General features: G+C 55.3%; 51 protein-coding genes, 1 rRNA gene and 1 pseudogene (1 of these 53 running past the window's edge). 16 read left to right on the top strand and 37 right to left on the bottom strand.

All coding sequences use genetic code 11. The features are described from left to right. The 7 genes and pseudogenes from hscA to trmJ all read right to left on the bottom strand — a co-directional run. Window positions 1-870: pseudogene (gene hscA, locus GRPL_RS27715) on the bottom strand (Fe-S protein assembly chaperone HscA); it reaches 982 nt to the left of the window's first position. Window positions 871-885: 15 nt separating this feature from the next. Next, window positions 886-1401, bottom strand: a complete 516-nt coding sequence (hscB, locus tag GRPL_RS15115; protein WP_032686491.1) for a co-chaperone HscB — start codon at window positions 1399-1401, stop codon at window positions 886-888. 193 nt (window positions 1402-1594) lie between these two features. Continuing rightward, window positions 1595-1918 carry an iron-sulfur cluster assembly protein IscA gene (iscA, locus tag GRPL_RS15120; RefSeq protein ID WP_004866380.1) on the bottom strand — a complete coding sequence of 108 codons (324 nt, stop codon included), beginning with the start codon at window positions 1916-1918 and terminating at the stop codon, window positions 1595-1597. Window positions 1919-1933: 15 nt separating this feature from the next. After that, on the bottom strand, window positions 1934-2320 hold the full coding sequence (gene iscU / locus GRPL_RS15125) for a Fe-S cluster assembly scaffold IscU (RefSeq protein ID WP_004866383.1): 387 nt from the start codon (window positions 2318-2320) through the stop codon (window positions 1934-1936). A gap of 26 nt (window positions 2321-2346) precedes the next feature. After that, entirely contained in the window at window positions 2347-3561 is a 1215-nt protein-coding gene (gene iscS / locus GRPL_RS15130; RefSeq protein WP_032695555.1) for a cysteine desulfurase, read from the bottom strand. 177 nt (window positions 3562-3738) lie between these two features. Further along, window positions 3739-4230, bottom strand: a complete 492-nt coding sequence (iscR, locus tag GRPL_RS15135) for a Fe-S cluster assembly transcriptional regulator IscR (protein WP_004866388.1) — start codon at window positions 4228-4230, stop codon at window positions 3739-3741. Window positions 4231-4465: 235 nt separating this feature from the next. Beyond that, window positions 4466-5200 (bottom strand): tRNA (cytosine(32)/uridine(32)-2'-O)-methyltransferase TrmJ, encoded by a 735-nt coding sequence (gene trmJ / locus GRPL_RS15140; protein ID WP_032686489.1) that lies wholly within the window; start codon window positions 5198-5200, stop codon window positions 4466-4468. Between the two features lie 120 nt (window positions 5201-5320). Here trmJ and suhB point away from each other — a divergent pair, with 120 nt between their 5' ends. After that, complete coding sequence (gene suhB / locus GRPL_RS15145; protein WP_004866394.1) at window positions 5321-6124, top strand: inositol-1-monophosphatase; 804 nt, start codon at window positions 5321-5323, stop codon at window positions 6122-6124. A 39-nt stretch (window positions 6125-6163) separates the two neighbouring features. Here suhB and GRPL_RS15150 read toward each other — a convergent pair whose 3' ends face one another. Together GRPL_RS15150 and GRPL_RS15155 are read right to left on the bottom strand one after the other, a co-directional pair. Next, complete coding sequence (locus tag GRPL_RS15150) at window positions 6164-7144, bottom strand: nickel/cobalt transporter (RefSeq protein ID WP_032699024.1); 981 nt, start codon at window positions 7142-7144, stop codon at window positions 6164-6166. After that, on the bottom strand, window positions 7135-7773 hold the full coding sequence (locus GRPL_RS15155; protein WP_032686487.1) for a DUF1007 family protein: 639 nt from the start codon (window positions 7771-7773) through the stop codon (window positions 7135-7137). The genes GRPL_RS15150 and GRPL_RS15155 overlap by 10 nt, the downstream gene beginning before the upstream one ends. Window positions 7774-7897: 124 nt before the next feature. Here GRPL_RS15155 and csiE point away from each other — a divergent pair, with 124 nt between their 5' ends. After that, window positions 7898-9175: a stationary phase inducible protein CsiE gene (gene csiE, locus GRPL_RS15160; RefSeq protein WP_032695557.1), complete on the top strand. Its 1278-nt coding sequence runs from the start codon at window positions 7898-7900 to the stop codon at window positions 9173-9175. Here the strand turns inward: csiE and GRPL_RS15165 are convergent. The 4 genes from GRPL_RS15165 to GRPL_RS15180 form a co-directional block, all read right to left on the bottom strand. Next, a complete protein-coding gene (locus tag GRPL_RS15165) occupies window positions 9172-10305 on the bottom strand; it encodes a 3-phenylpropionate MFS transporter (protein ID WP_032699023.1) in 1134 nt (377 codons plus the stop codon). The two genes, csiE and GRPL_RS15165, sit on opposite strands and share 4 nt — an antisense overlap. A gap of 66 nt (window positions 10306-10371) precedes the next feature. Further along, window positions 10372-11220 carry an aldose 1-epimerase gene (locus GRPL_RS15170; RefSeq protein WP_032699022.1) on the bottom strand — a complete coding sequence of 283 codons (849 nt, stop codon included), beginning with the start codon at window positions 11218-11220 and terminating at the stop codon, window positions 10372-10374. After that, window positions 11220-12656 (bottom strand): sugar porter family MFS transporter, encoded by a 1437-nt coding sequence (locus tag GRPL_RS15175; RefSeq protein ID WP_032699021.1) that lies wholly within the window; start codon window positions 12654-12656, stop codon window positions 11220-11222. The genes GRPL_RS15170 and GRPL_RS15175 overlap by 1 nt, the downstream gene beginning before the upstream one ends. 68 nt (window positions 12657-12724) lie before the next feature. Beyond that, a complete protein-coding gene (locus GRPL_RS15180) occupies window positions 12725-16000 on the bottom strand; it encodes a DUF5107 domain-containing protein (RefSeq protein ID WP_032699020.1) in 3276 nt (1091 codons plus the stop codon). A 113-nt stretch (window positions 16001-16113) separates the two neighbouring features. Here GRPL_RS15180 and GRPL_RS15185 point away from each other — a divergent pair, with 113 nt between their 5' ends. Both GRPL_RS15185 and GRPL_RS15190 read left to right on the top strand, forming a co-directional pair. After that, window positions 16114-17310 (top strand): ROK family transcriptional regulator, encoded by a 1197-nt coding sequence (locus tag GRPL_RS15185; protein ID WP_032699019.1) that lies wholly within the window; start codon window positions 16114-16116, stop codon window positions 17308-17310. A 73-nt stretch (window positions 17311-17383) separates the two neighbouring features. Then, entirely contained in the window at window positions 17384-17806 is a 423-nt protein-coding gene (locus GRPL_RS15190) for a DoxX family protein (protein ID WP_032686477.1), read from the top strand. Between the two features lie 68 nt (window positions 17807-17874). On the opposite strand, the gene glyA is transcribed toward GRPL_RS15190, so the two are convergent. Continuing rightward, window positions 17875-19128: a serine hydroxymethyltransferase gene (glyA, locus tag GRPL_RS15195; RefSeq protein ID WP_004866418.1), complete on the bottom strand. Its 1254-nt coding sequence runs from the start codon at window positions 19126-19128 to the stop codon at window positions 17875-17877. Between the two features lie 323 nt (window positions 19129-19451). On the opposite strand from glyA, the gene hmpA reads away from it, so the two are divergent. Beyond that, complete coding sequence (hmpA, locus tag GRPL_RS15200; protein WP_032699018.1) at window positions 19452-20642, top strand: NO-inducible flavohemoprotein; 1191 nt, start codon at window positions 19452-19454, stop codon at window positions 20640-20642. A gap of 93 nt (window positions 20643-20735) precedes the next feature. On the opposite strand, the gene glnB is transcribed toward hmpA, so the two are convergent. From glnB to purL, 5 genes are all read right to left on the bottom strand, one after another. Next, window positions 20736-21074 carry a nitrogen regulatory protein P-II gene (gene glnB / locus GRPL_RS15205; protein WP_002914032.1) on the bottom strand — a complete coding sequence of 113 codons (339 nt, stop codon included), beginning with the start codon at window positions 21072-21074 and terminating at the stop codon, window positions 20736-20738. A gap of 65 nt (window positions 21075-21139) precedes the next feature. Then, entirely contained in the window at window positions 21140-22477 is a 1338-nt protein-coding gene (gene glrR / locus GRPL_RS15210; RefSeq protein ID WP_032686475.1) for a two-component system response regulator GlrR, read from the bottom strand. Beyond that, window positions 22464-23168, bottom strand: a complete 705-nt coding sequence (gene qseG / locus GRPL_RS15215) for a two-component system QseEF-associated lipoprotein QseG (protein ID WP_032686561.1) — start codon at window positions 23166-23168, stop codon at window positions 22464-22466. Before qseG ends, glrR begins: the two co-directional genes overlap by 14 nt. Window positions 23169-23185: 17 nt before the next feature. Continuing rightward, entirely contained in the window at window positions 23186-24622 is a 1437-nt protein-coding gene (locus GRPL_RS15220; RefSeq protein WP_099002035.1) for a sensor histidine kinase, read from the bottom strand. 736 nt (window positions 24623-25358) lie between these two features. Then, the gene (gene purL / locus GRPL_RS15225) at window positions 25359-29246 is read right to left on the bottom strand and encodes a phosphoribosylformylglycinamidine synthase (protein ID WP_032699042.1); all 3888 of its coding nucleotides are present in this window, start codon (window positions 29244-29246) and stop codon (window positions 25359-25361) included. 174 nt (window positions 29247-29420) lie between these two features. Here purL and mltF point away from each other — a divergent pair, with 174 nt between their 5' ends. Beyond that, on the top strand, window positions 29421-31034 hold the full coding sequence (gene mltF / locus GRPL_RS15230; protein WP_032699015.1) for a membrane-bound lytic murein transglycosylase MltF: 1614 nt from the start codon (window positions 29421-29423) through the stop codon (window positions 31032-31034). Here mltF and tadA read toward each other — a convergent pair. Then, a complete protein-coding gene (tadA, locus tag GRPL_RS15235; RefSeq protein ID WP_032686472.1) occupies window positions 31031-31537 on the bottom strand; it encodes a tRNA adenosine(34) deaminase TadA in 507 nt (168 codons plus the stop codon). The genes mltF and tadA overlap by 4 nt on opposite strands. A 59-nt stretch (window positions 31538-31596) precedes the next feature. Continuing rightward, window positions 31597-32232, bottom strand: a complete 636-nt coding sequence (yfhb, locus tag GRPL_RS15240; RefSeq protein WP_032686471.1) for a phosphatidylglycerophosphatase C — start codon at window positions 32230-32232, stop codon at window positions 31597-31599. A 218-nt stretch (window positions 32233-32450) separates the two neighbouring features. Between yfhb and GRPL_RS15245 the strand changes: the two genes are divergently transcribed. After that, the gene (locus tag GRPL_RS15245) at window positions 32451-33299 is read left to right on the top strand and encodes a MurR/RpiR family transcriptional regulator (RefSeq protein ID WP_032699014.1); all 849 of its coding nucleotides are present in this window, start codon (window positions 32451-32453) and stop codon (window positions 33297-33299) included. Window positions 33300-33355: 56 nt separating this feature from the next. Beyond that, window positions 33356-33616 (top strand): YfhL family 4Fe-4S dicluster ferredoxin, encoded by a 261-nt coding sequence (locus tag GRPL_RS15250; protein ID WP_004866440.1) that lies wholly within the window; start codon window positions 33356-33358, stop codon window positions 33614-33616. An 18-nt stretch (window positions 33617-33634) separates the two neighbouring features. Here GRPL_RS15250 and acpS read toward each other — a convergent pair whose 3' ends face one another. The 11 genes from acpS to rpoE all read right to left on the bottom strand — a co-directional run bounded on the left by acpS (window position 33635) and on the right by rpoE (window position 43172). Further along, entirely contained in the window at window positions 33635-34015 is a 381-nt protein-coding gene (gene acpS, locus GRPL_RS15255; RefSeq protein ID WP_004866442.1) for a holo-ACP synthase, read from the bottom strand. Further along, window positions 34015-34746, bottom strand: coding sequence for a pyridoxine 5'-phosphate synthase (gene pdxJ, locus GRPL_RS15260; RefSeq protein WP_032686469.1), 732 nt, complete (start codon window positions 34744-34746; stop codon window positions 34015-34017). The genes acpS and pdxJ overlap by 1 nt, the downstream gene beginning before the upstream one ends. An 8-nt stretch (window positions 34747-34754) precedes the next feature. Further along, window positions 34755-35498 carry a DNA repair protein RecO gene (gene recO, locus GRPL_RS15265; RefSeq protein WP_032686559.1) on the bottom strand — a complete coding sequence of 248 codons (744 nt, stop codon included), beginning with the start codon at window positions 35496-35498 and terminating at the stop codon, window positions 34755-34757. A gap of 131 nt (window positions 35499-35629) precedes the next feature. Further along, window positions 35630-36535, bottom strand: a complete 906-nt coding sequence (gene era, locus GRPL_RS15270; protein ID WP_004866448.1) for a GTPase Era — start codon at window positions 36533-36535, stop codon at window positions 35630-35632. After that, entirely contained in the window at window positions 36532-37212 is a 681-nt protein-coding gene (gene rnc / locus GRPL_RS15275) for a ribonuclease III (RefSeq protein ID WP_004866451.1), read from the bottom strand. The genes era and rnc overlap by 4 nt, the downstream gene beginning before the upstream one ends. A 295-nt stretch (window positions 37213-37507) precedes the next feature. Continuing rightward, window positions 37508-38482: a signal peptidase I gene (lepB, locus tag GRPL_RS15280; protein WP_032686467.1), complete on the bottom strand. Its 975-nt coding sequence runs from the start codon at window positions 38480-38482 to the stop codon at window positions 37508-37510. Window positions 38483-38496: 14 nt separating this feature from the next. After that, window positions 38497-40296: a translation elongation factor 4 gene (gene lepA, locus GRPL_RS15285; RefSeq protein WP_004866454.1), complete on the bottom strand. Its 1800-nt coding sequence runs from the start codon at window positions 40294-40296 to the stop codon at window positions 38497-38499. Between the two features lie 186 nt (window positions 40297-40482). After that, complete coding sequence (gene rseC, locus GRPL_RS15290) at window positions 40483-40962, bottom strand: SoxR-reducing system protein RseC (protein WP_032686466.1); 480 nt, start codon at window positions 40960-40962, stop codon at window positions 40483-40485. Continuing rightward, window positions 40959-41915 (bottom strand): sigma-E factor regulatory protein RseB, encoded by a 957-nt coding sequence (gene rseB, locus GRPL_RS15295; protein WP_032686465.1) that lies wholly within the window; start codon window positions 41913-41915, stop codon window positions 40959-40961. The genes rseC and rseB overlap by 4 nt, the downstream gene beginning before the upstream one ends. Continuing rightward, entirely contained in the window at window positions 41915-42565 is a 651-nt protein-coding gene (rseA, locus tag GRPL_RS15300) for an anti-sigma-E factor RseA (protein ID WP_004866460.1), read from the bottom strand. Before rseA ends, rseB begins: the two co-directional genes overlap by 1 nt. 31 nt (window positions 42566-42596) lie before the next feature. Further along, on the bottom strand, window positions 42597-43172 hold the full coding sequence (rpoE, locus tag GRPL_RS15305; protein WP_004866461.1) for an RNA polymerase sigma factor RpoE: 576 nt from the start codon (window positions 43170-43172) through the stop codon (window positions 42597-42599). A gap of 421 nt (window positions 43173-43593) precedes the next feature. On the opposite strand from rpoE, the gene nadB reads away from it, so the two are divergent. After that, window positions 43594-45213: an L-aspartate oxidase gene (nadB, locus tag GRPL_RS15310; protein WP_032686464.1), complete on the top strand. Its 1620-nt coding sequence runs from the start codon at window positions 43594-43596 to the stop codon at window positions 45211-45213. Here the strand turns inward: nadB and trmN are convergent. Further along, window positions 45198-45935, bottom strand: a complete 738-nt coding sequence (gene trmN, locus GRPL_RS15315; protein ID WP_032695566.1) for a tRNA(1)(Val) (adenine(37)-N(6))-methyltransferase TrmN — start codon at window positions 45933-45935, stop codon at window positions 45198-45200. The genes nadB and trmN overlap by 16 nt on opposite strands. Before the next feature lie 131 nt (window positions 45936-46066). Here trmN and srmB point away from each other — a divergent pair, with 131 nt between their 5' ends. Beyond that, window positions 46067-47392, top strand: coding sequence for an ATP-dependent RNA helicase SrmB (gene srmB / locus GRPL_RS15320; RefSeq protein WP_004866469.1), 1326 nt, complete (start codon window positions 46067-46069; stop codon window positions 47390-47392). Window positions 47393-47440: 48 nt separating this feature from the next. On the opposite strand, the gene grcA is transcribed toward srmB, so the two are convergent. Then, a complete protein-coding gene (gene grcA, locus GRPL_RS15325; RefSeq protein WP_004866471.1) occupies window positions 47441-47824 on the bottom strand; it encodes an autonomous glycyl radical cofactor GrcA in 384 nt (127 codons plus the stop codon). 316 nt (window positions 47825-48140) lie between these two features. Here grcA and ung point away from each other — a divergent pair, with 316 nt between their 5' ends. Beyond that, the gene (gene ung, locus GRPL_RS15330; RefSeq protein ID WP_032686462.1) at window positions 48141-48830 is read left to right on the top strand and encodes a uracil-DNA glycosylase; all 690 of its coding nucleotides are present in this window, start codon (window positions 48141-48143) and stop codon (window positions 48828-48830) included. 66 nt (window positions 48831-48896) lie between these two features. Here the strand turns inward: ung and GRPL_RS15335 are convergent, their stop codons facing one another. After that, entirely contained in the window at window positions 48897-49967 is a 1071-nt protein-coding gene (locus tag GRPL_RS15335; RefSeq protein ID WP_032686461.1) for a tRNA/rRNA methyltransferase, read from the bottom strand. Between the two features lie 203 nt (window positions 49968-50170). Here GRPL_RS15335 and trxC point away from each other — a divergent pair, with 203 nt between their 5' ends. The 5 genes from trxC (at window position 50171) to GRPL_RS15360 (ending at window position 55893) form a co-directional block, all read left to right on the top strand. Then, window positions 50171-50596: a thioredoxin TrxC gene (gene trxC / locus GRPL_RS15340; protein ID WP_032686460.1), complete on the top strand. Its 426-nt coding sequence runs from the start codon at window positions 50171-50173 to the stop codon at window positions 50594-50596. Window positions 50597-50666: 70 nt separating this feature from the next. Then, window positions 50667-51365 carry a tRNA-uridine aminocarboxypropyltransferase gene (gene tapT / locus GRPL_RS15345; RefSeq protein WP_032699013.1) on the top strand — a complete coding sequence of 233 codons (699 nt, stop codon included), beginning with the start codon at window positions 50667-50669 and terminating at the stop codon, window positions 51363-51365. Window positions 51366-51400: 35 nt separating this feature from the next. Further along, window positions 51401-54058 (top strand): bifunctional acetate--CoA ligase family protein/GNAT family N-acetyltransferase, encoded by a 2658-nt coding sequence (locus tag GRPL_RS15350; protein WP_032686458.1) that lies wholly within the window; start codon window positions 51401-51403, stop codon window positions 54056-54058. 114 nt (window positions 54059-54172) lie between these two features. After that, window positions 54173-55528 (top strand): CDP-diacylglycerol--serine O-phosphatidyltransferase, encoded by a 1356-nt coding sequence (gene pssA / locus GRPL_RS15355; RefSeq protein WP_032686457.1) that lies wholly within the window; start codon window positions 54173-54175, stop codon window positions 55526-55528. 41 nt (window positions 55529-55569) lie between these two features. Beyond that, entirely contained in the window at window positions 55570-55893 is a 324-nt protein-coding gene (locus tag GRPL_RS15360; protein WP_032686456.1) for a YfiM family lipoprotein, read from the top strand. A gap of 2 nt (window positions 55894-55895) precedes the next feature. Here GRPL_RS15360 and GRPL_RS15365 read toward each other — a convergent pair whose 3' ends face one another. Further along, window positions 55896-57194: an MFS transporter gene (locus tag GRPL_RS15365; RefSeq protein WP_032695568.1), complete on the bottom strand. Its 1299-nt coding sequence runs from the start codon at window positions 57192-57194 to the stop codon at window positions 55896-55898. Window positions 57195-57517: 323 nt separating this feature from the next. Continuing rightward, window positions 57518-57633 (bottom strand): 5S ribosomal RNA (gene rrf / locus GRPL_RS15370). Window positions 57634-57671: the final 38 nt, after the last annotated feature.

Genomic DNA, 57671 nt, shown 5'->3' with positions numbered 1-57671 from the left:
CCGCCGACATTAACGCTGACGGAATCGGCATCGCTGAGGGCAATTTTCGCCGCGATGGCCGCATCCAGGAGTTCACGCTGCAGGCGGTTGTCGCTACGATCGCTCAGCCCGGCCAGTTCACGGAGATAATCCGCCAGCAGATGGTCAAAGTCATCGCCGCCCAGCGCAGAATCCCCGCCGGTGGCCAGCACTTCAAATACGCCGCGGCTTAAGCGCAGCACCGAAATATCAAAGGTGCCGCCGCCGAGATCGTAAACCGCGATCCACCCCTTCCTGACCGGAGTCCAGGCCGTAGGCAATGGCCGCAGCGGTCGGTTCGTTCAACAGGCGCAATACGTGCAGACCGGCCAGACGCGCGGCGTCTTTGGTGCCCTGGCGCTGAGCATCGTCAAAATAGGCCGGGACGGTAATCACTACGCCGTCGAGTTCGCCGGACAGCGCTTCCGTTGCCCGGGCGGCCAGCGCCTTCAGGATGTCGGCGGAGACGCGAACCGGGTTGAGCAGACCGCCGGCGGTCTGAATCATCGGCAGACCATTTTCGCTGGCCTGCAGTTGGTAAGGCAGATGGGGATAACGAGTCTGGATATCGGCCAGCGAGCGCCCCATCATCCGTTTCACGGAACTGATGGTATTAACCGGGTCGAGGGCTGCATTGTGTCGGGCATCGTAACCGACGCTCAGGCCAGATTCATGGTAGTTCACCACGGAAGGCAGCAGGTAGCGCCCCTGATGGTCGGGCAGAGTTTCGGCCTGACCGCTACGCACGGTAGCGACCAGAGAATTGGTGGTGCCCAGGTCAATACCCGCCGCCAGACGACGCTGGTGCGGCGCGGCACTCAGGCCAGGCTCACTAATTTGTAATAAGGCCATAATTGCTTCCGAAAATTAAAAATCGAGCAGCTTTTCTTCGAGTTGTTCTGCAACGCTCTGAAGTTTATCGAGAAAACGCAGTTTACGCACGGTATCCGCCGCCGCGTCCCACGTCTCGCTATTTAATTGTTCGACAACCTGCTGATGACGAACGTCGTACATCCCCTTCACGCGTTTGATAAATGCCGCCAGACGTTCTTCATCCTGCGATTTTTCAATCTCATCCAGCTCTTCACGCAGCTCCAGCTGTTCCATCAGAAAGGCGGTATCGCGCACGGTGTGCTGTTCGCTGGCTAAGTCATAGCCATGGAGCGAAAGGAGATATTCGGCGCGGGTCAGCGGATGACGGAGCGTTTGCCACGCCTGATTGATCGTTGCGGATTGCTGCACGGAGGCGAGCTGTTCGGCCGCGCTCGCGCTGGCGAACTTGTCGGGATGATACTGGCGCTGCAAATCCTGGTACCGGACAGCCAGCTGTTCTTGCGAAAGGGTATAACTGACCGGTAACCCGAAGAGGGTGAAATAGTCCATAGTAACCTCAGGGTTAACGAGATAAAGCAAACCCCACTCACGATTCACCGCGGTGGGGTCCTCTACCCGTGTACATCGGGCCGCCTCTGCGTGGGCTGTCGTCGCTTACCCGCTGGGCCGACTGCTGTCAGCCTCCGGGATTCACGCGTTTACCGCCCTGATGCGGCCGGAAATACGTCGGATAGTGTCGGGATTATACGTTAAAGCTTTCGCCGCAACCGCACTCATCTTTCACATTCGGGTTGGTGAATTTAAACCCTTCGTTCAGGCCTTCTTTGACGAAGTCCAGCTGAGTGCCGTCGAGGAACTGCAGGCTTTTGCCGTCGATCACTACCTTGACGCCTTTATCTTCAAACACGGTGTCTTCTGCCGCCGGCTCGTCAACAAATTCCAGCACGTAGGCCATACCTGAGCAGCCGGAAGTGCGGACACCTAAGCGCAGACCGAAGCCTTTGCCACGGTTGGCCAGGAAGGAATTAACTCGCGACGCTGCGCTGTCGCTAAGAGTAATCGACATACAATAACCTCTTAATTATTTCGCTTCACGTTTGCTTTTATAATCCGCAATCGCGGCTTTAATCGCGTCTTCCGCCAGGATGGAGCAGTGAATTTTCACCGGCGGCAGTTCCAGCTCATCGGCGATATCGGTGTTCTTGATAGCCTGAGCTTCGTCCAGAGATTTCCCTTTCACCCATTCGGTAACCAGGGAGCTGGAGGCGATAGCAGAACCGCAACCATAGGTCTTGAAGCGCGCGTCTTCAATGATACCTTCATTGTTGACTTTAATCTGCAACTTCATCACGTCGCCGCACGCCGGTGCGCCAACCATGCCGCTGCCGACGCTATCGTCGCTGTTGTCAAAAGAGCCGACGTTGCGCGGATTCTCGTAATGATCGATAACTTTTTCGCTGTATGCCATGATGAATTCTCCTTATACCCTACCGATTAATGATGTGACCATTCGATGCTGTTCAGATCTACGCCCTGTTTGAACATATCCCACAGCGGAGAAAGGTCGCGCAGACGGCCGATGGATTTACGAACCAGATCAATGGTGTAGTCAATCTCTTCTTCGGTAGTGAAGCGACCTAAAGAGAAACGGATAGAACTGTGTGCCAGTTCGTCAGTCATGCCCAGTGCGCGAAGCACATAGGACGGCTCAAGGCTTGCGGAGGTGCAAGCAGAACCGGAGGAAACGGCCAGGTCTTTCAGCGCCATAATCAGCGACTCGCCTTCAACATAGTTGAAGCTGACGTTGAGAATGTTCGGTGCGCCCTGCTCGAGGTCACCGTTGAGGTAAACCTCTTCCATATCTTTTACGCCGTCCCACAGACGGTTACGCAGACCGCGCAGACGCGCCATCTCGCTTTCCATCTCTTCTTTCGCGATACGGTAAGCTTCACCCATACCGACGATCTGGTGGACTGGCAGAGTACCGGAACGCATGCCGCGCTCGTGACCGCCGCCGTGCATCTGCGCTTCAATGCGGATACGCGGTTTGCGACGAACGTACAGTGCGCCAATACCTTTAGGACCATAAATTTTGTGACCCGAGAAGGACATCAGGTCAACTTTCAGCTGGCTCAGATCGATAGGCAGTTTGCCCACGCTCTGGGTGGCGTCAACGTGGTAGATGATGCCACGCGCGCGGCACAGTTCGCCGATGGTGGCGATATCCTGCACAACGCCGATTTCGTTGTTCACGTGCATGATGGAGACCAGGATGGTGTCGTCACGCATCGCGGCTTCCAGTTCTTTCAGATCGATAATCCCGTTGCGCTGCGGCGCCAGGTAGGTGACCTCGAAACCTTCACGCTCCAGCTGGCGACAGGTATCCAGAACCGCTTTATGCTCGGTTTTGCTGGTGATAATGTGCTTGCCTTTTTTCTGATAAAAGTTGGCAGCACCTTTAATCGCCAGGTTGTCGGATTCCGTTGCACCGGAGGTAAAGACGATTTCACGCGGATCGGCACCGACCAGTTCAGCAATCTGATTACGGGCGATATCTACCGCCTCTTCAGCCTGCCAACCGAAACGGTGTGAACGAGAGGCCGGGTTACCAAAGGTCCCGTCCAGGGTCAGGAACTGCATCATTTTCTCGGCAACACGCGGGTCCACCGGCGTTGTTGCGGAGTAATCGAGGTAAATCGGTAATTTCATTGCTCTTTAACTCCGTACATCACTCAATGCAAGGAACCAGGCAACCGGCTTGATGTACGACCGGGGACACGGGATGTCGCAACATCCCGGCCTGATTCTGAAATCTCTTTTTTATCGTTTTTACTCTGACTATTTCAGCCTGCTGCAGCGGAGCCGCAAGCTGAAACAAGACGAGTATTATGCACGCAGCTTGACGTCAATTGCGTCCTGAGTGCGGGTATTGCGCTGGGATTCATGGCTATGCTGACGACCTGAAACATCGAGGATTTCCTGGTTATTCACCAGTTCACCCAGGGTGATATTGTTCAGGAAGCCGGTCAGACGTTCGCTCAGGTCGCGCCACAGCGCGTGGGTCAGGCATTTATCGCCGCCCTGGCAGCCGCCTTTACCCTGACAGCGGGTCGCGTCAACCGATTCGTCTACTGCGCTGATCACTTCGCCTACGGCGATGCTGCCAGCTTCTTTACCTAACAAATAACCGCCGCCTGGGCCACGAACGCTGGATACCAGACCATTTTTACGCAGGCGGGAAAACAGCTGTTCCAGATAGGACAGCGAGATTCCCTGACGTTCAGAAATATCAGCCAACGGAACCGGGCCCGATTCAGAGTTGAGCGCAACGTCCAGCATCGCGGTCACAGCATAACGCCCTTTAGATGTCAGTCTCATGTCTTACTTAACCTCAAACTCGCCCCTGCCCGGGCTTTTTATTAATATGGGTATTGCATAGCAGGGCCAAGTCTGACATTCCCGAGTAATTTGGTCAACTATTTACTTGACTGTTTTAGTCAGGTATTTAACCATCCGTGCGGTCTGTATTTGCCCGGCGGCGCTACGCTTGCGCGGGCCTGTGGCAATGCAGGCCAGGTAAGCCAGAGCCGCCCCCGTCAAGGGATGCAGGCGCTTACTTCTCTTTCTTTAACTGATCGATAGACGCCAGCATACCACGCAGGATATTCAGCTCCTGGCTTTCCGGACGCGCGCGGGTAAACAGACGGCGCAGTTTGTTCATCACCTGTCCCGGGTGGCTGGCGCGAATAAAACCGGTGGCAAGCAGGGTTTGCTCGAGGTGGCCATAGAAACGTTCTAAATCATCAACCAGCGGATACGGCGTCTCTTCGTGCTCTGCTGCCGGTTCGTCCTGTTCCTGGGTGGCCAGCCACGCCATACGTACTTCGTAGGCGATAACCTGCACCGCCATTGCCAGGTTCAGCGAGCTGTATTCCGGGTTTGCGGCAATAGCCACGTGATAGTGACATTTCTGCAGTTCATCGTTGGTCAGCCCAACGCGTTCGCGGCCAAAGACCAGTGCGACCGGCGCATGCTGCCCTTCCGCCACGCTCTTCAGACCGCACTCGCGCGGGTCAAGCATCGGCCACGGCAGAGTACGTGAACGGGCACTGGTCCCCACCACCAGGCTGCAGCCGGCCAGGGCTTCATCCAGGGTATCAACGATCTGCGCGTTACCAATCACATCACTGGCGCCAGCGGCCAGCGCGATAGCCTGAGAGTCAGGTTTAACCAGCGGGTTAACCAGCCACAGGTTGGTTAATCCCATGGTTTTCATTGCCCGGGCGACGGAGCCCATGTTTCCGGTATGTGATGTTTCTACCAGTACAATTCGAATATTTTGTAGCATTATGGTTCTTCGGCTAAAGATTATTCACGCATGCTATCATAAAACGGAGACATAGGCAGATTTCACTGTTACTATGTGCGCCGTTTTTTCCCGTTCTTTAACATCCAGTGAGAGAGACCGATGCATCCGATGCTGAACATCGCCGTGCGCGCAGCGCGCAAGGCGGGTAATTTAATTGCCAAGCACTACGAAACCCCAGACTCCGTAGAAACGAGCCAGAAAGGCAGCAATGATTTTGTGACCAACGTCGATAAAGCAGCTGAAGCGCTGATTATTGAAACCATTCGCAAATCTTACCCGCAGCACACCATTATCACCGAAGAAAGCGGTGAACACGCAGGTGAAGATCAGGATGTTCAATGGGTTATCGATCCACTGGATGGCACCACCAACTTCGTCAAACGTCTGCCGCACTTCTCTGTTTCCATCGCCGTACGCATCAAAGGCCGTACTGAAGTCGCGGTGGTTTACGATCCAATGCGTAACGAACTGTTCACGGCTACCCGTGGTCAGGGCGCACAGCTGAACGGTTACCGTCTGCGCGGTAGCAACGCTCGCGACCTGGATGGCACGATTCTGGCGACCGGCTTCCCGTTCAAAGCAAAACAGCACGCGACGGCGTACATGAATATTCTCGGTAAGCTGTTTACCGAGTGTGCTGATTTCCGCCGCACCGGTTCTGCTGCTCTGGATCTGGCTTACGTGGCCGCAGGCCGCGTTGACGGTTATTTTGAAATCGCGCTGAAACCATGGGATTTTGCGGCAGGCGAGCTGATTGCTCGTGAAGCAGGCGCGCTGGTCTGCGATTTCACCGGCGGCCACAACTACATGCATACCGGCAACATCGTTGCCGGTAATCCGCGTGTCGTTAAAGCTATGCTGGCGAATATGCGTGACGAACTGAGTGAAGCGCTGAAGCGTTAATCATTCTCCCCTCCCCAGGTTCACGGGGGAGGGGATTCTTCAAAATGGTCGCAAGCCCCCACCAACAGGCGCCGCACTGCTCCACATCACCAGCGCCGCAACCAATAAAATCACACCGCCCGCCAATGCCAGCGTCGCCCAACCAACGTGTTGCCACAGCGGTGGCGTCTTATTGCCGCTGAGCTTAACGGCCAGCTGCCGGAAACCATGAACCAGCAGCGCCAGCGCGCTAATGGTCAACGACGTGCCTGCCGCCATCGCCAGCGCCGCCGCCATTCCCCAGTTAAATACGCCAATCACTTTACTAAACAGCAGGACCATAATCGCCCCGGAACAGGGTCGCATCCCCATAGAGAGGATAATGACCAGCCGCGCGCGCCAGTCATCGCCGCCCTGTAGCTGTTCCGGTGCGGGCATATGCTGATGTCCGCATCCGCACTGCGCATGATGAACGTGGTGCGGCGTAAATGCGATAAACGTCGGTCGTCGCAGTACCGCGCGTAGCTTTTTTACCGCCCGCCAGCACAACAGCAGGCCCAGCGCCCCCACCAGCAGATAGCTGCCTTTCTCCAGCCAGAAGCTGCTGAGGTGCAGCTGTCTGGCCGGTAGCTGCAGGAGGGTTAACACCACCACGACCAGCACAATCGCCACTACGCCCTGCAGGAGCGAGGCCGCCAGGGTCAGCATGATACTGGATTTAAGTTTTGCCGGATGTGTTGCCAGCCAGGTGGTAATCACGATCTTGCCATGTCCAGGCCCCAGGGCGTGCAGCACACCGTAGATAAAACTGAACGCCAGCAGCGATAATCCCGCCGCTGAGGGGTTGTCCGCAACCGCTTTCAGCAGACGGCTGAGCTCAAGATTCAACGCCCGCTGCCAGACGGCGCTTTGCAGTAAAACCTGCGGCCAGGCCTGCCATAGCCAGATCCCCGCCGCGGTTGCCAGCAGCAAAAAAAGCGCCAGCGGCCACATCTGGCGCAGACGCGAAGTGCGTGCGGTGTGAGAGAAAATTACGGACATGTCAGCGTCACCTTCTGCGCAAAGTAGGTTCCCAGCGCCATATCTTCCGGCGGCGCGTCGGCTTTATCGAGAGACTGGGCAAAAGCCGCCATTTTTTCATTCGGTTCCGGCGTGACCACCTTAACCTTGCACGTCGTACTCAAGGCGGCGGGCAACGTGACATCGCTCGCGTTGTCATAGTGCATATCGACATAATAGGTCGGGTCAAATGTCGATAACGTCAGCGTTTGTCCGGCCAGCGGCTGAGGCTTTGCCAGCGGCAGGGTAAACGTCAGCACCGCCTGGTGCCCCTCGCGTTCGAGACCATAGCCATCAGGTCGATTATCAAACTTCACCCGCTGGCCGTTATGCCATAGCTCGCTGAAATAATGCTGGCCGAGCACATTGGCCATCACTTCCGCCGCCAGTTTTTTCCACACCTCATCCCCTGGCTTTGCTTTCCCCGCATCGTAGAGCAAGTCTGCCGAAGTGATTTCATCCATCGTCCAGCGCATTTTAAAACCGGTGAGCAGCCCGTTGTCCGCCACGACTTCCGTTTTCAGGCTAATGAAGCTATGCGGGTGCGCTAGCACACTAAATGATAAAACCATGAAAAATGCCGCACTGGTGCATTGTTTCACTCTCTTCATCCGATCCTCACGTGAAAAATTCTGTGAACTTAGCCAGCAATCCTGACGTAAAGGCGCCGAACTGCCCTGATCTCCATTCATCCATTAGCTATTCTTAGCAAAAACCCTAACTGGAACTCACCAGATGATGACCGTCATTGAACCACCATCTGCGCTTTCCAGTCCACAGCGCCGTAGCCAGGTACTGCTGATGTTTTATCTGCCCGGGCAACCGGTGACGCCAGAACGGCTTAGCCACATCAACCAGGTTGATGAGTCAACGGCCCGGCAGGATATCGCAGAGACCGCACGCGAAATTCAGCGTTACCACCGACTGACCCTTTCGTCACAGGTGGACGGCAGCTACCGGATTGAAGGTGCTGTCATCGATCAACGTCTGTGTCTGCTGCACGGTCTGCGGCGGGCATTACGTCTATGCCCGCATTTTATTGCCCACCATTTTACGCCGGCATTAAAAACGCAGCTTAAACTACAGGGCATTGCGCGGACGCTGTATGACGACACCAACCTGCAGGCGCTGGTCAACCGCTGCTCGCGGATGCTCAACCGGCAGTTTGACTGTCGCGATGTTCATTTCCTGCGTCTGTATCTGCAATATTGCCTGCTGCAGCATCATCTTGGACTCACCCCGGATTTTACCTATGAGCAGCAGCGCTGGACGCAACAAGCGGTGGAGTTCACTCTCGCCCAGGAGATCGTTCGCCACTGGCAACGCCGGGTCGCCAGCACGCCGCACGCGGGCGAACAGCTGTTCCTGACGCTGCTCTTTATGTTGTTGAAAACGCCCGATCCCATCCGCGACGGCCATCACCAGGATCGGCGGCTACACCTGGCAATCGACCGCCTGATTCATCGTTTCCAGGATCTGGCAGGCCGGCCGTTCAGTGATGACCAGGGACTTAGCGATCAGCTTTATATTCATTTGTCGCAGGCGCTCAACCGCAGCGTTTTCGCTATCGGTATTGATAACGCGCTGCCGGAAGAGATTAGCCGTCTCTACCCGCGGCTGATGCGCACGACCCAGGCCGCGCTCAGCGAGTTTGAAGCGACGTACGAGATTACGTTTAATCAGGAAGAGGTGGGACTGATCGCGGTGATTTTTGGCGCATGGCTGATGCAGAAAAGCGATCTGCATGAAAAACAGGTCGTGCTGCTCACCCATGATAATCCCGTTCTTGAACAGGCGCTTGAACTCCAGCTGCGCGAACTGACGCTGCTGCCGCTGAATATTAAATATCAAAGCGTGCAGGCTTTTGAGAAGGAAGGCGCGCCCAAAGGCGTGGCGCTGGTCGTCACCCCTTACGCCACCGCGTTACCGCTGTTTTCGCCGCCGCTGTTTCACACTGAAGAGATGTTCAGCGATCACCAGCGGCAGCATATTTGCAAAATGCTCGAGGATTAGGCAACAGCTTTTGGCCGTAGCACCAGCGCCGGGAGGGCCACCAGCGCCATCACCCAGAAGACCCCCTGGTGCAGGTGCTGATAGAGGAAGCCAGCGAAAACCGTCATGACCGCAATGCTGCCGCCCATCGCCACGGCAGAATAGACCGCCTGCAGGCGTATCACTTCGCTGCCCTGGCGCGCGGAGATATAGCGCATCGCCGCCAGGTGGCAGACCGTAAAGGTGCCGCAGTGCAAAATCTGCGTGACGATAAGCCACGGAAGAGCCGTGGTCGCGCCCATCAGCGTCCAGCGAATCAGACCGCACACTGCCGAAAGCAGCAGCAGCTCCCGGGCACTGAAGCGACTGAATACTTTTTTACTCAGTGCAAAGATAACCACTTCCGCCACCACGCCCAATGACCATAAATAGCCCACGGCAGAGGCAGAGTAACCGGCTTCCTGCCAGTAAATCGCGCTGAAGCCGTAGTAGGCGGCATGCGCCCCCTGAAGCAGACAGACGCAGGCGAGAAAACGCCAGCTTTGCCGTATCAGCGACAGCCAGGCCGCCACCCCCGCCGCTTCCTGATGACGAGACTCCCCTTGCGGCATCACCGAGGGTTTCAGCAGCATCCCCAGCAGCATAGAAGCAACGCCGAGGCTGAGCAGCAGCAGAATCGCCCGATAGTCAAACAGGCTGACCAGCTTACCGGTAAGCGCCGAACCGATAACAAACGCCACCGACCCCCACAGACGCACGCGCCCGTAGTCCATGGTTATCTGTTTTTGCCAGGTGTTGGCCAACGCATCGGTCAACGGCACCAGCGGAGAGAAAAAGAGGTTGAACCCCACGATCACCACCGCCAGCCAGGCTACGTGGTTCCCGGCCCAAAAGGCCAGGGCAAACAAGAGCACCAGTAACGCGAGGATCCGCAGGGCGGAAATCAGCCGGGAGGGATCGCTGACCCGCGGCGCGATAAGCAGGCTTCCCAGGAAACGGGCCACCAGCCCGGCGCCCAACAGCATGCCGATGGTTTCCGGCGTTAAGCCTGTTCCCGCCAGCCAGACGCTCCAGAAAGGCAAGAAAATACCGTAGCTGAAAAAATAGGTGAAGTAACTAAGCGCCAACCAGCGCGTGGAGTGCAAGACCATGATTCCCTCCCGAATGGAGTCGATAGTCTGGCGATAAAGCGCCACGGGCGCAAGACGGGGATTTATCTATCTCCCAGCAATGAGTACCTGATTTACCGCTATTTTCAGCGACCATGAAACGGTATCTCCCGGCCCTAAGACCACCAGACCGGGCTGCCCTTCCATGTTATGTGCGTCAACCGGATGGCTCTGCGGCTCCAGGCAAATAAAAGGTTTACCCGGCATCCGGAAAAGCATCAACCAAGGAGTTTGCGACGAAATCGTGACAGACATCACATCTCGTTGAATGCTTGCGACGCCGCCCCAGCCGGAATAACAAACGTTTAACCAGCTATCTTCACCGTAAGTCGCCTGTGAGAAATCACCTCCTGCTGGCAGGTCTCCGCGCCAGCTTAGCGGTAAATGCAAATCACCTTCCGGCCAGTGTCCGCTCGCCTGAAACTGTACCTGGCTGTGCCTGTCGAAGGCGAAGAATGGGTGAAAACCGCCACCGTACAGCATCGGCGCATCCCCACAGTGAACGAGCGTCATAGTGGCGACAAGAGTCTCTTGCTGCAGTTCGTAACGTATTAGCGCCAGATAATCGAATCCGCAGGAATGTTTCTGACGCAATTGCAGTACACAATGACAGGAAGATTGCGCTTTGACTTCCCACGGTTGTAACCAGCCATCGCCATGCAAGAAGAAACGTGCATCCGCATGATGGCTGGGCAACCTGACTTCTCGTCCACGAAAAAGAAAACGATTATCTGATACGCGGTTCGCCATCGGTATCATCGGGAACATGCCGCCAGCAGGATTATCATATAAAACCGGAATCTGGCATTGACGGGAAAACAAGCTTTGTACCTTGCCGCCCAGTGAGTTGACGCGCATCTGAAGATGCGCGTTTTCCAGAATAAAGCTATCCACCATTAGCGTATCCGATCCTGTTTCATCGTCTGCCTACCGGTATGGCGCTGCGCCAGTTGCTCTTCAAGCGCTTCCAGAGTCACACCTTTGGTTTCCGGAACATTGCGCAAAATGTAGAGATAACCTGCTGCACAAATCACACCATACAGAATGAAGCTACCCGATGCTCCCAGCCCGGCATTGAGTAGCGGGAAGGTATAGGTTAGCAGGAAGCAAGCAATCCATAGTGCCAGCGTCCCGAGTGACATGGCCAGGCCACGTACGCGATTAGGGAAAATTTCCGACAGCAGCACCCAGGTGACCGGGGCGAGCGTTAATGCATATATAGCAATCGCCGCCAGCACCAGAATAAGTACAGGTAATCCCAAAATTCCCAGACCGTAGGCTGCACCGATTAATGCATAAATAATAGTCAGCCCAGCCGCACCCAGCAGCATCAGTTTGCGCCGGCCAATTTTATCGACCAGCGGTAAGGCCGCGATGGTAAATACCAGGTTGATAAGTCCGGTAGCAACAATTGATTTCAACGTACTGTTAATATCAAACCCGGCAGAGGCAAAAATCTCCTGCGCGTAGTTGAAAATGACGTTAATCCCGCACCACTGCTGAAACATGGCCAGGACAATGCCAATCATGATGACAGGGCGTACCTTCGGCTCCAGCAGGGCAGACCAAGAGACCTTTTGCGAATCTTTACTGAGGGTATGTTCAATATCACGGATGGTTTCATCGGCGTAGCGCTGATTGCCGATACGCATCAGCATTTGATGGGCACGTTGGCTTTTTCCTGCACGTACCAGCCAGCGCGGAGATTCAGGAACAAAAAACATCAGTACCAGAAATACCACCGCAGGAACGATGCCAGAGCCAAACATCCATCGCCAGCCCACCTGCCCGTTCCAGCTGGCACTAATTTCTGCAAGCGTGGCACTGCTCGCTACCGGCTTAGCAATCATCAGGTTAACCAACTGAGCCGCCAGCACGCCAATAACAATCGTCAATTGGTTGACCGCCACAAAACGTCCACGCTGTGCCGCCGGGCTTATCTCAGCGATATACATCGGGCTTAGCGCAGACGCCAGACCGATGCCAAGGCCGCCGACAATACGCCAGACGACAAACATATCAAAGCTGTGGGCAAGCGCCGTTCCCCAGGCCGACAGCGTAAACAATGTTGCGGCCATAATCAGAGGCTGTTTGCGGCCAAATTTATCCGCACACCATCCGGAGGCCAGCGCACCGAATACACAACCCACTAGCGCTGAACTCATTGCCCAACCGGACTGTGCCGGGTCGGTAATAGAGAAATAAGCTTCATAAAATGGTTTCGCTCCGCCAATGACCACCCAGTCATAGCCAAACAGTAAACCACCGCAGGCGGCAACCAGACAGATAGTCCAGACGTAGCCCATTTTAAGATGTGTCTGCGCGTTATTCATATAGATTCCTCTTTAAGGGAAACGCAGGGAACAGTAGGGTTGGCGGGATGCCCCCGCCAGTTTGAGGTTCAGGAAAAGATGCCGCTTTGCAAGGCATGGCTAATCAAATGCGCCTTATCATGAGCGGGGTTGATCGCCAATAACTGCTGTAGTGCGCGCTGATAGTCGGTTATATTCCCCAACCCCAGATGCCCCAGCGCTTCAATGAAAAGACAATGCTGTTGATGTTGCTGCGCCGCCGGCACATCCAGGACCACCAGGTCAGGTAGCGAGACGGCGAAAAAGTCGGCTTGTGGGACATTGTCCTTGTGACATTGAGCCCAGGCGATAAAGTTCTGGAAATGCTGCACTGCCTGCGCTTCATTGCCGCACTGGCGCATTGCCATTCCCTGCCAGAAGAGATAATCAGCGGGTTGATCGTTATAGTAGCGTCCGGCATTCAGCGTAGTACCACCCTGGAGTGCGCGGCGGTAGTATGCCGTCGCCTGCTCAGTTTCCCCGCTTTGCGTCGCGCAATGACCGAGCAAATACCAGATGTCGTTGTCTGTCTGCCCCGGTAGTCTCCCCTCACCAAGGTTATACGGATAGCACAACGCCTCCTCCAGATACTGAATAGCCTGCGGGAACGTCCGGCGCTCAATCGCTTGTAAGGCACTGTGCAGCTGATTAAGTAAATACTGGCCGGTCACTTTACCCTCCCCGCCTTCCCAGGGATGAAACTCTCGGGTACGCAAAATATGTGCGGCATCGGCATAACGCCCACAACTGTTCCACAAACTGAGTAACTCAGCAGTCAGATCGTCGCGCTTCAGGGCAACCGCGAGGTTCTCCTCCAGATGACGTAATCGCTCGCTAACGGAGGTGCCCGTCAGCTTACTGAGATAATCCAGTTCGAAACGAAAACGAGCATTTTCAGGTTCTAGCGCGACTGCTTGCTGGAGTCGAGCCATTGCCCGCACCGAATCATGTTGTTTGTTCCAGGCGTACACGCCAAGTAAACGATGTGCTGGCCCATAATCCGGTGCTTCCTCCAGCGTCTCATGCCAGCAAGCAACCGCCTCGTCATAGCGTCTTTTGCTGTACCAGAAACAACCCAGCAGATAACAGGCAAAAGCACTGTCATCCAATTTCTGCAGCATCTGGACTTCATCGAGTGTATTAGGAAAGCGTACCCGTAACGTGTGGCAGTGCTGGGCCAATGAGATAAAGTGCTGGCGCTCGCTGGCTACGTCGCTTAATGCCGCGCGCCACAGCATTGGAATGGCCTCCTGGCAATCGAGCATGGCTAACATCGTTTTTGCGGTCTCTTTCTGCCCGATAGAAAGCAACCATCCGGCAAGCAGACTAGCATTAATACCTCGACAGCCAGTCACGCGTAGCAGGCTATCGCGCGTCTCATCGTCCTGATTGATCATCCAGCTAACACAATGCAGCGGGTAGCTTAGTGGATATTGTTCAAGACATACCGATATGTACTTCAGAGCCTCGCTGCCGCGCTGTAATTCCGCCAACGCCAGCGCTTTAAGCGCCATTGCCATATGATTACTGCCGTTAAACCGGAGGCTAATGTCTACTTTTTCTAACGCATCCGCGATGTCGCCACGCTTCATTGCCAGCCGCGCAAGAGACCAGTAGGCCGCATCACGACAATTTCCGCTCCACGAAGCCTTGTAATAGTGATCCCATGCATTGGTTTCATCGCCCTGTCTTTCCAGAGCACTAGCGAGCAACATGCTGGCTTCACCATCCCGAGGGTTTTTATTCAGACGATGGGCGCGCAGCAGCGCGGCCCGAGCACATTGTTCCGCCAACGACCAGTCAGCAGCGTTAAGTGCCAGCGTGCCGAGGGCAACATTATTGCGGTAATCCTGTGGGTCAAGTGCTAGCGCCCGACGATAGTAATCTGCGGCATAGCGGCTGGCGTGGTTGTACTGTTCCAGGTGTTGACCAATAAAATAAAGCTCATCCTCGTTATCGATCTCTTCAGGCATAGCTGGTGCCGTTGCAGGGTCAGGTAATGGCGTTTGCTGTGCCTGATGCTCCTGATACTTCAGTAGTAGTTCGCCTTCCCTGCTTTTTACCTGCAGAGTTAAGCGCGCGGCGTCCTTCTCCTGCAGTGTTTGCAACCAGCTTTCGCCGGGCTTTAACGTTAGCTGAGTTTCATAAAGAGGCAGCTCATCCGCACTCAGCTCCAGAACAATATTTTCCAGCGGAGCAATCGCATAGATCCCTAATTGCAGCTGTTCAGCTTCACGAACCAGTTTGAGAGCAAGCCGCGTATTCGCATTTTGCACATTTCCCAGCTCACTGTAAGGAAGGAAATTTTGAACAAAAATTTTCTCCTCATATGGATCAAGCCAGGTGAAATCCGGTTGATTATCGGTAAATACGCCGGTCATCAGTTCAATATAGGGGCCATTGTTGTCAGTCAGATTCCGATCCCACGCCTGACCGAAATCACCATGGCCCCAGCTCCACTGTTTTTTACCTGGTGAGACATGGTGGTCGGCGACATGCAAGAGCCCGCCGCGTTCATCATGATGATAGGCACCGACAAAGTCGTAATCCGATTTTTCCGCCATATAGGAAGTCGGTACGGGGACATTCTTATAGCGGGAAATATCCACCCCAGCCGAGTAATCAACCTTATAGTAAGTACCCGTGGCGACAGGAAATGCAGAGACATCGCGCTTGCCATGGTCGAAGACGGCAGTCACATCAGGAGGGAAGACGCTCTGATGCGCATCGCCACCTTTGACTGCCGGATTGGCCCACCACAAGAAATGCCGTGGTGTGGCATTGCCGTTAAAAACCTTACCTGTAATTTCTATCAGTGCACGGTCGGGATAAAGGGTAAATCCAGTCATAACCTGCAAACCACGCATTGGTTCCGCCTCCCCCATCCATACGGTTTGCGTACCGTCTTGACCCTGCAGGATCGTAAAATCAACGGGCATAAACGTTGTCGGTCGGTGGTGCTGGGGCCAGTTAAACTCAATACCACCAGAAATCCATGGCCCAAGTAACCCAACCAGTGCGGGCTTAACAACCTCGTTGTAGTAGACGAAATCACGTTGTTTAACCTTGTCGTAGGCACGATGGATACGCCCGCCGAGCTCAGGAAGTAGCATGATACGAATGAAATCATTCTCCATCCATACCGCATGATACTCACGCAACTCACGCTCACCCGTTAACGTATCAATCACGCCATATGGGTACACACTCCCCGAAGAACCTTGATAGACCCGTTTCTCAAGGAACATCGGGTTAGGGTCTTCCGCGCCCGTTGTCCACGTCGGTAATGTAATCGTTTCCTGCCAGACTTTAACCGAACCGTACATAGCGTTCTCCACTAAATGAAAAGAAGTAAAATATTCAATGCATCGAGTTTATATCCCTGTTCAGCTGTTAAAATGCACAATGCTCACGCAATATAGTTAAGGGAGTTAAGTGTATGCAGCGAACCGGTTTCAATAATGTTCAGGTCAGGCAAGTCAATAAATCTATCTTTCTTGCCCATCTGTGGCGGGAAAAACAGCTTAGCAAATCGCAACTCTCGCAACTCAGCGGGTTATCCATTCCGGCCGTAAGTAATATTCTCGAAGAGCTCCTCGGTGAAGGCTTGATTAGCCATTCCACCGAAAAAATGAGTCGCAGAGGTGTAAATAGTGGAAGCTTTCAGATTCCACAGCAACGGGCGTGGACGCTTTGCATGAGCATCACACCAACCAGCATTGAGTACCAACTTGCTGATGCGCGCTTGCTGGCCGTAGACAGCCTCCAGCATATACAGATTGATGCCCCCACCCCACAGGCTCTGCTTACCGTAATTATCGAATGCTGGCGGCGCATTCATCGTCAATATCCGGAACGCACAATCAATCTCGCGCTGGGTGTTCATGGTCAGGTAGATCCAGTGACTGGCGTATCTCAAACCATGCCTCAGGCGCGCTGGAAGAGTCCAATTGAACTAAAATACTTGCTTGAAGAAGAGCTCGGCGTTCAGGTAAGAGTTGATAATGACTGTGCCATGCTGGCGCTGGCGGAAAAGTGGCAAAACCACAGTACACAAGTGGATTTTTGCATCATTAACGTCGATTACGGCATTGGCTCGTCATTTGTCATCAACGACCAGATCTGGCGCGGCAGTCTTTATGGCAGTGGACAAATAGGGCACACCATTATTAATCCCGATGGTATTGCCTGCGACTGCGGGCGCTATGGTTGCCTGGAAACAGTAGCCTCCCTTACCGCACTAAAAAAACAAGCCCGGATGTGGTTAAAAACGCAGCCTGATGCAGGTCTTTCGCCAGAGAAAATAACCACAGAGTCACTGATTAATGCGTGGAAAGATGGTGATGTACACATCCGTGCCTGGGCAGAGAGAGCCGCCAATGCCATCGGATTGAGTTTATATAACTTCCTGAACATTCTAAATATTAATCAAATCTGGATCTATGGTCGGAGCTGTGCATTCGGCGAAAACTGGTTGGCCACTATTGTAAAGCAAACCGGTTTTAATCCCTTCGATCACGGTGATTCCCCTCGGGCACACGCGACACAGATTGAGTTTGGCAGGCTGACGCGTTCTGAACAGCTACTCGGCATTGGCTATCTGTACGTGGAAGAGCAACTGCAGACACTACGTTGATCGCACAAGGTATGTGGCAGATCACAAAATTGTGTATTACGTTTAAATCACGCACCTTCACAACGGATTGATTATGAACACACTACGCTATTTCGACTTTGGCTCTTCCCGTTCCGTTCTGCTGCTGATCGCCCGTATTGCCGTCGTACTGCTGTTTATTATATTTGGCTATCCCAAACTGATGGGTTTTAGCGGTACGGTACAATATATGGCCTCCTCCGGCGCGCCGCTTCCGACGCTAGCGGCTATTATCGCGATTGTGATGGAGGTTCCGGCGGCGATCCTGATTGTCCTCGGTTTCTTCACCCGTCCGCTGGCGGTGATCTTTATTTTTTATACGCTCGGTACCGCCGTCATTGGCCATCATTACTGGGATATGACCGGCGATGCAGTACTCCCCAATATGATTAACTTCTACAAAAATATCAGTATAGCTGGAGCCTTCCTGCTTCTGGCCATCACTGGCCCAGGCGCAATCTCCCTCGACCGTCGTTAATCGCTGAACGCCGGACGTAAAAAAGGCCGCACTGGCGGCCTTTTTCTTTACGCTTGCGTCGTTAAACGTTACGCATAAACCGGGAAGCGTGCACAGATATCCAGCACTTTACCCTTCACGCGCTCAATGACCGCTTCGTCATTGATGTTGTCCAGCACATCGCACATCCAGCCGGCCAGCTCTTTCACTTCCGCTTCTTTAAAGCCGCGACGGGTTACCGCCGGAGAACCGATACGGATACCGGAGGTCACAAACGGGCTCTTCGGATCGTTTGGTACGCTGTTTTTATTGACGGTGATGTTAGCACGGCCCAGCGCAGCGTCAGCTTCTTTACCAGTCAGGTTTTTATCGACCAGATCCAGCAGGAACAGGTGGTTTTCAGTACCGCCAGAAACCACTTTGTAGCCGCGATTCAGGAACACTTCAACCATCGCTTTAGCGTTTTTCGCCACCTGCTGCTGGTAGACTTTGAACTCTGGCTCCATCGCTTCTTTCAGCGCAACCGCTTTACCCGCGATAACGTGCATCAGAGGGCCGCCCTGAGCGCTAGGGAATACGGCAGAATTCAGTTTTTTGTACAGCTCTTCGCTACCGCCTTTCGCCAGGATCAGGCCGCCGCGCGGACCCGCCAGGGTTTTGTGGGTAGTGGTCGTCACAACGTGAGCATGTGGTACCGGGTTCGGGTAAACGCCCGCCGCAATCAGGCCAGCAACGTGGGCCATATCGACGAACAGGTATGCGCCGATGCTGTCAGCGATTTCACGCATTTTTGCCCAGTCAACGATACCGGAGTAAGCAGAGAAACCACCGATGATCATTTTCGGCTTATGTTCCTGAGCCTGCTTCGCCATGTCTGCATAGTCGATTTTGCCGGACTCATCGATGCCGTAAGGAATGATGTTGTACAGTTTGCCTGAGAAGTTAACCGGGGAGCCGTGAGTCAGGTGACCGCCCTGCGCCAGGTTCATACCCAGAACGGTATCGCCCGGTTGCAGAAGAGCAGTATAGACCGCGAAGTTAGCCTGGGAGCCGGAGTGCGGCTGTACGTTAGCGTAGTCAGCGCCGAACAGCTCTTTTGCACGGTCAATCGCCAGTTGTTCAACGATATCTACATATTCGCAACCGCCATAGTAGCGCTTGCCCGGATAACCTTCGGCATATTTATTGGTCAGCTGAGAACCCTGTGCCTGCATAACACGCGGACTGGTGTAGTTCTCGGAGGCGATCAGTTCGATGTGCTCTTCCTGACGTACTTTTTCCTGCTCCATAGCCTGCCACAGTTCGGCATCATAATCGGCAATGTTCATTTCACGCTTTAACATCCGCATCTCCTGCTCAGCTAACAATAGATTACAGCTCTAAAAGGGGGGCCTTTTTGGGCGACGGCCCACAGTATAACCGAATCGTTCTGTGATAACAGGTCTTGACAAAGGATTTTACGCAAACGATTGGCTCCCCATTACACAAGGCTTTGAGCAATAACGACTCAACGATTATCAACGGATTTCTTTTCAGGTTTGTGATGCGAATTCTTCATGTTGTTACCACTACGGGGAAAAGTGTTAAGGAACCATTTACAGTGCAGGGTTATTTTTATAAGATGCATATAAAATACATCATTTAAATAACACCGAAGGAAGCTGCTATGCTCGACGCCCAAACCATCGCAACGGTTAAAGCCACTATTCCCCTGCTCGTCGAAACAGGTCCTAAGCTGACCGCCCATTTTTACGATCGCATGTTTGCCCATAACCCGGAGCTCAAAGAGATCTTCAACATGAGCAACCAGCGTAACGGCGACCAGCGTGAAGCGTTGTTTAATGCCATTGCCGCTTACGCCAGCAATATCGACAACCTGCCAGCCCTGCTGCCTGCCGTTGAGAAAATCGCGCAGAAACACACCAGCTTCCAGATCAAACCAGAACAGTACAATATTGTCGGCGGCCATCTGCTGGCGACGCTCGACGAAATGTTCAGCCCGGGCGAGGAAGTGCTTGAGGCATGGGGTAAAGCCTACGGCGTGTTGGCCAATGTCTTTATTCAACGCGAATCTGAAATCTACCAGGGTAACGCCAGCAAAAACGGTGGTTGGAAAGGCACGCGCGCGTTTCGTATCGTGAAGAAAACCCCGCGTAGCGCCCTGATTACCAGCTTCGATCTGGCGCCGGTAGACGGTCAGCCGGTGGCGGATTATCAGCCGGGCCAGTATCTGGCGATTTGGCTGAAGCCGCAGGAGTTTGAATATCAGGAAATTCGTCAGTATTCGCTGACCCGCAAACCAGATGGCAAAGGCTACCGAATTGCGGTTAAACGCGAAAACGGCGGCCAGGTATCAAACTGGCTGCACAACGCATCGCAGGAAGGGGATATTGTGCATCTGGCTGCGCCGGCAGGTGACTTCTTCCTCGCCGTTGAGCCGAAAACGCCGGTTACGCTGATTTCCGGCGGCGTCGGACAGACACCGATGCTGGCCATGCTCGACACGCTGGCAAAAACGCAGCATGCGGCCCAGGTGAACTGGTTCCACGCGGCGGAAAATGGCGATGTCCATGCGTTTGCCGACGAGGTGGCAACGCTCGGCGCCAGCCTGGCGAAATTCACTTCCCATATCTGGTATCGCACGCCGACAGAAGCCGACCGCCAGGCGGCACGCTTTAACAGCGAAGGTCTGATGATGTTATCGGATCTGGCTGACACGCTGCGTGACCCACAAATGCAGTACTATTTGTGCGGTCCGGTAGCCTTTATGCAACATGCAGCGCAACAGCTGGTGGCGCTGGGCGTCAATAGCGACAACATTCACTACGAATGTTTTGGCCCGCATAAGGTGCTGTAATGAAATAACCTGGAGGAGGCAGAGATGCCGCCATTCGGGAATATCCCCGGTCGGGCAAAGCTGACCGGGGGATGCATCAGAATACGGCCCGGCTTAAATTGCCGCGTCGTCCTCTTCCCCGGTACGAATACGAATCACGCGGGCGACGTCAAAGACGAAGATCTTACCGTCACCGATTTTACCGGTCTGCGCCGTGCGGATAATGGTATCCACGCAGGTATCAACGATATCGTCAGTGACTACAATTTCGATTTTCACTTTCGGCAGAAAATCCACCATGTACTCCGCACCGCGGTACAGCTCGGTGTGGCCTTTCTGACGGCCAAAGCCCTTCACTTCCGTAACCGTCATCCCGGTGATGCCGACTTCGGCCAGCGCTTCGCGCACGTCATCCAGTTTGAAAGGTTTAATAATCGCATCAATCTTTTTCATGGTGTTCCTGTCTTTGTCGCGTAACCGGTTGCTTACCGTATCATAACTTGCGTCATGCTGCGGAGCTACTCTTTAAAGTCGTTGGCGTCGAGCTCGTGGCGCGACAGCAGCTTGTAGAATTCAGTACGGTTGCGCCCCGCCATTCTTGCCGCGTGGGTGACGTTACCTTTGGTAATTTGCAGCAGCTTGCGCAGATAGTTGAGCTCAAACTGATTGCGCGCTTCGACGAAGGTCGGCAGCGCGGTATTTTCCCCTTCCAGCGCCTGTTCCACCAGCGCATCGCCGATCACCGGCGAGGTGGTCAACGCTACGCACTGCTCAATCACGTTCACCAGCTGGCGAACATTGCCGGGCCATTTGGCGGCCATCAGCCGTTTCATCGCATCGGTTGAAAACGCCCGAACAAACGGCTTATGCCGATCGGCAGACTGACGCAGCAGATGGTTTGCCAGCAGCGGGATATCTTCCGCGCGCTCGGCCAGCGGCGGGATCTTCAGGTTCACCACGTTCAGGCGATAAAACAGATCTTCACGAAACTCGCCGCGCGCCATCGCTTTCGGCAGATCGCGGTGAGTGGCCGAGATGATACGCACATCGATATCGATATCGCGGTTGCTACCCAGCGGGCGCACTTTGCGCTCCTGCAGTACCCGCAGCAGCTTCACCTGCAGCGCCACCGGCATATCGCCGATCTCATCGAGAAACAGCGTCCCGCCCTCCGCGGCCTGGAACAGCCCTTCCCGGTTGCTCACCGCGCCGGTAAACGCGCCGCGCGCATGGCCAAACAGCTCGGATTCCAGCAGTTGTTCCGGCAGCGCACCGCAGTTAATGGCGACAAAAGGCTTGTCATGGCGCGGGCTGGCATTATGAATCGCCTGCGCGACAATCTCTTTCCCGGTCCCGCTCTGGCCGTTAATCAGCACGCTAACATCCGACTGCGCCACCATCCCGGCCTGCTCCAGCAGACGCAGCATCAGCGGACTGCGGGTTACGATTGCCTGACGCCAGCGCTCATCCGTCGCTGGCGCACTGTGTTCCAGCGCATCGTCGATGGCTTTATACAGCGCGTCTTTGTCCACCGGTTTGGTCAGGAAACCAAACACCCCTTGCTGGGTGGCCGCCACCGCATCGGGAATCGAGCCGTGAGCGGTAAGAATAATCACCGGCATCCCCGGATGAACTTTCTGGATTTCGCTGAACAACTGCAGGCCGTCCATCTCATCCATACGTAAATCGCTGACCACCAGCTCGACTTTGTCTCGTGCCAGAATGCGCAGCGCCTCCGCGCCGCTTTCGGCGGTCACGACGCTGTAACCCTCGCTGGTCAAACGCATTCCCAGCAGTTTTAACAGGCCCGGATCGTCATCCACCAGCAGCAGATGCGCAGGTTTACGGATCGTCATGTATGACCTCCGGAACTTTATCGCTGCTGTGGCTGCCGTCGGAATTAAAATTGCCTGCGGGTTTGCGGCTGGAAAGCTGGCGTTCAATATCGGTGAGGTTTTCCAGCTTGCGGGTCGTTAGCTCCAGCTGGCCGCGCAGCTGCTGTTCCTGCAGGCGCAGCGCCTCCAGCTCGCTATCGCTGGACTGCTGCAGCTTCGCGTAACGGGCGCGCTCATCCACCAGCTGCAGCTGCCTGTTCTGACCATCACGCCAGAGCTGATACAGCGGACGCACCTGCACGGCGATTTGCGGACTGAAGGTATTCAGGCGGGATACCAGTTCGCGGCGTTCATCCGGCGTAATCTTCGCATCCGCCAGTAAAATGCCGCGCTTAAAGGCGTCCTGCCAGCTGTCATCATCATGCCGTTTGGCTTCCGCCCGCGCCTGAACCGGTGCCAGGCGATCGGCACAATCTATCCCGCGCAGCCAGTACAGCGGGTTTTTATCGCTGGCTTCGCTCTTCAACGACCAGATATCGGCACAGTCGACTGAAAGAAAATCCGCAACCTGGTGCTGCGGCAGCTCGGGTTGTGCTTTGTCATTTGCCGTGTGCGGCGAAAAAGCGGCGGAACACCCCGCCAGCGCCAGGCAAGAAATGCCCGGCAACAGCCATCCTTTGAAAGCACGAACCACTACGAAAAAGTGGGACATATTCACCCATTGTTGATTCATGTGTTGGTTTTTTCCGGCTCAGCGGCGGGCAGCGTTATGCGAAAACAGATAAGCCCGGACTCACTCTCTTCCAGGCTTAGCTCACCCTGCATTTGTCGGACGCAGTCGCGGGCAATACTCAGGCCCAGACCGCTGCCTTTTACCGCCCCTTTACGCTGATGGCTTCCCTGATAAAAAGGCTCGAAAATCATATTTTTTTCCGCCTGCGGGATCGGTTCGCCGCTGTTTATCACGTCTATGCGAACCTGCTCGCCATGCCGGTAGCTATGAATACGAATGTTACCGGATTCAGCCCCATAGTGCACCGCATTGGAATAGAGATTATCCATCACGCTGATCAATAATGCCGGTTCTGCCAGGCAGGTACGTTCCGCCAGTTGAATCGCGGTATGCATCATTTTTGCGCGCGCGGGCAAACTGTGAGCGGCCACGACGTTATCAACCAGCTCAGCAAGATCAACGATTTCACGCGGGACCGGGCCATCGGCCTGTTTACGATTGTAGTCCAGCAGTTGCTCAATCAGTTTTTGCAGATTGCGGCTGCTGTTATCGAGAATTTCGACGATCTCCTGCTGTTCCGCGGTCAACGGCCCGGCCACGCGGTCGGCCAGCAGTTCCGTGCCTTCCCGCATGCTGGCGAGAGGCGTTTTCAGTTCGTGTGAAAGGTGGCGTAAAAACTGATGGCGCTGCGACTCCAGCCAGGCCAGACGTTCGCTCAGCCAGATGATACGCTCGCCGACGGAACGCAGTTCGCGCGGGCCGGTAAACAGCGCCGCATTATCCAGCGACTTCCCCTCCCCCAGGCGGTTAATCATTTTCTCGATCCCTTTAACCGGGCCGATAATCATCCGGGTAAACAGCAGCACCAGCGCCAGGCTCAGCAGAAAAAGAACCAGCGCCTGCCAGCCAAAAAACTGTCCACGTTCGGCAATCTCCTGCTGGAGCTGTTGTCCACGCGAGTAAACCACCGTTCGGGTGGCCTGAACCATTTCGCTGTTGGCGGCGGCAAAGGCTTCAAGGCTGGCTCCCGATTGCGCATCCGGGCTGCTGTTTTTACACCTGAGCTGTGCAAGGTCGTTCAGCTGCTGGCTCAGCGCCTGCCAGATTTTTTCGTCCGGGAGCACCCCGGCATGAGCGTCGAGCATCTCGCTATAGCGTTTACGCTGATTTTGATAGACCTTCGCCAGCGTCGGATCGTCGAGTACGCAGTACTGCCGGTAGCTGCGTTCCATTTCCAGCGACGCGTTCATCATCGCCTCACTGCGCCGGGCATCGACAAGCGTGGTGCGGTTAATATGCGCGGCCTGCGCGCTAAGCGCATTCAGGCTCTGCCACGCCTGCCAGGCCAGAACCAGCAGCGGCAGCAGAATCAACACAAACGAGAGCGTGACCAGCTGACGCAACGAACGGGGGAAAAGAGAGATTCGCTTCAAGGATAGGGTCTCAATCATTAGCTCATCACGATGCTAACTGAGGACGCCGCAGAGTAACAGGTGCAATCGACCTTTCTGTCGTGGAGAGTCGAAAAATAGCCCGACGCGGCTGATAAGAGAATCCGCGACGCGTCGATAACGGCAAACGGACTGGCATGGCAAGCCGCCAGTAGCGTTCGCTAAATTGTCGTCCTGCGGATATAACAAAGCCAGGCACAGGCCTGGCTTTGTTATGGAATAAGGCGGTGCCTAACTCGACGTTTCGCCCGATGGTTGATAAAGCAAAGCTGTTATCAGAAGTTGGACGGCAGGCACCTTGTTGTGCGTCATTCGAAGTTTATGTAGCGCGTCCCGAAGGGGCTGACATAAGAAGGTGAATGAGCCACTGCGTATTATTATGCATTAACTATGCCACATAGCAAAACAAATTATTAACACAATGAAATATAATGAATTTATAGCATTTTACCCGCACCGTGGTGGCGATGCTTTTTTAACCAGAGTGTCGCTGTTTAGCAACACATAGCGACCTGTTTTCCCACCTCATTAGAAATCAACAAGTTAAATGTCTCCAATTAGCGACACTCCTCAGAGGCGTTTGTCGGCAATTCCCGACACCTTCAGGCGACCGCCGTCACAAACGAAAAGCCCCCGCTCAAAGGCGGGGGCCTGATACATTACGCTTCAGCCGGGAAGGCTTTGCGAACGCGGCGGATCCTGCACAACTCGCCGGATATTAACCCAGCTGTTTACGTGCGTTGCGGAAGATACGCATCCACGGGCTATCCTCGCCCCAGTTTTCCGGGTGCCATGAGTTAGCCACCGTGCGGAATACGCGTTCAGGATGCGGCATCATGATCGTCGCACGACCGCTTTCGCTGGTCACGGCGGTGATCCCGTTCGGTGAACCGTTCGGGTTAGCCGGATAGCTCTCCGTCACCTTACCGAAGTTATCGACAAAGCGCAGCGCCACCAGACCTTTGCTCTCCAGCTGGGCCAGATGCGCGCTGTCACGCACTTCCACCTGCCCTTCACCGTGAGAAACGGCAATCGGCATCATCGAACCGGCCATGCCCTGCAGCAGCAGAGACGGGCTTTGCGTGACTTCAACCAGGCTGAAGCGCGCTTCAAAACGGTCAGAATAGTTACGCACAAAACGCGGCCACAGGTCGCTTCCCGGGATCAGCTCACGCAGGTTGGACATCATCTGACAACCATTACACACGCCCAGCGTCAGCGTCTGCGGACGGTGGAAGAAGGTGGCAAACTCATCGCGCACCCGCTCGTTAAACAGAATGGATTTCGCCCAGCCTTCGCCCGCCCCCAGCACGTCGCCATAGGAGAAGCCGCCGCAGGCAACCAGCGCCTGGAAATCAGCCAGCCCGGTACGTCCCGCCAGCAGGTCGCTCATGTGCACGTCAATCGCATCAAAGCCCGCGCGGTGGAACGCTGCCGCCATCTCAACGTGGGAGTTAACGCCTTGCTCACGCAGTACCGCCACCTTCGGACGCGCGCCGGTGGCGATGTACGGTGCGGCAATGTCTTCGTTGATATCGAAGGAGAGCTTCACGTTAAGGCCCGGATCGTCCTCACGACGTTTCGCTTCGTGCTCGCTATCGGCGCACTCCGGATTGTCGCGCAGGCGCTGCATCTGCCAGGTGGTTTCTGCCCACCAGATACGCAGCGTGGTGCGGCTTTCGCTGAACACCGGATGCCCTTCGGCGGTGATGACAAAGCGGTCACCTTCCGTCGCCTGGCCCAGATAGTGGACACAGTCCGCCAGGCCGTGAGAAGCCAGCAGCGCTTCAACCGCTTCGCGATCCGCGGCACGCACCTGGATAACCGCCCCCAGCTCTTCGTTAAACAGCGCCGCCAGACGATCGTCGCCCAGCGCGGCGATATCTGCCGTCAGGCCGCAGTGGCCGGTAAAGGCCATCTCAGTCAGGGTGACCAGCAGGCCGCCGTCAGAGCGATCGTGGTAAGCCAGCAGCTTACGATCGGCCACCAGCGCCTGCATCGCATCCCAGAAGCCTTTCAGCTGTGCGACATCGCGCACGTCGGCCGGAACATCGCCCAGTTGACGGTAAACCTGCGCCAGCGCGGTGGCACCGAGCGCGTTACGGCCTTTACCTAAATCAATCAGCAGCAGGGCGTTATCTTCCGTGGAGAGCTGTGGCGTCACGGTATGGCGCACATCTTCCACGCGAGCAAAGGCGGAAATCACCAGCGACAGCGGCGAAGTCATCTCGCGCTGCTCGCTGCCTTCCTGCCAGCGGGTTTTCATCGACATCGAGTCTTTACCCACCGGAATGGTCAGTCCCAGAGCAGGACACAGCTCTTCGCCAACCGCTTTTACCGCTTCATACAGACCGGCATCTTCACCCGGGTGACCGGCCGCGGCCATCCAGTTTGCGGAAAGTTTCACGCGATTCAACGCGCCAATTTGCGTTGCCGCGACGTTGGTCAGCGCTTCACCGACGGCCAGGCGAGCGGAGGCGGCAAAGTCCAGCAGCGCAACCGGCGCACGTTCGCCAATAGCCATCGCTTCGCCGTAGTAGCTATCGAGGCTGGCGGTGGTTACCGCGCAGTTCGCTACCGGGATCTGCCAGGGGCCGACCATCTGATCGCGCGCTACCATCCCGGTCACGGTACGGTCGCCGATGGTGACGAGGAAGGTTTTCTCCGCAACCGCCGGCAAATGCAGCACGCGATTCACCGCGTCGGCGAGAGTGATATCCTGGCGATCCAGCGCATCACCTTTCACTTTCAGGGTCTGCACATCGCGGGTCATTTTCGGCGTTTTACCCAGCAGTACATCCAGCGGCAGGTCGATCGGCTGGTCGTTGAAGTGAGCATCGCTCATGTTCAGATGCAGTTCTTCGGTGGCTTCGCCGATCACCGCGTACGGTGCGCGCTCGCGGCGGCACAGCTCGTCAAACAGCGGCAGCTGTTCCGGCGCGACCGCCAGCACATAGCGTTCCTGGGATTCGTTACACCAGATTTCCAGCGGGCTCATTCCCGGCTCATCGCTCAGAATATCGCGCAGCTGGAATTTACCGCCGCGACCGCCGTCGCTGACCAGTTCCGGCATGGCATTAGACAGGCCGCCGGCGCCGACGTCGTGGATAAACAGAATCGGGTTCGCCTCGCCCAGCTGCCAGCAGCGGTCGATCACTTCCTGGCAGCGGCGTTCCATTTCCGGGTTATCGCGCTGTACAGAGGCAAAATCGAGATCCGCATCGGACTGGCCGGATGCCATCGAAGAGGCTGCCCCGCCGCCCAGGCCGATATTCATCGCCGGGCCGCCGAGGACAATCAGTTTCGCCCCAACGGTAATTTCGCCTTTCTGCACGTGCTCACCGCGGATGTTACCAATACCGCCCGCCAGCATGATCGGCTTGTGGTACCCGCGCAGCTCTTCGCCGTTGTGGCTGGTCACTTTTTCTTCATAGGTACGGAAATAGCCATTCAGCGCCGGACGACCGAATTCGTTGTTAAACGCGGCGCCGCCCAGCGGGCCGTCGGTCATGATATCCAGCGCGGTCACAATGCGCTCCGGCTTACCGAAATCTTCTTCCCACGGCTGTTCAAAGCCGGGAATCCGCAGGTTAGAGACCGAGAAACCGACCAGACCGGCTTTCGGTTTCGCGCCGCGACCGGTTGCCCCTTCATCGCGGATTTCACCGCCGGAGCCGGTCGCCGCACCCGGCCAGGGAGAGATGGCCGTCGGGTGGTTGTGCGTTTCCACTTTCATCAGGATATGGGCGTCTTCCTGATGGTAGTCATAGCGGCCTTTTTCGCGATCGGCGAAGAAGCGCCCTACCTGAGAACCTTCCATGACCGCGGCGTTGTCTTTATAGGCGGACAGGACGTAGTCCGGGGTCTTCTCAAAGGTGTTTTTGATCATCTTAAACAGCGACTTCGGCTGCTGTTCGCCATCGATGACCCAGTCGGCGTTAAAAATCTTGTGGCGGCAGTGCTCGGAGTTCGCCTGGGCGAACATATACAGTTCGATGTCGTTCGGGTTACGACCAAGCTTGTTAAACGCATCCTGCAGATAGTCGATTTCGTCTTCCGCCAGCGCCAGCCCCAGACGGAGGTTGGCGTCAATCAGCGCCTGACGTCCCTGCCCCAACAGATCGACGCTGGTCACCGGCGTCGGTTGATGCTGAGCAAACAGCTTTTCGCCCTCTTCCAGCGCGTCAAAGACGCTTTCCATCATCCGGTCATGGAGTTCACTCGCGACAGCCGCCCATTGTTCTTCGCTCAGCGTACTGGCTTCCACATAGTACGCCACGCCGCGTTCAAGACGCACTACCTGCGACAGGCCGCAGTTATGGGCAATATCGGTAGCTTTAGAAGACCAGGGGGAGATGGTGCCAGGGCGGGGGGTGACGAGCAGTAATTTACCGGTTGGGGTATGGCTGTTTAAGTTTGGGCCATACTTGAGCAGTCGTACCAGCCTCTCACGTTCATCACCGCTTAACGGCGCGTTCAGTTCGGCAAAATGAACATACTCTGCATATATTGTGCTAACCGGCAGGTTGGCCGCCTGGAAACGTGCCAGCAGTTTATTAACACGAAATGCCGACAGTGCAGGTGAACCACGCAAAATTTCCATCATAAGTCTCTCGTCTTCGCAGCTTTCAATATGAGCCAGGGGGGAAACGGGCGCCATTATAGTGAATCCTGAGCCTCGACGAAACCGTTTGCGTGGAAATAAAATCATTCCCCTGGTTTATCAATTAATGTGACCTTCCTCGCGAATAAGTTGCCAACTGACGCATTCTTAAGCAAAATGCCGCTCATTCGAGGACTCTCTTTTAACTTTTCCGCTAATAGCCTGCTGAGGAACACAGAGCTGCAGAAGATTAACTCTCTGAAAAAATTAAAGATTAATTATCTGCTCATCGGCATTGTGACCTTATTGCTGGCGGCCGCCCTGTGGCCGTCGATCCCATGGTCAGGAAAGCCGGAGAACCGTGTCGCCGCAATTATGGCGCGCGGTGAGCTGCGCATCAGCACCATCAATTCGCCGCTCACCTTCGCGACCATCAATAACAAGACCTACGGGCTGGATTACGAGCTGGCGGAGCAGTTTGCCGATTACCTCGGCGTCAGGCTGAAGGTGACCGTCCGTCAGAATATCAGTCAGCTGTTTGATGACCTGGATAACGGTCATGCCGATATGTTAGCGGCCGGGCTGGTCTACAACTCAGAACGGGTCAAAAACTATCAGGCCGGACCGGGCTACTATTCGGTGTCGCAGCAGCTGGTCTACCGGGTGGGCAACACGCGCCCACGCAGCCTCGCTAACCTCACGGCAGAACAGCTGGTGATTGCCCCGGGCCATGTCGCCATTAACGACCTGCAGACGCTGAAAGGAAATAAATACCCGGATCTCGGCTGGCGCGTGGATGAAAAGCGCGGGACGACAGCGCTGATGCAGGCGGTTATCGATGGCGAAGTGGATTACACCATCGCAGATTCGGTGGCGATTAGCCTGTTCCAGCGCGTGCATCCGGAACTGGCGGTTGCTCTGGATATCAGCGATGAACAGCCGGTGACCTGGTTTAGCGCCAGGAGCGAGGACAACTCGCTCTCCGCGGCGATGCTGGATTTCTTCAACAACATGAATGAAGACGGCACCCTGGCGCGACTGGAAGAAAAATACCTCGGACACGGCAACGATTTCGATTATGTCGACACCCGGACGTTCCTGCGCGCCGTCGATAATATTCTGCCGGACCTCCAGCCGATGTTTGAAAAATATGCGCGCCAGATCGACTGGCGCCTGCTGGCGGCCATTTCCTGGCAGGAGTCACACTGGGATCCGCAGGCCACTTCGCCCACCGGGGTACGCGGCATGATGATGCTGACCCGCAATACCGCGCAGAGCCTGGGATTAACCGATCGTACCGATGCGGAGCAGAGCCTTAGCGGCGGTATGCGCTACTTGCAGGATATGATGAATAAAATCCCGGACTCGGTCCCCAAAGATGAACGCATCTGGTTTGCGCTGGCGGCTTACAATATGGGGTACGCCCATATTCTGGACGCCATCTCGCTGACCAAAAAACAGAAGGGCAATCCCGACAGCTGGGCGGACGTGAAGCAGCGCCTGCCGCTGCTCAGTCAGAAACCGTATTACAGCCGGCTGAAATATGGCTACGCCCGCGGTCATGAGGCATACGCCTACGTCGAGAACATCCGCAAATACCACATCAGCCTGGTGGGCTACCTGTCGGAGAAAGAGAGGAAGGATGAACAGCGGCTGGCGCTTGCCGGGGACTATCCGGCGGTGATGCCGGATGAACTGGATAAAGAACAGCGGGCGCTCCCCTTTTTCCAGTTTCGCGCGGAATCGTTAGTCGACAACACCAGACTGAAGACTCCCGGATTGGGGCACTAAGCGCCTTCGACCCGACGCGCCTTTTTTAAGGCTTTTTTCTCTTCCCGCCGCCAGCGGAAAAATTCGCTGAGCATGCCTGAGCACGACTCCGCCAGAATCCCCTCACTGATCTCCACCCGATGATTCATCCCCGGATGGTGCAGGACATCCATTAGCGAGCCGGCCGCGCCGGTTTTTGCATCCCGGGCACCAAATACCAGCCGCGAAATCCGGCTATGCACCATCGCCCCCGCGCACATCACACAGGGTTCGAGCGTGACATACAGCGTCGCGTCAATCAGGCGATAGTTTTGCAGTACCAGTCCCCCCTGACGCAGGGCCATAATTTCGGCATGCGCCGTAGGATCGTGACGCCCGATAGGTCGGTTCCACCCCTCGCCGATAACCTGATTGTTGTGCACCAGCACGGCGCCAACCGGCACTTCGCCCTCTTCCCAGGCGCGTTTAGCCAGCGTCAGGGCGTGACGCATCCAGTATTCATCGTTCAGTTCATGGTCAGACAAAACGGGCACTCCTGCGGAAAAAGCGGGCCGCATTATACATGGCCGACAGTCATTGCACACTATTCTAACTGGTGGAGGTCGCCCTGCGGGGTGACCCGCCAGCGGTGCTGGCAAAAATGAAGCAGCGGATTATCCTGCTCGCTATCGCTATAGCCGCTGTACAGCTGCAGCGGCGCACCGATCTTCTGCTCCAGTTGCACCACCTTTTCATGGCCCAGACAGCGTAGCGACAGCCCCCAGCCTCCGCAGCGACGTTCCATCCGACTGGCGATGATGTTCACCCTGGGCAGCCAGGCGGTATCCCCGTAGACCTGTTCCACCAGCGATTGCGGCGATCCGGTAATCAGCCAGACCTCAGCATCGCGCCGGGTCAGGTAGTCCGACAACCGGGCCTGCACCACCGGAAAGGCCGTCACGCGCTGGCGAAACCAGCGGACAAAATCGGCCTCAAGGCGTTTTAACCGGCGCTCACTGCGCCCGAAGGTCGATGCCCACAGCAGCAGGCTCATTGGCCAGCGCGCCGCCCGGCCGTTTACCGCCAGTCCTGCCAGGATAACCGGCAACAGCGGTACAACCAGCAGCAGATTCAGGGGCTGGTGACGCAAGACGTAGCGTAAGAAGCTGCCGAACATATCCTGTTGATGCAAGGTTCCATCGAGATCAAAAAAAACCACTCGCTGCGTGCTGCTCTTCAAACCGGACCTCTTTTTATCGAATTTTGTCTCTGATACCGCTAGCTTAACAGTCTTGTGCCATGAACAGAGAAAACATCCGCCGACGTTAAGCCTGGGTTGAGGCAGTTCCTCTGCCGTGAATAAATCTCAGCGGTAGAATTTTTAATTCGCCGCAATCCTCTTATAATCGAATACAAAATTCTTTCAGCAGAGGGCGAAGGTTGTCCTGAGGAAAACCGATGAACTGTTTAATCCGCATCCGCCAGCGCTACCCGTCGCTGGCAGCAAGCGATAAGAAGCTGGCAGACTTTATTCTGGCTCAGCCGGACCAGACCCGCCACCTCAGTTCGCAACAGCTGGCAGGCGAGGCAGGCGTCAGCCAGTCCAGCGTTGTGAAATTCGCGCAGAAGATGGGGTTTAAGGGTTTCCCGGCGCTGAAGCTGGCATTAAGTGAAGCGCTGGCCAGCGCGCCCGCTCCTCAGTCGGTGCCGGTGCATAACCAGATCCGCGGCGACGATCCGCTGCGCCTGGTCGGCGAGAAACTGATTAAGGATAACGTGGCCGCCATGCACGCCTCGCTGGATGTGAACAGCGAGGAGAAGCTGCTGGAAGCCGTGGCGCTGCTGCGTAATGCGCGCCGGGTGATTATTACCGGTATTGGCGCATCCGGCCTGGTGGCGCGTAATTTCAGCTGGAAGCTGATGAAGATCGGCATTAACGCGGTTGCCGAACAGGATATGCATGCCCTGCTCGCCACCGTACAGGCCATGTCGTCAGACGATCTGCTGTTAGCCATCTCCTACTCTGGCGAACGTCGTGAAATCAATATGGCCGCCGGAGAAGCGCTGCGCGTGGGCTGTCGGATCCTGGCGATCACTGGCTTCACCCCCAACGCCCTGCAACAGCAGGCCACGCAGTGCCTGTATACTATCGCCGAAGAACAGGCGACCCGCAGCGCGGCGATCTCCTCCACCAGCGCGCAGATGATGCTCACCGATCTGCTGTTTATGGCGCTGGTTCAACAGGATCTGGAACATGCGCCGGAGCGAATCCGCCACAGCGAAGCGCTGGTGAAAAAACTGGTGTGAGCAGAAAATGGGCGTATAATGCCCGCCCTGTTTGTGTTGTTTCTGAGAATTTCCTGATGGCGCTGTTAATCACCAAAAAATGCATCAACTGCGATATGTGCGAACCGGAATGCCCTAACGAGGCCATTTCGATGGGTGACAGCATTTATGAAATTAACAGCGACCGCTGCACGGAATGCGTGGGCCACTATGAAACGCCCACCTGCCAGAAAGTGTGCCCGATCCCGAATACGATTCTGAAAGACCCGGCACACGTCGAAAATGAAGAACAGCTGTGGGACAAATTCGTGCTAATGCATCACGCGGACAAAATCTGATGCCGCGAGCAGCGGGCGCTAACTCTCCACGATAACCGTCGCACAAGCGTAATGACGCTCATCGGCCAGCGTCACGTGAATGCTTCTGACTCCCAGACGCTCCGCCAGATTCTTCGCCTCGCCCCACAGCCGTAGCTTAGGCTTGCCCAGTTCGTCGTTGTAAACTTCAAACTGATTAAAAGCCAGACCGTTACGGATACCGGTCCCCAGGGCTTTCGCCGCCGCCTCTTTCACCGCAAAACGCTTCGCCAGAAAACGAACCGGCTGCTGGTGTTGTGCCCATATCGCCCACTCGTTGTCGCTGAGAACCCGCCGGGCGAGACGATCGCCGCTGCGGGCAATCACCGCTTCAATACGGGCAATTTCAACAATATCGGTGCCCAGCCCCAGAATAGCCATTACGCGCGCGCTTCCTGCATCAGGCGTTTCATCTCGGCAACCGCCTCTTTCAGGCCGCTCATCACCGCACGACCGATGATCGCGTGGCCAATGTTCAGCTCATGCATCTCCGGAATGCGGGCGATCGCCTGCACGTTATGGTAGGTCAGGCCGTGACCGGCATTGACCTTGAGGCCAAGGCTCGCGGCATAGGTGGCCGCCTTCGCGATCCGCTCAAGCTCTGTTGCCTGCCGGGCGTCGGTTTCGGCATCCGCATAGCAACCGGTATGGATTTCGATATACGGCGCGCCGACGTCCGCCGCAGCCTTAATTTGCTCCTCATCGGCATCGATGAACAGCGAGACCAGAATACCGGCATCGGCAAGACGGGTGCAGGCATCGCGCATTTTGTCGCGCTGACCCGCGACATCCAGACCGCCTTCCGTCGTCACTTCCTGACGTTTTTCCGGCACCAGACAGCAGAAGTGCGGTTTGGTCTCACAGGCGATGGTCAGCATCTCTTCGGTGACCGCCATCTCCAGGTTCATGCGGGTATCCAGCGTCTGGCGCAGGATACGAACATCGCGGTCGGTAATATGACGGCGGTCTTCGCGCAGGTGCACGGTAATTCCGTCGGCGCCAGCCTGCTCGGCGATAAAGGCCGCCTGCACCGGATCCGGATAGGCAGTACCGCGCGCGTTACGCAATGTCGCAATATGGTCAATATTGACCCCTAACAGTAATTCAGCCATGACAATCCTCATTGATCGTTATTCGTTTTATCTGCTGCCCGCGCCGCGCGGGCGGGCATAAACTGGCGAAACAGCTCCCGGCTCTTTAGCGGTTTACCGCCAAGATACGGTTTCAGGGCGATACGGGTAAAGCGCTTTGCGGCACGTAGCGCATCGCTATCCGGGAACTCACGGTTAGCCAGCGCCTTCAAATGGTGCCCGGTAAAGGTGTTGTTATCAATAACCACGCTGGCAATAAACCCTTTTTCTTCACGGTAGCGATAGGTCATGGTGTCATCCACGGCTTCGCCGCTGCCGGCGCAGTGGAGGAAATCAACGCCATAGCCCAGGTGTCCCAGCAGCGCCAGTTCAAAACGGCGCAACGCCGGCTCTGGCGTACCGCTTGCGCCAGCCAACGCCTGCAGGCAATGCAGGTAATCGAAAAAGAGTTCGGAGAAGCGCGTTTCATGTTCGAGCACGCGGGACAGCAGTTCATTGACATACAGCCCGCTGTAAAGCGTGATGCCGCTAAGAGGAAGAGCCAATGAAACGGCTTCGGCGCTGCGTAGCGTTTTCACTTCGCCACGACCGCCAAAGCGCAGGAGTAAGGGGGTAAAAGGCTGGAGGGCGCCTTTGAGGTTGGAGCGTCTGGAACGTGCGCCTTTTGCTACCAGGCGCACGCGACCCGACTCTTCCGTGAAGACATCCAGCATCAGGCTGGTTTCGCTCCAGGGACGACTATGCAGAACGAAAGCGCGCTGCCAGCCTTCCATCATACGCGTCGTCTTTCAGGTTGCAGGTGCGTTGGCCGCACCTTTTCAGCCGAATCACTGACTAAAGTCAGCTCCCGGGGACTCACGGTGTTGCCGCCGGCCTGCACCACGAAAGCCATGGTGTGTCAAACTCAGAGATCGTCAACGTAACCGAGGCTGCGCAACGCGCGCTCGTCGTCGGCCCAGCCGGATTTGACCTTCACCCACAGTTCAAGGTGTACCGGCGCTTCAAACATATCCTGCATGTCTTTACGCGCTTCAATACCGATAGTTTTGATTTTGGCGCCTTTGTTGCCAATCACCATCTTCTTCTGACCTTCACGTTCAACCAGAATCAGACCGTTAATATCATAACCGCCGCGTTCGTTGGTCTGGAAACGCTCGATCTCAACCGTCACCGAATACGGCAGCTCGGCGCCAAGGAAACGCATCAGCTTTTCACGGATGATTTCAGAGGCCATAAAGCGCTGTGAGCGGTCGGTAATATAATCTTCCGGGAAGTGATGAATCGCTTCCGGCAGATGTTTGCGTACGATCCCGGCGATGGTATCGACGTTCATGCCTGTTTCCGCAGAAATCGGCACGATATCGAGGAAGTTCATCTGGCTTGCCAGGAACTGCAGGTGCGGCAGCAAATCAGCCTTCTCCTGCACGTTATCCACTTTATTGACCGCCAGGATCACCGGCGCTCTGGCATCACGTAATTTGCCCAGCACCATTTCGTCATCGGCCGTCCAGCGCGTGCCTTCGACAACGAAAATCACCAGCTCAACGTCGCCAATCGAGCTGCTCGCCGCTTTGTTCATCAGGCGGTTGATCGCCCGCTTTTCTTCCATATGCAGGCCCGGGGTATCAACATAAATTGCCTGATACGGCCCTTCGGTATGGATACCGACAATGCGGTGACGCGTGGTCTGCGCTTTACGGGAAGTGATCGAAATCTTCTGCCCAAGCAGTTTGTTCAACAGCGTGGATTTACCCACGTTCGGGCGGCCAACAATGGCGACAAACCCACAATAACTTTTATCGATGCTCATTCCAGCTCCAGCTTTTTCAGCGCCTGTTCGGCGGCAGCCTGCTCCGCCTTGCGACGGCTGGAACCTGTGCCTACCACCGGTTCACTCAGGCCACTGACCTGGCAGTGGATAGTAAATTCCTGATCGTGTGCTTCACCGCGCACCTGCACTACCAGATAGGAAGGCAGCGGCAGGTGGCGACCTTGCAGGTACTCCTGCAAACGAGTCTTTGGATCTTTTTGCTTATCGCCTGGGCTGATTTCGTCCAGACGAGTTTGGTACCAGGTGAGAATCAGGCGCTCAACGTTCTGGATATCGCTGTCGAGGAATACCCCGCCAATCAACGCTTCAACGGTATCTGCCAGAATAGACTCGCGACGGAAGCCGCCGCTTTTCAACTCACCCGGGCCAAGGCGCAGACACTCACCCAGTTCAAACTCGCGGGCGATCTCCGCCAGCGTGTTGCCTCGTACCAGCGTTGCGCGCATGCGGCTCATATCGCCTTCGTCCACCCGAGGGAAACGATGATAGAGCGCATTCGCGATCACAAAACTCAAAATTGAGTCACCTAAAAATTCCAGGCGCTCATTGTGTTTGCTGCTGGCACTGCGGTGAGTTAATGCCTGTTGCAACAGCTCCTGATGATGAAAAGTGTAGCCCAGCTTCCGTTGAAGCCGATTAATTACGATGGGGTTCATGCTTTACCAATAAATGAATGCGTCAAAAATGCAGCACACGAAACCGACCTGGGCAGCCCTGTCCCCATTTAGATTGCCTGTGCGCTTGCCTGCCGCCTTTCTGCAACCCAAATTATTCAGAGTAAAATCAACCAACGCGGTTTCGTGTGCAGTGTCACTCTTACGAGAGACAACCAAAACTTCGGGGGGATATTCTATACGCAACGACAATAGATGTCGTTAGTTTGAATGGATTTAAATATTAAATAATTCACGCTGCCAATATTGCAGCGGCAGCGTGAATTAGGCAGGGAAATTACTGAATGCTACCAATACGCGATAAACGCACGCCGGTCGGCCATTCACCTTCCTGTTTTTCGAAGCTCATCCAGATGGCCGTGGCTTTACCCACCAGGTTGGCCTCTGGCACAAAGCCCCAGTAACGGCTGTCGGCGCTGTTATCGCGGTTATCGCCCATCATGAAGTAATGACCCGGCGGCACGATCCAGGTGGCCAGCGGCAGGCCGGACTGGCGGTAATACATGCCAACCTGATCCTGAGCAATCGGCACGGTCAGAATGCGGTGAGTTACCTCACCCAGCGTCTCTTTGCGCTCGGTCAGACGAATACCATCAGCCTTGCTTTCGCCTTTCGGCAACTGCCAGAAGCCGCTGGTCGCTTCCCCGCCGTTCTGACGAGAGAAGGTCTGGACGAAATCGCTGGGCTCAACGTTGGAGTAAGTTACCGGCAGTGCGTTACCGCATGCCTGGCCGGAACTGCAGCCCGGCTGGATAGTGACCTGTTTTGCTACCGGATCGTAGGTGATCTTATCGCCCGGTAAGCCAACAGCCCGCTTAATGTAATCCAGACGCGGATCTTCCGGGTATTTAAACACCACGATGTCGCCGCGTTTCGGATGGCCGGTTTCGATCAGCGTTTTCTGGTAGATCGGATCTTTGATGCCGTAGGCAAACTTCTCAACCAGAATAAAATCGCCAATCAGCAGGGTTGGCATCATCGAACCTGACGGGATTTGAAACGGCTCATAAATAAATGAGCGCACCACCAGGACGATAGCCAGCACCGGAAATACCGAGGCTCCCGTTTCCAGCCAGCCCGGTTTCGGACCGACTTTCTTCAACGTTTGCTTGTCGAGGCTATCACCGGTCGCTGCCTGAGCAGCGGCCTGACGTTCACGACGTTTTGGTGCAAAGATGAATTTATCCAGGCACCACAAAAGCCCCGTCACCAGGGTTGCAATCACCAGGATCAGGGCAAACATGTTCGCCATGCCAACTCCTTAAATTATTTTCCGTCTTTACCGACGTGCAGAATGGCGAGGAACGCTTCCTGCGGCAGCTCAACGTTACCCACTTGCTTCATACGTTTCTTACCGTCTTTCTGCTTCTGCAGCAGCTTTTTCTTACGGCTGACGTCACCGCCGTAGCATTTCGCCAGGACGTTCTTACGCAGCTGTTTGACGGTGGAACGGGCAATAATGTGGTTGCCGATAGCCGCCTGAATCGCGATATCGAACTGCTGGCGTGGGATCAACTCTTTCATCTTCTCCACCAGCTCACGACCGCGGTACGGCGCATTATCGTTGTGGGTGATCAGCGCCAGCGCATCTACACGCTCGCCGTTGATCAGCACGTCCACGCGCACCATGTTGGATGCCTGGAAGCGTTTGAAGTTGTAATCCAGCGACGCGTAGCCACGGGAGGTGGACTTCAGGCGGTCAAAGAAATCGAGCACCACTTCCGCCATCGGAATTTCATAGGTCAGCGCAACTTGTTTACCGTGATAAACCATGTTGGTCTGCACGCCACGCTTCTCAATACACAGCGTGATGACGTTGCCCAGGAACTCCTGCGGCAGCAGCATGTGACATTCCGCGATCGGCTCACGCAGTTCCTGAATGTTATTCAGCGGCGGCAGCTTGGACGGGCTATCGACATAGATGACTTCTTTCGACGTAGTTTCCACTTCGTAGACAACCGTCGGCGCGGTGGTAATCAGATCCAGGTCGTATTCGCGTTCCAGACGCTCCTGGATGATTTCCATGTGCAGCAGGCCGAGGAAGCCACAGCGGAAGCCGAAGCCCAGCGCCGTGGAACTTTCCGGCTCATAGAACAGAGACGCATCGTTCAGACTCAGTTTACCGAGCGCATCACGGAAGGCTTCATAATCATCGGAGCTCACCGGGAACAGACCGGCATACACCTGCGGTTTCACTTTCTTAAAGCCTGGCAGGGCCTTGTCCGCCGGGTTACGTGATGTCGTCAGGGTATCCCCAACCGGCGCGCCGAGGATATCTTTAATGGCGCACACCAGCCAGCCTACCTCGCCGCATTTCAGCTCAGTACGGTCAACCTGTTTTGGCGTAAAGATCCCCAGTCGATCGGCGTTATAGACCTGACCGGTGCTCATCACTTTAATTTTGTCGCCTTTGCGCATCGTGCCGTTTTTGATACGCACCAGCGAAACCACGCCAAGATAGTTATCGAACCAGGAGTCGATGATCAGCGCCTGCAGCGGGGCATCCGCATCACCTTCCGGCGGCGGGATATCACGCACCAGACGTTCCAGAACATCGGGAACGCCGACGCCGGTTTTCGCCGAGCAGCGCACCGCATCGGCCGCATCGATACCAACGATGTCTTCGATTTCATCGGCTACGCGCTCCGGATCGGCAGCTGGCAGGTCGATTTTGTTGAGCACCGGCACCACTTCCAGATCCATTTCCATGGCGGTATAGCAGTTGGCCAGCGTCTGAGCTTCTACCCCCTGACCCGCATCGACCACCAGCAGCGCACCTTCACATGCGGCGAGCGAACGTGACACCTCATACGAGAAGTCGACGTGCCCCGGGGTATCGATGAAGTTCAGCTGGTAAGTTTCGCCGTTGGTCGCCTTGTAATCCAGGGTGACGCTTTGCGCCTTAATGGTGATGCCACGCTCGCGTTCAAGATCCATGGAGTCCAGTACCTGGGCTTCCATTTCACGATCGGAAAGGCCACCGCAAATCTGGATGATACGGTCAGACAACGTCGATTTACCGTGGTCGATATGAGCGATGATTGAAAAGTTACGTATATTCTTCATATTTAGAGTTAATTATGCCTTACGCGTATCATGAGGCCGCTGTTCTGTGCCTGACGTTTTTTAATCCGAAAACGCCGCATTCTACACTACATCCGCGAAACCAGGAAATGCTCTTACCAGCAGCATAACCGTAGCAAATGATGTGTTCAGGCGGGGGTAATAAATCAAAAATAAAGGCCAGTGGAATCACTGGCCTGGTTCTGAAGAGGGTGTCTCTACACGCACCAAATCTGGCGGCAGGCCAACGCTAATAATAACGGGCTGCCACGACTGGCGAGCGGCTAATCCGGGCGAAAGCCCGCGCGCCACCAGAAATCCGCCGACGCCGCCGAGTAGCGCACCGCACAGCGAAGCGAAATCATTGGCAAACAAGACCTGAAAAACAGACGCCATAACAAACAGTCCAACCAGCGGCGCCATATAAACTAAAACCGCCGAGCCCAGCAGGCTGCTTTCAGCAATCCCCAGCTCGACTTTTTGCCCGGCGGACAGCGGCTGTTCGCTGGGAACGCTGATCGTGTGGCTGGTTTGCGGTCCCAGTTTGTTCAGCACCCGACTGCCGCAGCCAGCGCGCGAGGCGCAGCTGCTGCACGAGGCTTTCACGTCACAGTGCACTTGCGCCATACCGTTATGCCAGGAGACGACCGTGGCCCACTCTTTAATCATTGCACAGCCCTGAATTTGATGCTGTCGGAGATGCGTTTAGCCGTTTGCGGCGGCAGCTCGCCAACCACGGTTATCTCGGCGTTATCACGTACCGTCGTGCTCACGGTACGACGCCCGGTACGCAACAGCTGATCGCTGCTGTTTGCCGAGGCGCGATTCACGTTAATCGAGAAGCTAAACAGCCCATCAGAATACAGGCGGGATTCAACCGGACCATCAAAAGTCGGCAGACGGCGCTGACTGCTGGAGACTTCGGAAACGCCCTGCGGTAGCCAGGCCGGCGCCCAGTTAAAGTTGGCTTTATCGCCCCCTTCCGGCACCGACAGCTGAGGAGGCAGACTGGCTTTCGCTAATGTCTCCATGCTGCTGCTGACCTTGTCGCCAACGTTAAAGGATACGACCCGGAACTGCTCCAGCGTTTCCCCGTCGCGGTCAAGCAAATCGACGCGCATGGGCAGTTTGGTTTCCGCATCCAGCCAGACGATATAGCTATAGCGCGTACCGTCCCGCGCGACGACGCGAATCACTTCGCAAAGTCTGTCGGCAATACGGGTTCGCCCAACGGAGATAAAATCGTAGTAGGCAGCCAGTCGCTTAAAATCGGTGTAGGCCAGCGAGGGTAACGAATCGACGATATAGTCGCCGTTCAGCGTGAACGGATCGAGCCCCGGTTCAAAATAGCTGATTTCATTACCGCGCAGTACAACTTCCCGGCGTGGGCCATCGAGTTGTAAAAGCTGGGCAAGAGGTTGATTGTTCAGCCGCGCGTGACGATAACGCAGCGACTCAACGCCCTGTTTGTTGATGCTGACGAAAGACAGCTCATAATTGAGGGACTGGCTGGCCAGGTTCATTTGCTGCAACAACGCCCCGGACGATGTATCAGCCGAGGCGTTGACAGAGAAGAACAGGCTGCCTGCCATGAGCGACATGGCACACCAAAGTTGCTTCATTACTGCGATTGCGTTCCTAAAGTTTGATAGCCTGGCACCTGAACAGCGGCTTGCTGAGTCTGGGCCTGACCAAACTGCAGCTGTTCTGCGTGCAGGCGACGCTGCAATTCATAGTCCTGCAGCATAGCATTAATACGGCGGCGCTGTTCTTGCACCTGAGCCTGCTGGCCGCTTCCTGCGGAAGCATCAGCCGGAACGCCAAGACTTACCGGGCTGGCTTTACCCATCATCGGCATGGTGTTGAAGACAGGCGCTTCGGGCTGCTGAGCTGATTCGCTATGCCCATTATACTGCTGGACGCCGACGATAACCGCAAGCGAAACGCACGCCGCAACCCCCATCTGAGTCAGAGAACTGGCCCACGGGCGGACTTTCTGCCAGAAAGGCATCTGACGCCACTGATGTGGTGCTGGCTGAGATTCAGGAATAAGCGGCACCGCCTGACGAACGGGCTCGTTCTCAATGGCGGCCATGACGCGGGCTGAGATATCAAAATGGAGCATCTCAGCGGTATCGCCTCGCAGCGAATCACGGATGAGATGGTAGCTCTCCCAGGTCTTTTGCATTTCAGAAGAACGGCTCAGCTCATTGAGCAGCTCGTTATCCAGCGTTTCACCATCCATTAAGGCCGAAAGTTTTTCTTTCTGCATGCCTGATACCCTTTTCAGTATTCCGCTATCGTCAACGCCTGATAAGCGGTTGAACTTTATTATCAATAGCTTCTCGTGCCCGGAAAATGCGTGAACGTACCGTTCCTACCGGGCAATCCATGATAGCGGCTATCTCTTCATAGCTCAGGCCATCCAGCTCCCGCAACGTGATTGCCATGCGTAAATCTTCCGGGAGTGATTCAATGGTACGAAAAACTATTTGTCTCAGTTCTTCTGACAACATTAAGTTCTCAGGGTTCGAAATTTCTTTCAGCGCCCCACCACTTTCGAAGTTTTCTGCCTCATTGGCGTCAACATCGCTGGACGGTGGGCGGCGTCCCTGAGCTACCAGATAATTCTTCGCCGTATTTACGGCGATGCGATATAACCAGGTATAAAAAGCACTATCCCCCCGGAAGGACTCCAGCGCGCGCCATGCTTTTACGAACGATTCCTGAACAACGTCAGGAATATCGCCCGGTGGCACATAGCGGGAGACCAGGCTCGCGACCTTATGCTGATAGCGCACCACCAGCAAGTTAAACGCTTTCTGATCTCCTTTCTGGACCCGTTCGACGAGGACCTGATCCGTTAACTGCTCGCTCATCCGAGGTAATGTCTCCCCAAACCCAATTCCCATGCGTCTTCAAAGCACTACCCAATCACTGCAATATGAGCAAGCAGACGATTGGAGTGTCTGAAAACAATAAAGTTCCGTTACGCCTTTGATTTTTGTCTGGCAACGGCGGACGATTTGTTATCTCTCATTATATGTCCCGCAACTCAACGCCAGGTAAGATGATGAAGAAAAAGCGTAAGGTCCGCCAGAAGGGTAACGTAACATCGCTTTTATTTCACTATAAAATCTGAAGCTAACGATCTGCTTCGCAAATATTTTCTTTCGTTTACCCTGCTCCGCCCCAGCCGCTTATGTTTAGTTTCCACAACGACCAGTAAAAAAAATGTACGATTTATCACAACCTGGTGCTATTGTGGCAAAAGTGTGTTTAGTAAATTAAACAAAGGCAATGAATACGACTCCTGACTTCTCCTGTGATGTGCTGATTATCGGCAGCGGCGCTGCCGGTTTATCCCTTGCGCTACGTCTGGCGGAGCACTGCTCCGTCGCCGTACTGAGCAAAGGCCCCGTCAGCGAAGGTTCAACGCTCTACGCGCAGGGCGGTATTGCCGCCGTTTTTGATGAAACCGACAGCGTGGAATCTCACGTTGAAGATACGCTCATCGCCGGGGCCGGCCTGTGCGATCGCCATGCTGTCTCTTTCGTCGCCAGCAACGCCAGACCTTGCGTGCAATGGCTTATCGACCAGGGTGTGCTGTTTGATACTCAGACTCAGGCCAACGGCGAACAGAGCTACCACCTGACCCGTGAAGGCGGCCATAGCCATCGCCGTATCCTCCACGCTGCCGATGCCACCGGTAAAGCGGTGGAAACGACGCTGGTTGGCAAGGCGCTTGCGCACCCCAATATTCGTATTCTGGAGCGGAGTAACGCCGTCGATTTGATCATTTCCGATAAAATCGGCCTGCCGGGGACACGGCGTGTGGTTGGCGCCTGGATCTGGAACCGGAATAAAGAAAAGGTTGAGACCTGCAGCGCGAAATCCGTGGTGCTGGCCACCGGCGGGGCGGCGAAAGTCTATCAGTACACCACCAATCCGGATGTCTCCTCCGGCGATGGTATTGCTATGGCCTGGCGCGCCGGCTGTCGCGTGGCCAACCTCGAATTCAACCAGTTTCACCCCACCGCCTTGTACCATCCACAGGCGCGCAATTTCCTGTTAACCGAAGCATTACGCGGCGAAGGCGCATACCTGAAACGTCCGGACGGTACCCGGTTTATGCCCGATTTTGACGAACGTGGCGAGCTGGCCCCACGCGATATCGTCGCCCGTGCGATTGACCATGAGATGAAACGCCTCGGCGTCGATTGTATGTATCTCGACATCAGCCATAAGCCTGAAGCCTTTATCCGTCAGCATTTCCCGATGATCTACGAAAAACTGCTCGGCCTGGGTATCGATTTGACAAAAGAGCCAGTACCGATTGTCCCCGCCGCCCACTATACCTGCGGCGGCGTAATGGTTGATGACAACGGACGTACCGATGTTGACGGGCTGTATGCAATTGGCGAAGTGAGCTATACCGGGCTGCACGGGGCTAACCGCATGGCGTCAAATTCGCTGCTCGAATGCCTGGTCTACGGCTGGTCCGCCGCCGAGGATATTCTCCAGCGCATGCCGCTGGCCCAACCGGTTAACGGCCTGCCGTCCTGGGATGAAAGTCAGGTTGAGATCCCCGATGAACTGGTGGTGATTCAACATAACTGGCACGAGTTGAGACTGTTGATGTGGGACTACGTGGGGATTGTCCGCACCACCCGTCGGCTGGAGCGTGCGCTACGACGAATCACCATGTTGCAGCAGGAGCTCGACGAATATTACGCCCGCTTCCGCGTGTCGAACAATTTGCTGGAGTTGCGCAATCTGGTACAGGTGGCCGAACTGATCGTGCGCTGCGCCATGCAACGTAAAGAGAGTCGCGGGCTACACTATACCCTGGATTATCCGGAACAACTTGCGGATAGCGGCCCGTCAATTCTGTCACCTCTGGCTCACATAAAGAGGTAAAAATCCTGGGTCAGGGCAGTAAACCCTTCGGAGTATTGCTGCTCAGGCCCACGGACAATCAGCCGATCGCTGAAACACTCCCCCGCGGTCGGCGAGAAAGCCAGCAGTACGCGATGCGGCGGGCGCATTTCCGTCTCCGCGACATCGGTGCGTAAACGCAGATGCCAGCCCATGGTTTGGGCACGTTGAACAAACGTATTGCCAATATCCACCGGTAACACCACGCAGAAAAAGCCCTCTTCGGTAATCAACTCTGCGGCGCAGGTTAAGAGCGTGACGTGATCGAGCGTCGTCGTATATCGCGCCTGTTCGCGCTGCGATGTTGCGCAGGGCACACCTTCTGCAAAAAAAGGCGGGTTGCTGACAATCAGTTCATAACGTCGGGTTTGCGCAGGTTGCCACCGTTGAATATCCCCCAGATGCACCTGGATCCGCGCCCCCCACGGGGAGGTTGCCACGTTTTCGCGCGCCTGCGCCGCGGCCTCTTCATCGAGTTCTACCGCATCCAGCATGACCCGATCGTCGGTTCGCTGAGCCAGCATTAAAGCCAGCAAACCGCTACCGGTCCCGATATCCAGCACGTGTTTTACTTGCGCAATCGGCGCCCACGCGCCAAGCAGAATGCCGTCGGTGCCCACTTTCATCGCACAGCGGTCGTGGGCAACAAAGAACTGTTTAAACGTAAAACCATTGCGCGGCAGCGCAAACTTCGACTGAGACATCCTGAATAACCTTGCGAACAAAAACTCCTGAGACTGAAGCTATGCACAATACCGGAGAACAGATAGCCTTACAAACAGATGAACATTACGCCCGTAACGTCTATAATCGTCGGTCCACTCAGAGGTAGATCATGACTGTAACGACTTTTTCCGAACTTGAACTCGACGAAAACCTTCTGGAAGCCCTCCAGGAAAAAGGTTTCACACGCCCGACAGCCATTCAGGCCGCCGCTATTCCGCCTGCGCTTGATGGCCGTGATATTCTCGGTTCAGCCCCGACAGGTACCGGTAAAACAGCGGCGTATCTGCTGCCAGCGTTGCAGCACCTGCTTGATTTCCCGCGTAAGAAGTCGGGGCCGCCGCGTATTCTTATCCTGACGCCGACCCGTGAGCTGGCGATGCAGGTTGCCGACCATGCCCGTGAGCTGGCCGCACACACGCATCTGGACATTGCCACCATCACCGGCGGCGTCGCATACATGAACCATGCGGAAGTCTTCAGCGAGAACCAGGATATTGTGGTCGCCACCACCGGCCGACTGCTGCAATATATTAAAGAAGAAAACTTCGACTGCCGGGCGGTCGAAACGCTGATCCTCGATGAAGCGGACCGTATGCTGGACATGGGCTTCGCTCAGGATATCGAGCACATTGCCGGTGAAACCCGCTGGCGTAAGCAGACCATGCTGTTTTCCGCGACCCTCGAAGGCGATGCGATTAAAGACTTTGCCGAGCGCCTGCTGGAAGAGCCCGTTGAAGTTTCCGCCAGTCCCTCCACGCGCGAACGTAAGAAAATTCACCAGTGGTACTATCGCGCCGATGACATTAAGCATAAAACCGCGCTACTGGTTAACCTGCTGAAACAGCCGGATGCGACCCGCTCTATCGTCTTTGTGCGTAAGCGCGAGCGCGTTCATGAACTGGCATCCTGGCTGCGCGAAGCGGGAATCAATACCTGCTGGCTGGAAGGCGAAATGGTGCAGGCAAAACGTAACGAAGCAATCAAACGTATGACCGACGGCCGTATGAATGTGCTGATTGCCACCGACGTCGCTGCCCGCGGGATAGATATTCCGGACGTTAGCCATGTTTTCAACTTCGACATGCCGCGCACGGCTGATACCTATCTGCATCGTATCGGACGCACCGGCCGCGCGGGGAAAAAAGGCGTTGCCATTTCTCTGGTTGAAGCCCATGACCATCTGCTGTTGGGTAAAATTGGCCGCTATATCGACGAGCCGCTCAAAGCGCGCGTTATTGATGAACTGCGCCCGACAACCCGTGCACCGAGCGAGAAGCTGACCGGTAAGCCGTCCAAAAAGGTACTGGCTAAACGCGCCGAGCAGAAAAAAGAGAAAGATAAAGAGAAACCGCGAGTGAAGAAACGTCACCGCGATGCCAAAAATATTGGCAAGCGCCGTAAACCAAGCGGTAGCGCGGGTGAAAATCAGCAGTAACAAAAAAAACGCCGGGATATCCCGGCGTTTTTATATTTAAGCGTCGACTTACAGGCTTTCAGTAAAGGTACGGGCGATAACGTCGCGCTGCTGTTCTGGTGTCAGGGAGTTAAAGCGCACCGCGTAGCCGGAGACACGAATAGTCAGCTGCGGGTATTTTTCCGGATGTTCAACCGCATCCAGCAGCGTTTCGCGACGCAGCACGTTAACGTTCAGGTGCTGACCACCTTCTACGCGGACTTCCGGTTTCACATCGAGCGGAATTTCGCGGTATTCGATTTCACCCAGTTTATTGACCGCAACCACGTCATCTTCAGCAAAACCCCCTTTGGCGCACAGGCAGCGGGCTTCGCCTTTTTCGCTGTCCAGCAGCCAGAAAGAGTTCAGCAGGTCGTCGTTTGCAGCTTTAGTAATTTGGATACCAGTAATCATTTGATGCCTCCCTTAGGCAATATTTATTCGTTTTCTTGGCCCGTTCCCGGCCAATTGGTAAAACCATTGTTGTCTGAGTGTATGTATATCAGCCAAACAACCGGCATTCATTGACTTAAATCAATAAAAACCACGCAATAAAAATGGGTATAGGAGGATATTATTGTTTTACATCAAGTTACGCCAGAGCCAATGCAAAATATTTTTGTAAATTTTCAATTTTTTTTGCATACAAAACGTCAGTCAGACACCGTGGATTTTGTTATGCAGAAAGAAGCAGTTAAGCTATAGCGATGACACTTTGCAGGAGAGCAAGATGACCACCCCATTGACCTGGCACGACGTGCTGGCGGAAGAGAAGCAGCAGCCCTATTTTGTGAATACCCTCAAAACTGTCGCCGAAGAGCGCCAGTCGGGCATGACGATTTATCCGCCGCAAAAAGATGTCTTCAATGCCTTTCGTTATACCGAACTTGGCGATGTCAAAGTGGTTATTCTTGGGCAAGACCCTTATCACGGCCCCGGACAGGCCCACGGCCTGGCCTTCTCCGTGCTCCCGGGGGTTCAGACGCCGCCATCGCTGTTAAATATGTATAAAGAACTGGAAGGGACGATCCCGGGATTCAGCCGTCCGACGCACGGTTACCTGGAGAGCTGGGCGCGACAGGGGGTGCTGCTGCTCAATACGGTCCTGACGGTGCGGGCGGGTCAGGCCCATTCGCATGCCAGCCTTGGCTGGGAAACCTTTACCGATAAGGTCATTTCATTGATCAACGAACATCGGGAAGGGGTGGTGTTTTTACTGTGGGGCGCCCATGCCCAGAAAAAAGGGGCGATTATCGACAGGCAACGTCATTGCGTGCTGAAAGCACCGCATCCTTCGCCGCTTTCCGCCCATCGCGGCTTCTTTGGTAGTAATCACTTCGTCCAGACTAATCAGTGGCTGGCCGAGCGCGGCGAGTCTCCCATTGACTGGATGCCGGTATTACCGGCCGGGGATGCCTAGCCTTCGCCTTTCGCAGCAACAAAAATGCCAGCGTGGCGCTGGCATTTTTTCAGCTGAACCCGGCCATCAGGCCTTGTTCTGACGCCACCACTCGGCCAGCAATACGCCGGTCGCCACGGAGACGTTCAGGCTTTCTACATTGCCGGTACCTTCAATGGCAACGTTAAGATCGGCACTGGAGATCGCCGCATCAGACAGGCCATCACGCTCCTGACCTAATGCCAACACCATTTTCTTCGGCAGCTCAGCCTTATGCAACGGCGTACCGTTGTGGCTGGAGGTCGAAACAATGGCGTAGCCCGCTTTGCGGAACTGCTCCAGAGTGTCGATAAAGCTGTCGCCGGTGATCGGTTCGACGTGTTCTGCACCACCTTCTGCAGTACGGATTGCCGCGCCAGATTCCAGCATGCCGGCATCCTGCACCACTACACCCTTCACACCAAAATGCGCACAGCTACGCATGATCGCGCCGAGGTTGTGCGGGTTACCGACATCTTCCAGCGCCAGAACGCAATCTTCGGCATCGGCTTTGGCGACCCACTGAGCCACCGAGGTACCGTTACGTTTCTTAATCAGGAAGCAAACGCCGCCGTGGTGTTCAGTGCCGGAGGCTTTTGCCAGCTCAGCTTCATCAACCACGTGATAGGCTTTGCGGTTCGCCGCCATCCAGCGCAGCGCTTCTTTGAAACGTGGGGTGACGCTCTGGACAAACCAGGCGCGAACAATCGCTTCCGGACGGCTCTGGAACAGCGCCTGACAAGCATTCTCACCGTAAACGCGGGTCTCTTCCGCGCGCTGACGACGTAATACTTCCGGATCGATAAAGCTTTTACCGCTGATCCCGCCGTGATCCGGCTTCACCGCCGCATCATCGTTTGGTGCACGCGAGACGGTACGCCACGGAGAAGAGCTATCACGATCGAAATCATCGCGTTTACGATCGTCACGTTTGCGGTCATCACCGCGGCTGTTACGTTCGTCGCGGGCAGGGCGGCTACGGCCGTCAACACGAGATTTTCCTGGGCGCCCTCCCCCTTTCCCGGTACGCGGGTTATGGGTGCGTCTGTCAGAATCATCATCACTGCGGACATACATCACTTTGACCTTGCCGCTTTTATTTTTCAGTTCGTCGCTCATCAATTTTCTCCACCTGCGCTGCGCGAAGCGCGAAGATTACCCGATGTGTCACCGCTGCGCCATGATTTCGTTTAAAAGATAGGGTCTATCGTATTCATCGAACAAAACGCATTGTTGTTTAATAGCTGCTAATCGATAATATGTAACATTAAAGAAACAAATCGGCCACGTGCCACGCTGCAACCCATAACCAGAGGTTAGTTATGAATACCGTTTGTGCCAGTTGTCAGGCTCTGAACCGCATCCCCGACGATCGTAGTGCCGATGGCGCTAAATGCGGACGCTGCGGCCACGATCTTTTTGACGGCGACGTCATCAACGCGACCGGGGCAACGCTGGATAAACTACTGAAGGACGATCTGCCCGTTGTTGTCGATTTCTGGGCGCCATGGTGCGGTCCTTGTCGTAATTTTGCGCCGATCTTTGAAGACGTCGCGGAAGAACGCAGCGGCAAGATGCGCTTCGTAAAAGTGAACACCGAAGCAGAACGCGAGCTGAGCGCGCGTTTCCGCATCCGCAGCATTCCAACCATTATGATGTTTAAAAAAGGCGAAGTCATCGACATGCTTAACGGCGCGGTACCAAAAGCACCGTTCGACAGCTGGCTCAATGAGGCCAACGCGCAGTAAACCTACCGGGGCACAGCTTGTGCCCCTTTTTCACCTCTGCGACAATGGCGTTTTTTCTTAGCGACCCTTTATGATTGATAACGCCGTCCTTCGCCTTCGTGCCGAACGCCTCGCTCGCGCGACCCGGCCTTTTCTCGCGCGTGGTAACCGAGTCCATCGCTGCCAACGCTGTCTGTTACCGCTGAAGCAGTGCCTGTGCGCGACCCTGACGCCTGCGCAGGCCACCAGCCGTTTCTGCCTGGTGATGTTTGATACCGAGCCGATGAAGCCCAGCAATACCGGTCGGCTAATCGCGGATATCTTGCCGGACACCGAAGCCTTTCAATGGTCGCGAACCGAGCCGCCGCAGGCGTTACTCGATCTGGTCGCCAACCCGGATTACCAGCCCATGGTGGTCTTCCCGGCCTCGTATGCAGGTGCGGAACGCCAGGTGCTGAGCATCCCACCGGCGGGGAAACCACCGCTATTTATCATGCTCGATGGAACCTGGACGGAAGCGCGCAAAATGTTCCGCAAAAGCCCGTATCTGGATGCGCTTCCGGTTATCTCCGTCGATCTGTCACGCATCTCCGCCTATCACCTGAGAGAAGCCCATGCGCAGGGGCAGTACTGCACCGCCGAAGTCGCCATTGCGCTGCTCGACCTTGCAGAAGACCGCATGGCCGCGCGCGCGCTCGGGGACCACTTTAGCCTGTTCCGCACCCGCTATCTGGCGGGAAAAACGCAGCATAAGGGCAGCATCACAGCACAAATGGCAGAAAGCGTTTAAAATCATTCGGTCACTGGGGATCAAAGGAGACCGGTATGAGCCAACGAGGCCTGGAAGCACTGCTGCGGCCGAAGTCGATCGCCGTTATTGGCGCATCAATGAAACCACAGCGCGCCGGTTATCTGATGATGCGTAACCTGCTGGCCGGGGGGTTCAACGGCCCGGTCCTGCCCGTCACCCCGGCCTGGAAAGCCGTTCTGGGCGTGCTGGCCTGGCCGACTATCGATAGCCTGCCATTCACCCCGGATCTGGCCGTGCTCTGTACCAACGCCCGGCGAAACCCCGAGCTGCTGGATGCGCTGGGGCAAAAGGGGTGCAAGACCTGCATTATTCTCTCCGCCCCGCCGGAACAATATCCCGTACTACTCGAATGCGCCGCACGCTATCAAATGCGCCTGCTTGGCCCCAACAGTCTGGGCCTGCTTGCCCCCTGGCAGGGACTGAATGCCAGCTTTTCGCCGGTACCGATTCATCGCGGCAAGCTGGCGTTTATCTCCCAGTCTGCAGCAGTTTCAAATACCATTCTTGACTGGGCGCAGCAGCGCGAGATGGGCTTCTCGTACTTTATTGCGCTTGGGGATAGCCTGGACATTGATGTCGACGACCTCCTCGACTTCCTTGCCCGCGACAGTAAAACCAGCGCCATTCTGCTCTACCTTGAGCATCTGAGCGACGCCCGACGCTTCGTGTCCGCGGCGCGCAGTGCATCGCGTAATAAGCCGATCCTGGTGATCAAAAGCGGCCGCAGTCCCGCCGCGCAAAAGCTGCTCCATGTCAATTCGGGTATGGATCCGGCCTGGGACGCCGCGATTCAACGGGCGGGCTTACTGCGCGTGCAGGATACTCATGAGCTGTTCTCTGCGGTTGAAACCCTCAGCCATATGCGCCCGCTACGCGGTGAGAAACTGATGATCATCAGCAACGGTGCCGCCCCTGCGGCGCTGGCGCTGGACGAACTGTGGCTACGAAACGGCAAGCTTGCCACTCTCAGCGAAGAGACCTGTGAAAAACTACGCCAGGCGCTGCCGGGCGGTATCGGCATCGCTAACCCGCTGGATCTCCGTGACGATGCCAGCAGCGAACACTATCTCAAGGCGCTGAACGTTCTGCTGGATAGCCAGGATTACGACGCCCTGCTGGTGATTCATTCCCCCAGCGCCGCCGCACCGGGAACCGAAAGCGCCCTCGCCCTGATCGACGCGCTGAAAAACCATCCGCGCGGTAAATATGTCACGGTACTGACGAACTGGTGTGGCGAATACTCTTCTCAGGAAGCCCGCCGCCTGTTCAGCGATGCAGGCTTGCCAACCTACCGCACGCCGGAAGGAACCATTACCGCTTTTATGCACATGGTGGAGTACCGACGTAACCAAAAACAGCTCCGGGAGACGCCGGTTCTGTCGGATACGGTGACCGCCAATACCGCAGAAGCCCATATGTTGTTGCAACAAGCGATTCGCGAAGGCGCCCGTTCGTTAGACACCCATGAAGTAAGTCCGGTATTGCACGCTTACGGGATCCACACCTTACCGACATGGATTGCCGCCGACAGCGCCGAAGCGGTGCATATCGCCGAACAAATTGGCTATCCGGTGGCTCTGAAACTGCGTTCACCGGATATTCCGCACAAATCGGAAGTTCAGGGCGTGATGCTCTATTTGCGTACCGCCACCGAAGTGCAACAGGCAGCGGATGCTATTTTCGACCGCGTGAAAATGGCCTGGCCCCAGGCACGGATTCACGGTCTGCTGGTACAAAGCATGGCCAACCGCGCCGGCGCGCAGGAGTTGCGGGTCGTCGTTGAGCACGATCCGCTGTTCGGTCCGCTGATTATGCTGGGTGAAGGTGGCGTCGAATGGCGCGCGGAAGATCAGGCCGCCGTCGCCCTTCCACCGTTAAATATGAACCTAGCTCGTTACCTGGTTATCCAGGCGATCAAAAGTAAGAAGATCCGTGGCCGCAGCGCGCTGCGCCCGCTGGATGTCTCTGGCCTGAGCCAACTTCTGGTCCAGGTATCAAATCTCATCGTCGATTGTCCGGAGATCCAGCGGCTGGATATTCACCCACTGCTCGCTTCGGGTAACGAGTTCACCGCGCTTGACGTCACGCTAGCCCTTGCCCCGTTTAGCGGCGACAGCGAAAGCCGGCTGGCAATACGTCCTTATCCGCAGCAGCAGGAAGAGTGGGTGGTGATGAAAAATGGCGAGCGCTGTCTGTTCCGCCCGATCCTGCCGGAAGATGAGCCGCTGCTTCAGGCCTTTATCGGTCAGGTAACGAAAGAAGATCTGTACTATCGTTATTTCAGCGAAATCAATGAATTTACTCATGATGACTTAGCCAATATGACGCAGATCGACTACGATCGAGAAATGGCGTTTGTTGCCGTGCGCACAAGCGCCGAGGGCAATGAGATCCTTGGCGTAACGCGAGCTATCTCCGATCCGGACAATATTGATGCCGAATTTGCCGTACTGGTTCGATCCGATCTGAAAGGGTTAGGTTTAGGCCGGCGGCTGCTGGAAAAGCTGATTGCCTACACCCAAAGCCACGGTCTGCAGCGGTTAAATGGCATCACCATGCCCAATAACAGAGGCATGATCGGCCTTGCCAGGAAGCTGGGGTTCGCGGTTGATATTCAGCTGGAGGACGGGATTGTGAGTTTGTCCCTGCAACTGGTACCACAACAATCATAAACTGGCGACCGCAATTGTTGACCACATTCGCGAACAGTAATGTTATTATTGCCCGCTTACGTCGTCTGCATGGTACAGAAGACCCTTCAATAAACAGAGAAGAAACGCACTGTGATGTTGTCAAAATTTAAGCGTAATAAACATCAACAACACCTTGCCCAACTCCCTAAGCTTTCTCAGTCAGTTGATGATATCGAGTTCTTTTACGCTCCTGCGGATTTTCGGCAAGCGTTACTGGCAAAGATAGCCCACGCCACCCAGCGTATTTGTATTGTTGCGCTCTATCTGGAGCAGGATGATGGCGGCAAAGGAATTCTGCAGGCACTTTACGATGCCAAGCGTCAGCGTCCGGAGCTAGATGTTCGCGTACTGGTTGACTGGCATCGCGCCCAGCGTGGACGCATTGGCGCAGCGGCAGCTAACACGAATGCCGACTGGTACTGTCGCATGGCGCAGGAAAACCCCGGCGTCGATGTCCCGGTTTATGGCGTGCCGGTCAATACCCGGGAAGCCCTCGGCGTGCTGCACTTCAAAGGTTTTATTATCGATGATTGCGTTCTGTACAGCGGCGCAAGCCTGAACGATGTCTATCTGCATCAGCATGATAAGTATCGTTACGACCGCTATCAGTGTATTCGCAATGGCAAAATGGCCGATGTGATGTTCGATTGGGTCGAGCACAATCTGGTTGAAGGCCGCGGTGTAAACCGTCTCGACAGCGCCGCTCGCCCGAAAAGCCCGGAAATCAAAAATGATATCCGCCAGTATCGCCAGGAACTGCGTGACAGCGGCTACCATTTCTCTGGCAATGCGGATGACGATCGGCTGTCGGTCACGCCGCTGGTCGGTCTGGGCAAATCGAGCCTGCTGAATAAAACCATCTTCCATCTTATGCCCTGCGCTGAGCGTAAGCTGACGATTTGTACGCCCTATTTCAACCTTCCGGCTCTTCTGGTGCGTAACATTATTCAGCTACTGCGTAGCGGGAAGCAGGTAGAGATTATCGTTGGCGATAAAACTGCGAATGACTTCTATATTCCTGAAGATCAGCCGTTTAAAATTATCGGCGCCCTCCCCTATCTGTATGAAATCAACCTCCGCCGCTTCCTCAGCCGACTGCAGTATTATGTTAATACTGACCAGCTGATCGTTCGTCTGTGGAAAGATGACGACAACAGCTATCACCTTAAGGGAATGTGGGTTGATGATGAGTGGATGCTGCTCACCGGTAATAACCTCAATCCACGCGCCTGGCGCCTGGACCTGGAAAATGCAATTCTGATTCACGATCCGCAGCATCAGCTCGGCGCGATGCGTGAAAAAGAGCTGCATCTGATTCGTCAGCACACGACGGTTGTTAAACACTATCGCGATCTGCAAAGCATTGCGGATTACCCGGTCAAGGTACGCAAACTGATTCGCCGCCTGAGGCGTATCCGTATTGACCGCTTGATCAGCCGTATTCTCTGAATATCTGCCCCGCATCGCCGGGGCTTTTTTCTGGAATGTGTATGCGTACTTTCATCATTATTGCCCCGTTGCTGCTCACCGGCTGTAGCCATATGGCGCATGATTCATGGAGTGGCCAGGATAAGGCCCAGCATTTTCTGGCCTCGGCGATGCTCTCAGCGGCCGGTAACGAATATGCCCAGCATCAGGGCTACAGTCGCGACCGAAGCGCGGCCATTGGCCTGATGTTTTCCGTCAGTCTGGGGGCTTCGAAAGAACTCTGGGACAGCCGCCCGGCAGGAAGCGGCTGGAGCTGGAAGGATTTCGCGTGGGATGTGGCCGGCGCCACGACAGGTTATGCCGTGTGGCAGCTAGCGCACCAGTAGACCTAAAGTCGTAATCCCTTGCCCTTACGATGCAGCATCAGAGATACCAGAAACGCAATCGCACTCATCACGGTGACGTACCAGTAAAAGACATGTTCAACTCCGACCGATTTTAGCGACAGCGCGACGTATTCCGCCGAGCCGCCAAACAGCGCATTTGCCACGGCATACGACAAGCCAACGCCTAAAGCGCGTACCTGAGCCGGGAACATCTCCGCCTTCAGAATCCCGCTGATCGAGGTATAGAAACTCACGATCATCAACGCACAGATAACCAATCCAAATGCGGCATAGGGTGAGGTTACGCCCTGCAGCGCACTCAAGATCGGCACGGTAAAGAGCGTCGCTAATGAGCCAAAGCAGAGCATTGATGTCCGGCGACCTATTTTGTCTGATAGCGCGCCAAATAACGGTTGGGCCAGCATATAGACAAACAGTGCCGCAGTCATAATCACACTGGCTGTACCGGCGCTCATGCCCGCCGTATTGACCAGGTATTTCTGCATATAGGTCGTGAAGGTGTAAAAGCTTAACGACCCGGCGGCGGTGAAACCCAGGACCATCAGAAATGCTTTACGATTGCGCCATAATCCTTTGAAGGAGCCAGCCTCTTTTAATGCCCGCGTCTCCTGCTTAGATGTTTCATCCAGCTGGCGACGTAGCCACAGGGCCACAACAGCAAGTACCGCCCCAAGCGCAAACGGTATCCGCCATCCCCAGGCATGCAGCTGCGCATCGCTTAGAATTTGCTGTAGGGCCACCACCACAAGCACCGCCAGAAGCTGACCACCGATGAGGGTCACGTACTGGAATGAGGCATAGAAGCCTTTCTTGCCCTCTACGGCGACCTCACTCATGTAGGTTGCACTGGTACCGTACTCTCCCCCGACGGATATCCCCTGAAACAGGCGCGCCAGAAGTAATAATGCCGGCGCCCATGTGCCAATCGTCGCATAGCCGGGCAGGCAGGCAATCACCAGCGAGCCCATGCACATCATGCATACGGAAATAAGCATAGAGGCTTTACGTCCGCGGCGGTCAGCAATACGACCAAACAACCATCCGCCAATCGGGCGCATCAGGAAACCCGCGGCAAACACACCGGCGGTTTGTAATAGCTGAGTAGTGGTGTTTCCGGAAGGAAAAAAGATATGGGCAAAATAGAGAGAGCAGAATGAATAGACATAAAAATCAAACCATTCAACCAGATTCCCCGAAGATGCACCTACAATCGCCCATATGCGGCGGCGGGTATCGCTTTGTTCCAGCGCTCCCCGTTCATTCATACTGCTTTCTGCCATTGTCATCCTGCTCCAGCAAAGACTGCAATCTGTCTTGTCGGGCGTGCCACGTCACTGAGACAAATCAATTAGTAAACCAAATGTTATATAATTGTTATTTATTTATATGTGATTAAACTCACATTTTTTTCCGTCGTGTGGTTTTCGGGATTAACGCTAAAGCATGAACGAGGATAAAGTGAAATATGGTGAGGTGGTGGCCAGAGCAGGCTTTTATGTTGTCTAAACAAACAGATAGATTGCTGCTGAGCGCCTGATCGCTTTGCATCTGGACAAAAACGCAAAAAGCCCATCCGTCAGGATGGGCTTCTTACTGATTTGATGCCTGGCAGTTCCCTACTCTCACATGGGGAGACCCCACACTACCATCGGCGCTACGGCGTTTCACTTCTGAGTTCGGCATGGGGTCAGGTGGGACCACCGCGCTATCGCCGCCAGGCAAATTCTGTTATCACCCCGCATTTCTGCGCAGTGATG

This window comes from Klebsiella planticola ATCC 33531, from assembly GCF_000735435.1.
In the GTDB taxonomy this organism is placed as follows: domain Bacteria; phylum Pseudomonadota; class Gammaproteobacteria; order Enterobacterales; family Enterobacteriaceae; genus Klebsiella; species Klebsiella planticola.
The sequence above is the reverse complement of the archived record's forward strand: the minus strand, read 5'-3'. Positions and strand labels throughout refer to the sequence as shown.

Excerpts from the sequence above, each read along its gene's own strand:
- glnB (WP_002914032.1), bottom strand. The coding sequence starts at position 21,074 with ATGAAAAAGATTGATGCGATTATTAAACCTTTCAAACTGGATGACGTG.
- iscA (WP_004866380.1), bottom strand. The coding sequence starts at position 1,918 with ATGTCGATTACTCTTAGCGACAGCGCAGCGTCGCGAGTTAATTCCTTC.
- trmJ (WP_032686489.1), bottom strand. The coding sequence starts at position 5,200 with ATGCTACAAAATATTCGAATTGTACTGGTAGAAACATCACATACCGGA.
- pssA (WP_032686457.1), top strand. The coding sequence starts at position 54,173 with ATGTTGTCAAAATTTAAGCGTAATAAACATCAACAACACCTTGCCCAA.
- rnc (WP_004866451.1), bottom strand. The coding sequence starts at position 37,212 with ATGAACCCCATCGTAATTAATCGGCTTCAACGGAAGCTGGGCTACACT.
- GRPL_RS15185 (WP_032699019.1), top strand. The coding sequence starts at position 16,114 with ATGCAGCGAACCGGTTTCAATAATGTTCAGGTCAGGCAAGTCAATAAA.
- recO (WP_032686559.1), bottom strand. The coding sequence starts at position 35,498 with ATGGAAGGCTGGCAGCGCGCTTTCGTTCTGCATAGTCGTCCCTGGAGC.
- GRPL_RS15365 (WP_032695568.1), bottom strand. The coding sequence starts at position 57,194 with ATGGCAGAAAGCAGTATGAATGAACGGGGAGCGCTGGAACAAAGCGAT.
- GRPL_RS15360 (WP_032686456.1), top strand. The coding sequence starts at position 55,570 with ATGCGTACTTTCATCATTATTGCCCCGTTGCTGCTCACCGGCTGTAGC.
- rseC (WP_032686466.1), bottom strand. The coding sequence starts at position 40,962 with ATGATTAAAGAGTGGGCCACGGTCGTCTCCTGGCATAACGGTATGGCG.
- rseB (WP_032686465.1), bottom strand. The coding sequence starts at position 41,915 with ATGAAGCAACTTTGGTGTGCCATGTCGCTCATGGCAGGCAGCCTGTTC.
- pdxJ (WP_032686469.1), bottom strand. The coding sequence starts at position 34,746 with ATGGCTGAATTACTGTTAGGGGTCAATATTGACCATATTGCGACATTG.
- acpS (WP_004866442.1), bottom strand. The coding sequence starts at position 34,015 with ATGGCTATTCTGGGGCTGGGCACCGATATTGTTGAAATTGCCCGTATT.
- GRPL_RS15250 (WP_004866440.1), top strand. The coding sequence starts at position 33,356 with ATGGCGCTGTTAATCACCAAAAAATGCATCAACTGCGATATGTGCGAA.
- csiE (WP_032695557.1), top strand. The coding sequence starts at position 7,898 with ATGATGACCGTCATTGAACCACCATCTGCGCTTTCCAGTCCACAGCGC.
- GRPL_RS15165 (WP_032699023.1), bottom strand. The coding sequence starts at position 10,305 with ATGGTCTTGCACTCCACGCGCTGGTTGGCGCTTAGTTACTTCACCTAT.
- glrR (WP_032686475.1), bottom strand. The coding sequence starts at position 22,477 with ATGACGATCCGTAAACCTGCGCATCTGCTGCTGGTGGATGACGATCCG.
- purL (WP_032699042.1), bottom strand. The coding sequence starts at position 29,246 with ATGATGGAAATTTTGCGTGGTTCACCTGCACTGTCGGCATTTCGTGTT.
- rpoE (WP_004866461.1), bottom strand. The coding sequence starts at position 43,172 with ATGAGCGAGCAGTTAACGGATCAGGTCCTCGTCGAACGGGTCCAGAAA.
- iscU (WP_004866383.1), bottom strand. The coding sequence starts at position 2,320 with ATGGCATACAGCGAAAAAGTTATCGATCATTACGAGAATCCGCGCAAC.
- era (WP_004866448.1), bottom strand. The coding sequence starts at position 36,535 with ATGAGCATCGATAAAAGTTATTGTGGGTTTGTCGCCATTGTTGGCCGC.
- hmpA (WP_032699018.1), top strand. The coding sequence starts at position 19,452 with ATGCTCGACGCCCAAACCATCGCAACGGTTAAAGCCACTATTCCCCTG.
- lepA (WP_004866454.1), bottom strand. The coding sequence starts at position 40,296 with ATGAAGAATATACGTAACTTTTCAATCATCGCTCATATCGACCACGGT.
- trxC (WP_032686460.1), top strand. The coding sequence starts at position 50,171 with ATGAATACCGTTTGTGCCAGTTGTCAGGCTCTGAACCGCATCCCCGAC.
- iscR (WP_004866388.1), bottom strand. The coding sequence starts at position 4,230 with ATGAGACTGACATCTAAAGGGCGTTATGCTGTGACCGCGATGCTGGAC.
- rseA (WP_004866460.1), bottom strand. The coding sequence starts at position 42,565 with ATGCAGAAAGAAAAACTTTCGGCCTTAATGGATGGTGAAACGCTGGAT.
- hscB (WP_032686491.1), bottom strand. The coding sequence starts at position 1,401 with ATGGACTATTTCACCCTCTTCGGGTTACCGGTCAGTTATACCCTTTCG.
- GRPL_RS15170 (WP_032699022.1), bottom strand. The coding sequence starts at position 11,220 with ATGGTGGATAGCTTTATTCTGGAAAACGCGCATCTTCAGATGCGCGTC.
- GRPL_RS15175 (WP_032699021.1), bottom strand. The coding sequence starts at position 12,656 with ATGAATAACGCGCAGACACATCTTAAAATGGGCTACGTCTGGACTATC.
- GRPL_RS15150 (WP_032699024.1), bottom strand. The coding sequence starts at position 7,144 with ATGTCCGTAATTTTCTCTCACACCGCACGCACTTCGCGTCTGCGCCAG.
- trmN (WP_032695566.1), bottom strand. The coding sequence starts at position 45,935 with ATGTCTCAGTCGAAGTTTGCGCTGCCGCGCAATGGTTTTACGTTTAAA.
- srmB (WP_004866469.1), top strand. The coding sequence starts at position 46,067 with ATGACTGTAACGACTTTTTCCGAACTTGAACTCGACGAAAACCTTCTG.
- grcA (WP_004866471.1), bottom strand. The coding sequence starts at position 47,824 with ATGATTACTGGTATCCAAATTACTAAAGCTGCAAACGACGACCTGCTG.
- GRPL_RS15155 (WP_032686487.1), bottom strand. The coding sequence starts at position 7,773 with ATGAAGAGAGTGAAACAATGCACCAGTGCGGCATTTTTCATGGTTTTA.
- GRPL_RS15190 (WP_032686477.1), top strand. The coding sequence starts at position 17,384 with ATGAACACACTACGCTATTTCGACTTTGGCTCTTCCCGTTCCGTTCTG.
- GRPL_RS15180 (WP_032699020.1), bottom strand. The coding sequence starts at position 16,000 with ATGTACGGTTCGGTTAAAGTCTGGCAGGAAACGATTACATTACCGACG.
- nadB (WP_032686464.1), top strand. The coding sequence starts at position 43,594 with ATGAATACGACTCCTGACTTCTCCTGTGATGTGCTGATTATCGGCAGC.
- iscS (WP_032695555.1), bottom strand. The coding sequence starts at position 3,561 with ATGAAATTACCGATTTACCTCGATTACTCCGCAACAACGCCGGTGGAC.
- GRPL_RS15350 (WP_032686458.1), top strand. The coding sequence starts at position 51,401 with ATGAGCCAACGAGGCCTGGAAGCACTGCTGCGGCCGAAGTCGATCGCC.
- qseG (WP_032686561.1), bottom strand. The coding sequence starts at position 23,168 with ATGTCCCACTTTTTCGTAGTGGTTCGTGCTTTCAAAGGATGGCTGTTG.
- mltF (WP_032699015.1), top strand. The coding sequence starts at position 29,421 with ATGCCGCTCATTCGAGGACTCTCTTTTAACTTTTCCGCTAATAGCCTG.
- lepB (WP_032686467.1), bottom strand. The coding sequence starts at position 38,482 with ATGGCGAACATGTTTGCCCTGATCCTGGTGATTGCAACCCTGGTGACG.
- glyA (WP_004866418.1), bottom strand. The coding sequence starts at position 19,128 with ATGTTAAAGCGTGAAATGAACATTGCCGATTATGATGCCGAACTGTGG.
- GRPL_RS15335 (WP_032686461.1), bottom strand. The coding sequence starts at position 49,967 with ATGAGCGACGAACTGAAAAATAAAAGCGGCAAGGTCAAAGTGATGTAT.
- ung (WP_032686462.1), top strand. The coding sequence starts at position 48,141 with ATGACCACCCCATTGACCTGGCACGACGTGCTGGCGGAAGAGAAGCAG.
- GRPL_RS15245 (WP_032699014.1), top strand. The coding sequence starts at position 32,451 with ATGAACTGTTTAATCCGCATCCGCCAGCGCTACCCGTCGCTGGCAGCA.
- suhB (WP_004866394.1), top strand. The coding sequence starts at position 5,321 with ATGCATCCGATGCTGAACATCGCCGTGCGCGCAGCGCGCAAGGCGGGT.
- tapT (WP_032699013.1), top strand. The coding sequence starts at position 50,667 with ATGATTGATAACGCCGTCCTTCGCCTTCGTGCCGAACGCCTCGCTCGC.